This window comes from Pectobacterium punjabense (assembly GCF_012427845.1).
GTDB lineage: Bacteria > Pseudomonadota > Gammaproteobacteria > Enterobacterales > Enterobacteriaceae > Pectobacterium > Pectobacterium punjabense.
The window spans coordinates 1,729,669-1,786,426 of the sequence record NZ_CP038498.1; the positions used below are offsets into that span (position 1 = coordinate 1,729,669).

Here is a 56,758-nt window from a genome sequence, read left to right on the forward strand (position 1 = left end):
TTCGCTGTGATCATTTTTGCCAGATAGACGTGCCCGTTAATTTTCACAGGTAGTGGTTTCCAGTCGGCAGAGATCATGGGGAACTGCTGATTCAGCGTTTGATAAACCTCTGGGCGCAGACAGGCTATGTGGATATGCAGTTGGTTTTGCGTGCGACCATAGCGTGAGTTTATTGCCAGCGACAGATAATCATCTTTGATCGGTTTGCCCGCTTCACGTGAAAGATGGCCGCGTCGATCCCACGCCTGCATGAAAAAATTAGGTGTGTTTTGCTGTAGGAGTTCAGGACTCTCGATGCCACTGATTTTATCGGTTGGGAGCAACAGATCGTGATAGGGGCCGTTTCTGTCATCAAAAAGCACATAGCCGTCCGCCAGGTTGACCTCTAGACAAGGGGCTGGATTGCCGCTGCGCTGCTGGTTTGGTACGCACTGTTCGCTGACGATGTCCCACAGCGCATTGCTGTTTCCCCGGCCAACCTTCCACCCTATTGCTGTGGCTGCCGTGAGTAAAATGATGGCAGAAACCGTGAAGAGCAGGATCGTGTTGCGTTTCATGACGAATCTCCGGTTGGCGCAAAACATCAGGGTAAACGGAGCATGTGAAAGTGGCGACGGTCAGTATGGAACAGGAGCGATGTCATTAATATGACCTGTGGTGAAAGGAGAAAGGCTAATCGGTAACGGATTGTAAGAGGCAAGAAGAATGGATGATAACGTGCTGGGATGACAAAACGTCATCCCAGTAGAGAATTGTGTTACGGATGCGGGACGATATAAATCAGAATAAATCGACTCGCACATCCATGCCGACGGTTCGGCCTTCATTGACCTGTGCGTAGCCCGATGTACCGCTCATAAAGCCAAAGGTGCGGTAGCGGCGGTCGAAGACGTTATCCACATAGCCAGCGATATTCACCCGATCGGTGGCCTGCCAACTGAGGCGCAGATCGGTGGTGGTATAGGTCCCCTGACGCAACGCGTTATCACCGTCGAAGTAGTGTGGTCCCACTACGTTGAACGCCAGACGCGGCATTAATGCGCCAAACGAGGTATCGACTAGCCCGTTTAGGCTGGTGCCAGCACCGTAGCGCGGCACGAAGGGAACGCGTTTGTCCTGATAACTTTCACTGTCGCCACTAAATTCAGAGCGCACATAGGTGCCGTTGATGTCCCATGACCAGTTAGGAACGAACTGCCACTTCAGCATCATTTCTACGCCGCTGGCGTCAGCGCTGCCTGCGTTGCTGAGCGTTTGCATACCAACCGGGCCGGAATACAGTTGCATATCACGCGTATGCGTGTGGAACACCGCCCCCTGAAGCTGTACATCTCCACTCTGATAGCGCGAGCCGATTTCATAGTTAATCGATTTCTCTGCACTGTAAGGAATGGCTTGTGTTCCTGCGGCGGGCGAGTAGTTAAAGCCAGTTGGCTTGTAGCCCTGTGCGACGCGAGTATAGACGCGCCAGTCGTTATTGAGCAGATAGCTGGCGGAGAGTTGCCCCAGTACTTGATCGTCATCAACGCTATTGCTATCGCCCACGTTCATGCCGGAGAACTGCTGGTGGTAGCGGGTTTTGGCCTTATCGTGCGATACGCGCAGCCCGCCGCCCAGATCGATACGGTCGGTCAGGTGCCAGGTCAGATCGCTGTAGGCGGCTAAGGTCTCCGATGCCGTGTTGGCATTGCTCTGCATGAACGGCGATCCCGCCTGGATGTAGGTCAGATCGAGTTTCTCTCGCGTGTTTTGTCGGTAAAGGCCGAACACCATATCCACCGTACGGCCAGCACCGTGCGTGGCCGCCCGCAGTTCCTGCATGTCCTGATTCCATCGCTCCGGCATGTTGGCAATCAGCGTACTGTTTGGGAAGGTACGGTCGTAATTCTGTTGTTGCCATGCGCCGATCAGGCTAAAGATCCAGTTGTCGGTGGTGTATTTTCCGCTTAGCGACTGGCTATGGGTACAACGGCGTAGTTTAGGATCGGGCGCGCCAGCGACGATCTCCAGCGTACGATTTTTGGCATCGCCAAACGGCAGATAGGTATCCTGTGTGGCGCGCGTACAGTCTTCCGTCAGTGCCAGACTGGTTTCCCACGGTTGCCCATCGGGAGCCAGCCGTAGTCGAAGATTTCCGACGCTGGATTTTGTCCCTCCGAGGTTATCACTGCCCGTCGCAGGGTTGGTCATCGCGCCTGAATCGACCTGGCGCAGCAGTGTCACGCTACCATACAACAGACCATCCTGAATGGGGCCGCTGAGATTGATTTTGCCATGGTAGCCATCGCGGCTGGCGACGCCACCTTCGACGTAGCCACGCGGCGTGCTGTCCGGCTGCTGGGTGACGATGTTGATAATGCCGCCCTGTGCGCTTTTACCGTACAGCGTCCCCTGTGGGCCGCGTAGCATTTCAATGCTTTCCACATCGGAGAGCGCCTGCACGGTGTTGGTGGCGAGCTGTGGCACGCCATCCACATAGACTGTCACGGCAGGGCTGTAGAAATCCTGCGCGGAAGAGACGCCGCGCAGTGAAATGGAGGGAAACAACAGGCTACCGTTATTACCGAGGTTCAGGCCGGGCAGAACCCGAGTCAGCTTGTCGGTACTGGTGACGCCCGCATCTTTCAGCTCTGGCGCCGTTACGACGGTGGAGGAAACGTTATTAGCCGAAGCGGAATAGGGTGACTGTTTGCTGGCGGAGACAACCAGCGTATCGTCCTGAGCGGCAAAGGCACAGGAAGAGAGAAACACGCCGGTCAAGGCGAGTGGATAAAGGAGCATTATTTTCATTATTAAATCCCTGAAAAAGCTGAAATTAATGTCAAAAGCAACGGTTTTCATCACAACATGAAAAATGGGTGATACAGAGAATGATGAAAGTCAAATGATAATCGTTTGCACTTTTTGGGCTACCCGCATCGGGTCTATTTCAACCCGAATACAGCAGACATCCTGTACGATTTCCCTTACGTTAATCTTGCTCCCGGTGGCTTGCAGTTGCAGTAGGAATACCTTCTGAAAACACGTGGGAAAGTCGCATAGATAGCCTCTTGGCGGGCCACAGGCTGGCGACGGCAAAGCAGGCCAGCACGCCTAGCGTGGTCTGATAGTTTGTGTGGTGTGCGAGCTGAAGTGCGGCGATCGACACGATCATAGCGACGGCAGCATCGGTGGATTGAAACAGTGCATAGTCGGACGCGGGTTGATACGGTCTGACTAGCCCCATCAGAACGTTGTATAGCGTGACAAACCCGACAGCGGCAGCCAGATTGACCACGCCAAAGAGTGCAATCCAGGCATTCAACGGATACCGCGGGTAACCGACGGCTAGCACGATAGCGAGCAGGGCGTGCACGATCATCACGGGCAATAGGCAGTGCAGCGCGCCCATGCGTCGAATCAGAAGGTTAGCGAGCACAATCCCTACGCCGCTGACTGCGGTGCTGTACACGGTCATGACAATACCTAACTGGCTCAGGCTAAGTTGTTGATCGATGAGCATAACGGTCTGTAGCGCCATCATGCCGCGCATCGCCAGATAGAAAATGGCCGTGAAGGCTAATACTGGCCAGAGCGCCTTAAATGTCTGGCGATTTAGCGTCGGGGGCGCAGTGGGATCAGAATGACGCACGGTTTGGCGGGTATAGCGCAGCGGCAGAATGAGCATCAGCAGCGACAGCCCTGCCAGCGCGAAGAAACCGCCTTGCCACCCCGTATGCTCGGTAATACTCAGAAACGCATAAGAGCCGAATAGAATGCCCAGATAGCTCCCGCCGACCTGTGCAGTATTTGCCAGCGCGCGACTGGACGTGTTGGTGGTGCAGATTGTAATACCATCTGCATAGATATCGTGGCTGGCAGAGAGCAGCGCCAACAACATCAGCGCGATAACGATAGCTAAAACAGATTGCTCCGGTGAGATCAGGCCAATTACAGTCAGCGTTACCGCCATGGCGATCTGGAGCAGTACCAGACTGCCTAAATAGGGGTTACCGCGCAAAGGAAGGGCGTGGCGCTCTCCCCACGGTGCCCACAGGCACTTGGCAATCCATGGAACGAAGGTCAGTGACAGCCAGCTTAATTGCGCAAGATCTAATCCGGCATGGCGGAAATAGCCTACAACGCCTTGCATGATGAGCGCAGTGATCATGCCTTGATGCAGGTAGAAACACCAATAGGGCAGGTAGCGTGTGAATGGGCTGTGCGTCATGGTTGGTCGCGATCCAGCAGCGTTATCGCCAGCGCCTGTGCTTCAGGCAACGTGGCGACGACAAAATAGGTGTAAGGGGCTTGTTCGGATTGTGCCCAGTTATCTGCCCGTTCCACGTATTTTTGTCTTTTGGCCTCGTCGCTTTCGATACGGATCGCGCCTGCGCAGTATTGTTGTTGCAGGCTAACGTTATCGCGCGTCCACTGAAGATAAGCCTTCATAAAGACAGGAGAATGGTAGGGCAGGTCGGCACCGGTCATACAGAGTACAAAACGTTCTTGAGCGGCATACAGCTGAGTAACCTGTGCCATATAGGCAGCGGATTTATCGTCAGGCACCTGTTCTGGCATGTGTAAGAAAACGATTGGCCAGGTATGCGTATCAAGAAAAGGAGGCGGTGTTACGATGGAATCGGGCATGACGGTTTCTCCTGCGTGTAATGGAGAAAATGATAATCATTCGCTATTGTGGCGCTACCCGAATCCAGTCTATTTGTACCCGTATCGGGATGATTGTTACGTCAACTGCCCGCTAAATATTCAGGCGTTTGAACGCAGAGGGCGTGACGCCAAACTGTTTCTGGAATGCCGCACTAAAGTGGCTGGCGTTGGCATAGCCCAAATCGGTGGCGACGACCATGACCGGCGCACCCGTGACAAACAGACGACGACGTGCTTCATGCATACGTTCGGCCTGGAATAATCCATAGATACTGTTATTGAAGAGCTGACGGAATCCGCGTTTCAGCTTGAGTACGCTTAATCCAGTTTCTCTGGACAACATGGCGATGGTCGGAGCCTGTGACAGATCTGCCAGCAGCCGATCTTTTGCCCGCAGCAGTTTCTGGCGATCGGCCAGACTCAGCGTGTCCTGCTGGGGAACCGCATCGGAATGTCCGGCGACGGCGAGGCTGACTAGAATCATACTTTGTCCCAGCAGCCACAATGGTGTATGGCGATTTTCACCTGCCTGCTGTGGATGCGTCAGGCTGGACAGCGCGTGGCTTAATACCTGAGCGGTACCCCGCATTTCGGCATTACAGTCGCAATGCGTACAGAGCCGACCAGAATCCAACTGCTGTTGCAGTTTACCCGTGAGATCCGGTACCCAATTAGCCAGTAACGCTGGGCTTAGCGACACCGTGACACTTTCAAACTGTCCGGCATAGGACGATGTGCCCTGACAGTCTGGCGTGTAGCTAATGCAGCCCGACCCCTGCTTCAGTACATGTTCTCGTCCCCGATCGCCCTTCAGTGAAAATTGCGAATCCCCCTGCAATGAACAGGAAAAGTTGATGCGACCCCAGTCATCATGCAAATGCATTGTCGTGGGCTGTCGGAACGTCCCCCGCCACACCAGAATGTCTAATCCCTCCTGAAGTGTAGCGCGCAGTAGGCTACAGTCCGCGCCAGTATCCGGCCGCATGACGTGCAGTTCAGCGATTAAATTTGAAATGGTGACTTCAGGCTCGCGGGAGGATTTCAGTGGGGAAGCATTCAATGGGCAAACTCCTGAAGATGCTGGTTGCCGTCATCGGACGATCGCGGCAATGCGCTTGATGACAGTACATCCCGTACCGATCCGGGTAGAAATCGGCTCGAATCGGGTAGATACGCAATTGAGAATAGTTATTATTCCTGACTTTATTGTCGCCGTCGAGTTGATTTGCTGGCCTTGCGGGTAACCGACTGTGTAGGAAGGAGAAAAGAGAGAAGCTATGCCACATTCTGCTGTTGATGGTGATTCATCCGCTGCCACGTCGCCTTCTACGCCACAACGTCGAGCCTGGCAGATTATGCATCCCGTGCGAGGACAGATTCGTCTGGCGATGTTCCTGTCTGGGCTGTCGGTGTTGGCGGGAATCGCTTTTTTACTCTCTCTGGCGTGGAGTATCCAACTCCTGATCGTACAGCCTGCGTCATGGCCGCGAATTCCGATGGGGGGAGCCGTGCTGTGTCTGTGCGCCAGTTATCTGCTGCGTTTGCAAGCCTTTAATCAATCCCACTATGCCGCGTTTCGGCTGGAAAATCAGATTCGTAGCGCGCTGGCGGAACGGTTGGCGTGCATTCCGCTCGGTGAGGTACAGCGCCTGGGTACCGGTTTGCTGGTGAAGATCGTGCAGGATGATGTAAAAGCGCTTCATCTGTTTGTGGCGGATAGCACGCCGCTTTATGCCCGTGCTTTTGTGGCGCCGCTGTGTACGGGCGCGTTGCTGTTCTGGCTGGATTGGCGTTTGGCATTGGCGGCCTTGTTGGTGCTGGTCGTCGGCGCGGTGGTGCTGATGTTGGCGATGCGCCATGCCGGTGAGATGAGCCAGCGTTATAACCAGGCGCGCGAGCAGGTCAGTGCCGCCGTGATTGAATTTGTACAGGCGATGCCAGTGGTGCGTACTTTCGATACGGGAGCTTCAACATTTGGGCGCTACCAACTGGCGTTGGAAAACTATCTGGATGTGCTTACCCGCTGGTATCAGCAGGCAGGATTCTCGGCGCGTTTCTCCTTTGCGGTACTTAACCCGCTTCCTACGTTGCTGGCGTTGTGCTGGGTGGCATTCGGTTTCTACAGTCACGGTAGTCTCGATTTCGGTCTGTGGGTGGCCGTGCTGCTGCTTGGCAATGGTATGGCGGAGGCGGTCATGCCGATGATGGCCCTGAATCATATGGTAGCGAAAACCCGATTGAGTATTGCTCGGATTCAGGACGTACTGGCGTTACCGTCGCTGCCGGAAACGGACAGTGATGCTTTCCCTATCGATGCCAGCGTGCATTTTGAACAGGTCAATTTCCGCTACGACCGGCATGCGAGTGACGGGGTGCTGGAGGACGTCAGCTTTCAGGTGCCGGCTGGTTCGGTTACGGCGCTGGTGGGATCATCTGGCGCAGGGAAAACCACGGTGGCTCGCCTTATTCCTCGCTTTTGGGATGTGACGGCTGGACGTATTTTGATTGGCGGTGTCGATATCCGACAGATGAAAACTGAGACGCTCATGCAGCAGGTGTCGTTTGTTTTTCAGGAGTCTTTCCTGTTTGCGGACACCCTCGCGAATAACATTCGGCTTGGTTTGCCTGAAAAAACGATGGACGAGGTGATTGCCGCAGCGACGGCAGCGCAAGCGCACGATTTTATCATGGCGCTGCCGCACGGTTACGACACGCTGGCCGGTGAACGCGGTCAGTTCCTCTCTGGCGGCCAGCGTCAGCGCATCGCCATTGCACGTGCATTGCTGCATAACCGGCCGATTCTGGTGCTGGATGAACCGACGGCTTTTGCCGACCCGGAGAATGAAGCTGCGCTGCTGGCGGCGCTTGGCATCCTGATGCGGGGGAAAACGGTCATTATGATAGCGCACCGTCTGTCGACGATCCGCGATGCCGATCAGATACTGGTCTTCGATCGCGGACGGCTGAGCGAGTCTGGTCAGCATGACGCGTTGCTGGCCGCACAAGGTCGCTATAGCGAATTGTGGCGACATTATGAGCAGGCGCAGAATTGGGCGCTGGGTAGCGTACCACCGAGCGGCGGGCAAGCAGGAGAGCGCGAGTGATGAACGAAAATCATGTCGTAATAGCGACACGGCTATCTGCGTGGTGGCATACATATCGTCAACTGGAGCGGGTCACGGGCTCACAGTCGAGGGTATTTCGTTGGTGTTGCCTGAACCTGCTGGCGGCGGCTATCGCGCAAGGACTGGCACTGGCATGCCTGTTTCCACTGTTGTCGGCGTTTACCCTCGTAGAGGCGTCGCACGAGATAGCGAGCTGGCTGGTGGTTATGACGCTCCTGAGCCTGTTGACGCTGATGTTGCGCTGGTATGGGCAGGGATTTGAATATCGCGGGCAGCTTGCGGCGGTGACCCATGAACTGCGTATGCGTCTGGGAGAGAAACTGCGGAGTATGCCGTTGACCACGCTTCAGTCCTCGCGGGCGGGGGATATTAACGCGCTGCTGCTGGGGAGTGTGGATGAAAATCTGAACTATATGTTGGCGATAATAAACCAACTGCTGTTGGCCATCGTGACGCCTGTCGTGATAGCGCTCGTCATGCTGACGGTGGAGTGGCGGTTAGGCGTGAGTCTGCTGTTGCTCTTTCCGGCCATCGTACTGCTTTATCGCTGGCGGCGGCCTGCATTTTCGCACACGCTGCAGACGCTGGCGGAGGCTAATCAGCAAACCAGCGCCGATATTGTGGAGTATGTACAGGGACTCGCCGTTCTAAGAACCAGCTGTCAGCAGGCCGAGCGTACAGGGGCATTGCGTCAGCGTTTTCAGCATCTACAGCAGATACAGACGTCGGCTCACCGTGACGGTGCCAAACCCAGTGCAGTAGTTGCCAGCATCGTGGAATTAGGTCTTCAGGGTGTGCTGATTCTTGGTATTAGCGGCGCAGTTGTGGGGGCGTGGAATGTGTCAATCGTCGCTGCGATGATGGTAATTGTAGTACGCTTCTCTGAACCGCTGGCGACATTTGTCAGCTATACGGCCGTGCTGGAGTTGATTGATACGGCGCTGCATCGTATTGATGAGCTGCTAGCCATTGAGCCGCTTCCCGTGTGTGAACCTACCGATGTGCCGACGACGTATGCGGTTACGTTTGAGCAGGTTAGCTTTCGCTATGCTAACGAGGCTGCCCCCGTGCTTGATCGCGTGGATATCACGCTGCCAGAGAAGGAAATGACGGCATTGGTCGGGCCATCGGGCTCGGGGAAAACGACGATAACACGACTGCTCATGCGTCATGCCGATCCGCAACATGGGCGCGTTTGTATCGGTGGTGTGGATGTCCGTCATATTCCAACGCGTGAATTGAATAAGCTGATTTCCGTAGTATTTCAGGATGTCTATCTGTTTGATGATTCGGTGCTGGCAAATATTCGCATGGCGCGGCCGGATGCCAGCGATGCAGAGGTCGAACAGGCTGCCGCCGCCGCTCAATGTTTGGCGTTTATTCAACGATTGCCGCAGGGATGGCAAACGCGGTTGGGTGATATTGGCGGCAGATTATCCGGTGGCGAACGGCAACGTATTTCGATCGCGCGGGCATTATTGAAGGAAGCGCCGATTGTGATTCTGGACGAACCGACGGCAGCGCTGGATACCGAAAGTGAACTCGCCGTACAGCGTGCAATTGACCGGCTAGTGCAGGACAAGACGGTTATTGTTATCGCACATCGGTTATCGACAATGGTGGGGGCAAATCGAATTCTGGTCGTGGAGAATGGCGTTATTTCCCAGCAGGGAACACATAATGAATTACGTATTATGGAAGGGCGTTATCGCGCGCTGTGGAACGTGCAGCACGCTATTCCACCAGAGTAAGCGCATCGGGATGAAATGAGAAACATCCTGTCTCTCACCGGAGGCCCGCCGTTGGCTGGTCAAATTCGTTCCCAACGAATTTGTCCTTCGCTTGCCGCGTTACAATGCTCATGGCTGAGCATCGCCCTAAAGGGCTAACGCTTCGCGTTGTTCAAAACGTTAACGTTTTGTCCTGAAACTCGAATTATTTAGGGTATAGACGTGATGACGGTTATAACGGCTCTGGTTTGATGAGCTGTAATTCTACGCCCAGTCTTATGGCATGCTTGGCATTGAGAACACCGAGTTTTTTTACCACATTACCAATATGAAATTTCACAGTGCTAATTTTTATATCCAGAATCAACGCAATTTCTGGATAGGTTTTCCCCATGCTAGCCCAGTAAAGAATCTCGTTTTCACGCTGGGAAAATATCTCTTTATCGCTTTGCTTTTTGCTCTGTGGGCTTTGTGTCATCTCTTTGTAAAGCGTGGTGATTTTTTCATGAACAGTAATAAGCAGCATTTGTAACTTGTCTTTGTTTTCCTCAACAATATTTTCCATATCTGTTGGCGCATTTTCTTCAAACATAATCGATAACGCGGCCAAATTGTTATTGTTGTCATGCAAGACAAAAGTGTAGCCATTAACAATATCGTATTCTTTTGACAGATTAAATATTTTGGAAAATTTCAGTTTGGAATTAATAACAATATTATCTTCCCAAGAGAACGGCGAGACTTTATTGATCGCCGTTAAAATAACAGGATCGATATGCTGATAATTATTTTCTTTATACGTATTAACCCATTCTTGTGGGTAATTTGAAATGATCACAACCTGAGACGGATTTTTCTTGTTCATGATCATGTAGGCGTATTTCAGGTCGCCATACTGTTTTAACTTTCGGCTGAGATAGGTTTTTATCGTGTTATTGATAATTTCATTATCAGAGCAAAATACAGACATGTAACGACCTCAATAAAAGCGAGAATATGCCTATCATATCGACAGGAACATAAAAGTATAGCCCGAACCTATACCTAAGTCTAACTACTGTTAACCCATGATATCACTTATAATTTTTTCATGAATAGGGCAATTTATAAAAAATTTAAGACAGTAAGTTTTTAAAAAAATTGTTACAAATTGATTTGCCAACCCAGGGAATTACCCATAGTTTTGCTCCTATTCTGTTTACTGAATTTAGGGTGTGTGGTGTTAGGCCATGCGCCCTAAAAACAGTTCTCTCGTCATACTTCAAATCCCCTATGCGCCGGCTTTCCTGCTGCCAGGGTATCTCTGCATGCGGAGCGGGATAGTAAATAATCCGTTTTAGCTTATCAAGTCCCATTATCCTTTGATGCTCATTATCGTGGTTTTCTCTTTTTTCATCGTATTCTATCGCCAGTGGTGCCGCCTTGGATAAAGCATCTGCTGCGATGTGCAACAGGAACTGAGTTCGCGGAACTCACATCAGATTGTTGTGCAATTCTTATCGTTGCTGCCAGCAGGCATCGACGATCGCAGATCTCAGTCCACCATATACAGCACAGTAGATAGGCCTTACATATCTCGGAGAGATACTCCAGAGAAGCGTCAGTATGCGTATGGTGGCGTAGCTGCGTAAAGCGACTTTGCATGAACCAAAGGCGTCTTTCATGCCGGTATGTCCACCTTGTACCGTGTTTTGTTAGCGTCAGTCTCAACAGAAGCGTGAGGTTTTCTTCTCCGACAACATTTCTGTCACTATTTGGGATAAGGTGTTGGCAGATTCTGCCGATATTAATGGTTCAGGGAATGTTATCTGTACCTCCCGCTATAGGGTTGATATCCGTTTACTGATGTGATGATGGCCATCGTTGGATGAGTAAGTTGAGGTACTTAACAGGTTTTTTTACGTTTGACGCTGGATAAGATTGAAGAATACGACTATCACGTACAGTGGAGCGGTCAGATGTTAGTTCATGTTTACTCACATCTCGAATGTTGCCTGATTACGCTATACCTATAAATAATGACTCGCACTGAGGAAAGCATGGATAATTTTCAAAAAGAGATTGATGAGAGAACAAACCTCACTTCTGCTAATAAATTCGAACTCTTATTATTCCAACTGGGCAAATCACCTGACGGTGGCAAATCTGAGCTGTTCGGCATCAACGTGTTTAAACTGCGTGAAATTGTGCCGATGCCTACGTTGACCAAAGCGGCGGGTATGAAATCGCCGATGCTGGGTATGGTCAACATTCGTGGGCAAATCATTCCCGTTATCGATCTTCCTGCGGTGGTTGGTAGCGCACCGGAAACCGGACTGAACATTCTCCTTATCACCGAGTATGCACGTAGTACGCAGGCATTCGCGGTCGAATCGGTAGACGATATCGTTCGTCTGGAATGGAGCCAGGTGCTGGCTGCTGAAGCTGGCGTGAGTAGCTCGTATATTACCAGTATCGCGCGTCTCGATAACGACAAAGACAGTAACCGTTTGGCGCTGGTTCTGGATGTTGAACAGATTCTGTTTGATATTATTCCCGGCGATCGCGAAACCAAGCTCAAGAATGCGGAAGAGAAGATTTATCCCTATACGCCAGGTGCGATTGCCATTGTGGCGGAAGATTCCAAAGTCGCTCGTTCGCTGCTTGAGCAGGGGCTAACCCAGATGGGTATTCCGTTTAGTATGCACATCACGGGACAGGATGCCTGGAACAAGATACGGCAAATTGCGAAAGAAGCGCAGTCAGAAGGGCGACCGATTTCGGACCAAATTTCATTGGTTCTGACCGATTTGGAAATGCCGGAAATGGATGGCTTTACGCTGACCAGAAACATCAAGCGTGAGGAATATCTGAAAAATATCCCCGTAGTGATCCACTCATCACTGTCTGGTAGCGCGAATGAAGATCACGTACGCAATGTCGGTGCGGATGCTTACGTCGCGAAATTTGAGATCAATGAGTTGTCGACGGCGATTCAGACGGTGCTGAACAAAGCACGCCGTTAATTAGTCGAACGATGGCGCTACAACATTCGGCCTTTGTCTCCTCCTTTACGGGAGAAGGCAGAGGCCGATTTTTTTAGCCGCTAATTATCGGAATAACGTGTTCTTTGTTGCGCTGAACAAGTTCAGCCAGAAAGGCATCGCTATCAGAATGAGGTTGTTACCCCCGCATAGTAAGCGCGTCCTGGTTCGTTATAGGTCGACGCACCTTGTGCCTCACGGTAAATCTGCTTATCAAACAGGTTGCTGATACCCGCATTGACGCGCAGATTCTTGTTGAACTGGTAGTTCACGCCCACACCTGCAACGGAGTAGCTACCGATTTCGCGTGAAGAAAGTCCGTTGTTAACTTCGGTTCGATTGGTGGCGTACTGACGTGGTTTCTGCTTACCGTACAGGGTCCAGTTGACGTTGGCGGACAGTTTATCTGTTGCTTGCCAATCCAACATCGTGTTGACGGTATATCTCGGGATGATCGACAGTGGATTGCCGGTGTCTTTATTTTTCGACTCGATCATATAGGTTGCGTTGGTACTCCAATCTAGCGTGTCTTCAACTACTGGCACCAGCAGGTTGGCTTCCAGCCCTTCCACCAGTGCTTTGCCGCCATTTTCCCAGCGCAACACCGCAGCATTAGACTGTGTTGAACTCAGCAACGTTGTACCGGAAACAATCTTGTTTTTGTAGTCATTGCGGAAATAGGTCATACCCGCCTGCCAACCAGCATGTTTGAATTCCAGACCAATTTCTTTGTTGACGCTGATTTCGGGGGCGAGATTGTCATTACCCATCAAATAGCAGCCGTTTGGATTACTTATGTTGATTGGGCAACCGTTACCACGTGAATAAAGCAAATAGCCGGTAGAAGATTGATAAAGATTTGGTGCCTTAAACGCGCGCGCAATACCCGCTTTCACACTGAACATTTCGCCCAACTCCTGCTGAATGTTCAGACTTGGGCTGTAGTTACCGCCAAATTTGTCGTGATAATCGAAGCGCAGACCGGGAATCACCTTGGTACCGGGGACGACTTCGATATTGTCTTCAAAATAGAGCGCGCTGAGTTCGGCGCTATTTTTGCTGCTGCGCTGCCCTGGTTCGGCGGAGATACCGCCAATATTACTATCGATAACGTTGCCGAAGCGGTCGGTAGGGCGATAACCTGTCGAAGCAGGATCGTTCAATTGCTCACGGTTCCACTCTGCGCCGAGCGTGACGGTTTGTTCCGCCCAGAATTCAAAAGGAATGTTAAGTTCACCATTCAGGCGATAGTTTTTTAGACGGCTCGTTTTATAATCATCGCCTTCAATAGAACCTTCTGTGCGGCCTGTGAAACCTTCCTGTAAACGGGTGTTGTTGGTTTGATCATAGGAAAAACCTAGCTTGGACTGGCCCCAATCCCAGATGCCATTGTGGGTGATGGCATAATTCTGGCGGTACATTCTGTTGGTCTCTGCCCCGCGTTGCCCCAGCAATTCTGGTGTGTTACTACCCAGCACGCTGGGATCGAGGCTGAACTGGGTATCCCCAGTATAAATATTACCCTGACGACTATATCCCGCTTCAACATCAACAATTTGCTGCGGCGAGAGTTTCCAGGACAGCAGCGTATTGAGGTCTTTATTACGCACGCCTTCACGTCCTGCGGCGGCAGAACCATTCTGATTACGGTTGATATCCCAGTTGTCGGAATCTGTTTTATTGATATTGCCGTACAGACGCATGGTAAGTGCATCACCGGCCAGCGGGCCGCTCAGATTAATATTGGCACGGCGCGTGGCGCCTTCTTTGCTGTTTTCCGGCTGGTTGCCGTACAGCGAGAGTGAGCCAGTCCAGATATTGGACGGGCGCTTGGTGATGATATTCACTACGCCGCCTGCGGCACCGGAACCGTAGCGCGCTGCTGCCGGGCCACGTATAACTTCAATACGTTCCACGTCTTCGACGGGCACCCAGTTGGTGTCGCCTCGGGTATCGCGTTCGCCATCCCAGGCGTAGCGAACCGCGTTACGCGAAGTCACGGGGCGACCATCGATGAGAATCAGCGTATTTTCCGGCCCCATGCCACGCAGATCGATTTGGCGGTTGTTGCCTCTGGCACCTGTGGCGCTGTTGCCCGTCAGGTTCACGCCCGGCATTTTGCGGATGATGTCAGAGAGATCGTTAACGGGGGGCGTTTTTTTAATGTCTTCCGCCGTGATAATAGAAACGCCGGGCTGCTGTTTTAATTCCTGTTCGGCGGTGGCGTTGACGGTCATTACATCCTCATCGGCAGCCTGCGCTATACCCAGATGTGCTCCAAGTAGTCCGGCAACGATCAAAGCCAGTGGTTTTATGGTATGGAATTGCTGTTTGTGCATTTTTTATTTTCACCCCTACAACGCGCAGATATACGAATACAAACGAGAGTCATTTGCGTTTGGTAGTTTGATAAAAAATAGTACATATGTACAGTTTTTTGTAAGGACTGGCGCAAGAAGGGGGAAATGAGAGAGCCGCAGTGGGATTAAACGGTTTCCCTGTGAGAAACCGTATGGCTTAGCGAAAAGCGTTATACAGCCCTGAAACGGACTGGTAGACCAGATCGCGTGGCAATGTACGCTCATGTTTCTCCAGCAGTGCACGAATGAAAAAACCGTTCAGCAGCGTACCTAGCGGGAGTGCGGCGCTATCGGGAACGACCATTTTGATGATAGCGACAACCGTGTTGGACCATTCGAGCGCGATCGGACGCAGGGAAGGGCGTGAAATAGCGGCGGTAAAGAGTTCATACTCGCGTGCCAGTTCATCAATATCCTCGATGCCACGCATGACAAAATCGGTCAGGACATCGCATGGATCGTCATGGCGGCGTGTGTAAAACCAGCTAAACATGTCGTCGCGAAACAGCGCAATCGCGCTAATCATCACGGCATTTAGCATGTCATCCAGACTCGTAAAATGGTAGGTAGTCGACCCTAACGGTATGTGAGCGTTATGCGCGACGGCACGGTGTGTTAGGGCGCTAATGCCGTCACGTTTGATGAGGTTCGTGGCAGTTTCAACAATGTGAGCGGCGCGTGGGTGCACCGTTTCCAATCCTTTTCCGCTTGGCGTGACGCCTTTTTCTGCCAGCCAGGCGATCGCTCGTTCGGACGTTGTTTCGCCAGCAAGAACGATAGGCGTTTCTCGTGAGGAAAAAGCTGGCTGCATAGCCTGGGGAACGGAAAGGGGGGGGGCAATAACCGTATATTTAGCATCGTCCGGCTGGAATAAGGATGTGGCATCATCGAGCATTGTCTGCCGTTCCGCGTGATCTAGCGTTACGAAGCCCAATCCTTGTAACAGGAAAACGCCTTCTGTGGCGAGAAAGGCCAGACGGATACGCCGCATGGCTGGTGTGGAGTCACGTAGCCGATCCAGCCTGATGCGATAAAATTCCCGCACGGGTGCCAGCATCGAAGGGGAATGAACCAGCGCAGTGAGCAGGCCAACGGCGCGAGATGTCGTCTCTTCTTCTTCCTGAGCAATAGCCGCGATGTGACCCAACACATCGGCATAGGGCTGGCCGGTATAGCGTGCGGTTTGCTGTTGTGCCTCCTGCTCAAAACGGGCAAGTTCACGTAACAGCATGGTCATGATCAATCGATCTTTACTGGGAAAGCTATAGACCAGCCCGCCCTTGCTAATACCCGCTTCCGCGGCTACTGCGTCTAATGTGAAGCGATGCACGCCATCGCGCAGCAGTACCTTTTCCGCTGCATCCAGAATCAGATCGTTTTCAATGGTTTTTTTGCGCGCCATCACATTGCCTTGTATTTTCGACTGGTCAGTCATATATTGCGCTCAGCAATACGCATCTTATCCGATTCGCATTTGCTTTGCTGTCGGTTATTCATGATTAAGTGGTCTATTTTTGAGGTGTTATCGATGTCTGATTCGTCTTTATTGGCGTCGCGCAGTTTTGTTCTCATCGGTATTTTAGGCATCCTATGCGCGTTTGATGCCATGTCGATTGATATGTATCTCCCTGCTTTTCCTGCAATCCAGCAGGATATTGGTGCGGATGCCGCGGGAATGCAGACCTCGCTGTCTGTCTTTTTGATCGGACTGGCGCTTGGACAGCTGGTTTATGGTCCGCTGACCGATCGCTATGGGCGAAAAGGCCCATTACTGCTGGGCATTGTGCTATTTTCCCTCTCATCTTTACTTATCGCTCATGCGCCTACGCTATCGTGGTTTGTCTTCTTCCGCCTGATGCAAGGCCTGGGTGGTGCAGCCGGGTTGGTGATCCCGCGTGCCATCGTGGCCGATTTGTACTCGGAGCGTGATGCCGCAAAGGTGTTCTCGCTGCTTATGCAGGTGATGGCCATCGCGCCGATTATCGCGCCGCCGTTGGGCGGTGTTCTGCTTGGCACGCTGGGTTGGTCTGCCATTTTCTGGGTGCTGACGATTGTCGGTTTGCTGATGCTGTTTGCCACCTGGCGCTGCGTGCCGGAAAGCCTGCCGCGGCGTGAGCGTGTCGGTGGCGGCATGCTGTCGGCCTTGACAGGTTATGCCGTTTTGCTGCGGCAGCGGAAATTCATGGGCTATACGCTGTCTGGATCTTTCGTGATGGGCGGCCTGTTTACCTATATTGGCGCGTCTGCTTTCATCTTTATTGAATACTTCCATCTGTCGCCGACGACTTACAGCTACATTTTTGCATCCAATGCGCTGGGTATGGTGGTGCTGGGGCAAATCAATATCTTCCTGCTGAACCGCTGGCGTGAATATCAAATCTTGCCTATCGGGATCGCCCTACATGTTGCCGGAGGATTGGTGCTATGTGGTGTACTGCTGGCTGGCATAACGTCGTTGTGGATTATCACAGGATTGATATTTCTCACCATGAGTTTCCTGAGTCTGGTGTTCGGCAATGTGGTGGCCGTGGCGATGAATGCGGCACCGGGGCAGACTGGTTCAGCTTCCTCGCTGCTCGGCGTATTGCAGTATGTCTTTGGTGGGGTTGCGGGCGTGATTATGGGAGTGGTGCATGATGGTACGCTGCTTCCGCCAGTGATGTTGTTAACAGCCAGTGCGATAGGTGCGCTACTGAGCTGGTGGTATGCCTGGCGACAAACGGATATTGATGTTATGGAAAATACGTTGACGGATAACCACGCGCCGGAAAGGGAAGGGAGCTAAAGGCGAATCGGAATGCCGCCTGCCTTGTTCGGCAGGCGGCAGAAGGTTAATCCAGATCGGATGCCTGATGGCGTTCAGCAACCTGTTCAGCCTCTTCTCCCCAGGTCCGATTGACCTTCCGACCGCGAATCACCGCTGGACGGGCAGCAATCTCGTCAGCCCAACGAATCACATGCGTGTAGTCGTGTACGGATAGGAACTCTGCGGCGGAGTAAAGCGCGTTCTGTACCAGCCCGCCGTACCACGGCCAGACAGCGATATCAGCAATGGTGTAGCTACTGCCCGCCAGATAGCGATTTTCCGCCAATTGACGGTTGAGAACATCCAATTGGCGCTTGGTTTCCATTGTGAAGCGGTTAATCGGGTATTCAAATTTTTCCGGCGCGTAGGCGTAAAAATGCCCGAATCCACCGCCAACGTAAGGGGCGGAGCCCATCTGCCAGAACAGCCAGTTCAGGGTTTCCGTACGCGTGGCGAGGTCGTTTGGCAGCAGCGCCCCAAATTTCTCGGCCAGATACACCAGAATAGAACCCGACTCGAACACGCGAATCGGCTTTTCGCCGCTTTGGTCGAGTAACGCGGGGATCTTGGAATTCGGGTTGACGTCGACAAACCCGCTGGAGAACTGATCTCCATCGCCTATCTTAATCAGCCAGGCATCATACTCTGCACCTGTATGACCCAGCGCTAGCAGTTCTTCCAGCATGATTGTCACTTTCACGCCATTCGGTGTCGCCAACGAATAAAGCTGAAGCGGATGTTTGCCAACAGGCAGCGCTTTTTCGTGTGTTGGACCGGCTATCGGACGATTAATATTGGCGAAAGCACCGCCGGAAGACGCGGGCTGCCAAACTTTTGGCGGTACATAAGTTGGGGAGGTAGCCATTCAAAAACTCCTTATGCATGAAAAGAGAGCGAGTTAAGTCAACACCATAACAAACTCATGCATTTTGCTGATACCGTTCTGTTCTATATCTTCCTCATATTGATATAAAGCGAGACCCGCACACTGTTAAAAGAGGCGGGTCGTCGTCAGTGCTTAGTAGCCGACGGTAAAACGTTGGCGAGAATGCGCTGGGTTTTCAATTTCATCAACGAGCGCGACAGCATAATCTTCAAACGAAATGCTGCTGCCCTTATCGTTACTCAGCAGCGCATCTTTACCGAGACGGAATTTACCAGTACGTTGGCCCGGAACAAATTCGGCAGACGGTGAGAGGAACGACCAATCAAGGTCTTTCTCTTGTTTTAACAAGTCGAGGAATGCTGCACCGCGAGAGGCTTCAGGACGGTAAGCATCAGGGAAATCAGGCTGATCGATCAGACGCTGACCCGGTGCAATTTCAAGACTCCCCGCTCCGCCGACAACCAGATAGCGCTTCACGCCTGCGGCTTTAACGGCGGCAATCAAGATAGCGGGATCGGACGAGCCAAATTTAACGGCGCTGACTACCGCATCATGCCCTTTGAAGAGCGCCACTAATGCATCGTTGTCCAGCGCGTCTCCCTGCTTAGCCGTGACGTTCGGTAGTGAGGCAATCTTTTCAGGATGACGTGCAATCGCAGTGACCGTATGCCCACGGTCAGATAATTCTTTAAGAATACGTGAACCAGCATCGCCTGAGGCGCCAATGAGAGCGATATGTGACATGTGAACTCCTTATTTTCTTATTTCGAGACTAAGTGACAAAAATAGACTATAGACCCTCTGGATGGTACATTGCCGACTTTTCCCCGACAAGAAGTCACCAGCATGCAACCAGGTCACACAACAATGACTACTGACACCATCATCAGTGATGCGGTTAACCACAAAGCATCGCCAGCGGAAAGTCACGACGATGTTACGTTTGACCATCCTTGTCCGATCCGCGATGTGTTGGATCGCATCGGCGATCGCTGGAGTCTGTTAATACTGGAGGCGTTGGCGGAAAAGACACTGCGCTTTAACGAATTAACTCGTCATATTGACGATATTTCACGGCAGATGTTGTCACGCACGCTAAAGCGCTTAGAGGCTGATGGTTTCATTCATCGGACGATCTATGCGGAAGTTCCCCCACGCGTGGAATACACGCTGACACCATTAGGGCACTCTTTTTTACAACCTATGCAACTGTTGATTCAGTGGGCCGATCAGAATCACGCCGAAATTTGTCGTTCTCGCCGTCAGGCCAGACAACGCGATGCCTGAATGGCCATTTGACCTATATTTATAAGGGGGGTCTGTGTGGGTGATTAAAACGACGGATGGGTTTGACGGCTGGTTCAGCACATTAAGCGACATCGATCGCGCTTGCCGATCGGGAATTCACTCATTACCTGGAAAAATCAGAGAAGAAGGACTACTGCCATGAGGAGAACGTTGGAACAGCTTCTTGCAGATGAGAAATCCAGTCGTGATCTGAAACTTTCTACACTCAAGCGCTATGTTGAAGCGACCGGCAGCAAGCTACGTCTTGATGTTGAACTGCCGGATGGCTCTCATTATGAGTTCATGCTGTAACGCCTTCTTCGTATTTTTATTACGAAGAGGGGGCTTGAATGTCTACTTGTTTACATTGTCTTTCGCCTCATCAAGCAACGTAAGATAGCGTTGGCTTGAAATATTCCTGCCAGTGACGACACAGACGGTTTTACGTCCTCCAATCTCCTCCGCGTAGCGAACGACTCCCGCGACGGCTGGCACGCCTGATGGTTCGACAACATGGCGGTGAAGGTCGAGCATTGACAGCATTGCGGCTTTGATTTCAGCTTCTGACACCGTGAGCACGCGATCGACACGGTCACGCACCAGCGGCCAGGTCATCGCGCTGGGCTCTATATAGCCACTGACGCCTTCGGCGATGGACGGTGCCAGATCGACGGGAAGCGTTTTACCTGCCTCTTTCCAACGGGCGAATGTCGGGCTGGCTTCACTTTGTATTCCCCACACTTCGATAGCGGGGTTAATGGCTTTGGCTGCCGTCGCAATCCCTGAGATGAGCCCTCCACCGCCGATGTTTACCAGGATTATCTCCGTATCCATCCAGTCTTCCAAGATCTCAAGACCAACCGTGCCGCCACCGGCAATCATGTGTGGATTATCGTAGGCAGAAACGAAAGTGGCACCCGATTGTTGTGCAGCAACAATCGCCGCCTGTCGTGCTTCTTCGATGTCATCAAAAAACGTAACACGAGCCCCACAGTTTTGCATGGCTGCAACCTTCATTGGGTCCGCCGAGCGTGGCAAAAATATGCTCACGGGGATGCCTGCCACTTGTCCGGCATAGGCGAGCCCTAAGCCGTGGTTTCCTGCTGTCGGGGCGATGACGCCAGCGTGGCGCTGTTCCGCATCCAGATTGGCAAGAACGTTTGCCGCCCCCCGTAATTTGAAGCTACCGGTCTGTTGAAGATTTTCCATTTTGAGTCGGATTTCTGCACCAACAAGAGCGGATAATTCCTGTGAGTGGTCGAGCGGCGTTCTGCGTATCGTTGTTTTAATCTGCTGAGACGCGGCGTAAATATCTTTCAACGTCACAGAGTCGGTTGCCCTTTGGTGTTTGCTTGTCATAGTATTCCCCTATCAACTGTATATGGAAATGACTATATAGGTATTTGGCTATATGAACAAGCATGCAACGACAACAGCCGACCTACTACGGGCGCTAGGCAATGAGCAGCGACTCATCATTTTGGAATGGTTGGCCGATCCTCGGGCACACTTCCCGGAACAACAGGATGGTGATCTGGTTAAGGACGGAGTATGCGTAGGGTTTATCACTGAAAAGCTAGGCTTGAGCCAACCGACCGTCACCGGCCATCTTCAATATCTATCGAAAGCCGGAATCGTCACCTCGAAACGTATCAAAAACTGGGTGTTCTACAAGCTCGTCCCTGAGCGTTTAGGCGAGGCCGTTGCCGTATTATCTGAGCTTGCACAGGTTGCCTCGCATCACCATAAGCCGTCATAGGCCGTTAAGTCTTTACGTCATCACTTTCCCTGAGACTTGGCTGTGTGTTCCCGTGCAGCCCACTTTGGCAGGTAAGCGAATGCGATGGCGGCAAGTATCATGCTGCCAGCGATAAAAAAGGTGAACTTTAGGCCACTCGCGAGTGAAGATGGGGTGGCATGGGTAAAATTTTCCGTCCCAGTACTCAAGGCGAAAATCTGTCCCATGATAGAAGCACCGACGATGAGCCCAATGTTACGCGATAGGTTAAGCAGGCCGGAGACCGTGCCGCGCTGGTTCCCGGGAATATCGGCAAGGGTGGCCGTGTTATTTGCCGCCTGAAAGAGCTGATAGCCTGGCGTCAGGACAACCATAGAAAGAATGTATCCCGTGACGCCAAGCAAATTGGGTAAGATCGCCAGCATAAAGGTGCCAGCAATCACAAGAGAAAGTCCGACGTATAGGGCGCGTCTAAATCCCCAGATATCGACCAGTCGTCCCGACGGAATCCCGCAGAAAATCGCAATAGCAGGGCCGACTGCCATAACAACGCCGACTAAGGTTTCATGTAGACTCAGACCCAAACCAAGGTAGTACGGGCCGATGATTAACGTTGTCATCATGGCAGAAGCGTCATGTAGCGAATCGGTGATATACCTGAGAGCTGCGCCTTTGTTTTAACCTGCGTGGAGGGGAGCAGGGTGAAAGCAAGAAAAAGAACGATGATTACCAGCGGGATCTGCACCCAGAATAGACTACGCCACCCTGCTGTTGTAAGAAGCCATCCCCCGACAGAAGGGCCAAGCGCGGTACCCAACGCGGATACCGCTCCCAATATTCCCATGGCTTGCCCGACATGCTTCTCACCGGCCGTCTGCCTCAGTAGCGCCATGCCGAGTGTCATTAGGAAAGCTGCACCGATACCCTGAAGTGTTCTTGCAACGATAAGTTGCCACAGTTGGGGGGCAAGGGCGCACAGTAGTGAAGCGACAGCAAAGAGCGCAAGGCCTGCGATAAAAATGGGCTTTAGTCCATAACGATCGCCATGGCTGCAAGATAAGCGATGACGACGGCCTGGACCTGTGCGAATGGCGCAGAAAATATCGCCGTCAGTGTTGGAAGGGCAATATTGGCAATGCTTGTTCCCAGTGAGGCTGACAGTATCGACAGCGCGAGTGTGATGGTGATCCCTGTTTTGCTCTTCTCCGGTTCGCCTGAATGGTTAATTACCATGTTTTATCCTTGTCATAATGTGGGTTCCAGAGCATGCTACAAAGTAAAGTCAACTTGAGGTCAAGCATGAAATTTCTGGATATTGGCGAAGTCGTGGAGAAAAGCGGAATCAAGCCTTCGGCGCTGCGTTATTACGAGGAAATCGGACTGATTACTTCGGTATCTCGGCATGGGCTCAGGCGGCAGTTTTCTGAAGATGTGCTGCTGCAACTCAGGCTAATTACGATGGGGAAGGCGGCTGGATTCTCACTTCAGGAAATTGCTGGCATGTTTAACAAAAATGGCATGCCGGATCTGCCACGTACCGTATTTCATCAGAAGGCCGACGACATCGACCAGCAAATTCATGAGCTGAAGATATTGCGCGACACGCTGCGGCACGTTGCTGACTGCTCTGCGCCATCGCATATGGAATGTCCCACCTTCAGGAAGTTGGTTGACGCTACACATCGTAGGCGGCAGACGCGTGAAAAGACGGGCAACACCGCTATTCGAAAAGTGGTACAAAGTATGAAGAAAAAGAAGGCTTGATATTCTGTCAGCGCCGGAGACAACGCCGTGTTTATATTTGGGGCCACGGCAAGTGAACTGGCCTCATTAGATCGGCACTACGGGCGACCAATCCCACGCTAATCAACTTTCATCCATATTGTCTACTGGCCTGTTTGTGGCTGTAACTGATAAACCCATGCCGTAATTTTCTGGCCTCCCGCTGTGGTAACGACAGCCTCAACGCGATCGTAGCCTTCCTCAAATTCATCTAGCATCGGCCAATGTGCTTCAAGGCTATCGGACAAAAACAAGTAACCGCTGACGCGCGACTCGCTATCATCCAGTACGATCCCAGGAAAACCCACGGCCGCACCCCAGCCACTTTCATAAAATGTGCCAGTCACATAACCCGACAACCATTCCCCACCGATGTTTTCCAGAAGATATGCATTAGCGTGACCCGGACGTAACGTACCGTAGACAAATAAGCGCTCCCTCTTTCTCTCGTCAATCAAAGCAATGAACTCCTAAAGTGTGAAGAATGCTGTTCAAGTTAGAATCTAATAAAGCGGTTTGCAATAGGTTCCCTACCGCTGCTGAGTAGTGAATCGTGCTGGGTGCATAGCGAGTCCCTCAAAGGGACGGAGGCTCAGTCATTCACGCGGTTCAGGATCTTTTCCAGATTTTCCTCACAGTCATACTTATGCAAATAAGCTTTAACGTCTCGCGTCCAAGATTCACCTTTACCGAGCACGGCCCGGCTGTGAGTGGATGCATACAGATAGCGGGTATCATAGAGATTGATTAACGTCTGGTTGACACCTTCAACACTGCACCCCGGGTTCTTGCGTTGCTGTTGCTCCAGTGCGCGGAGAATACGTTCCTGATGCTCAGGTGCAGGGGGAAACGTCCGTTCATTGAGTTCGCTGAGTACCAGAAATAACGGCGGGATGCCTTCCTCTATCGCGGCTTGTAGACGGTAGTGGCCGTCAAGGATTACAAATGATGCCAGCCCAGCGACATACCAGACCAGCACTGGCGGCAACATGCCTTCACGACATTTTTTACGCCACCACTTCAGACGCCCTGTCTCGGTTTTTACCGCATAACGCCCTAACAGCAGATTTCCCCCCCACCACCAGTCCACCAGACTCACTTTTTGCGGATTGGTCAAATCAGGGAAATCTTCGCCATAAAGCACCCAATTACATCCTATATTTCCAGTACTGGCTGGTGAATGAAAATGCCAGTTTTCGACGGTGGCTGCCTGCTGAATGGTATAGGGTGCGCTACGACCGAGGGATGCCATGGGCCTTAATAGCCAGCGGCGCTCAGGAAGTAGCGGCTCAGACGTCCGCATTAACTGCCGAGCGAAATAGCGACACCACTCGCTTACCCATGCTTGCTCACCCCGTTTTTTTACTGACTCCACCTCATTTGAGGTCACAGGAGATAATAAATCCTGTTGGTCAGGGTGATCGGCATTAAACACCAGCCAAACGCCAGAGTGATCTTTCAGCATTGAAGCCCAGAAAAGCGCCTCGCCCCGAAGCTGTAGCGACATACGCCCGTGGTGACCACTGAGCATTTCTATACTACTTTGTTTTGACGGTGCTTGACCTTGAACGATCAGCTCCAGCCCCTGCCAGACATTATTTCGATCAAGTAAATCTTTCCACCAATAGTGTGCCACTTGGCTCTCCGTGGTTTATTTGCAAATAGGTTAAGGCAAACAAGATTCAACCATTCGGAATAATCGATGTCCAGCTTCAGCATTTTGGCTCAAAGGTTTCCTGTTTGAATTCGGGAGAAAAATGGGTTTGATTCGTTATCCGTTACCTCAATGCTCTGCTGTTACGTCAGGGCACATCCTCAGCGTGCTGCCTGAATGGTTCACTGACAAAGTTTCCAGCTGTGTCCAGGCCGAACGCAGATAATCCTCCGACCATGTGATTTTGGTGGTAAACCAACTTTTGGCAACCATTTTGAAAGCGCGGATAGTTTTACGTTGCGGATTTTTGAGTCGTTAAGAGATATTTGGGGTCACTTCGCCATCGAACCAACGTGACCCCAAATCTGACCACCACATTCATCCGATGCGGGATGAAAATGGAATGTACATCGGGAACAATTTTCAGATGGAACGTATTGAATACAATGCTAAAAGCAAAAATCCCACTTAAGTTTCCTTAAGCGGGATTTTCTAATTTGGCTCCTCTGACTGGACTCGAACTTCATCTGTATCTCCTGTTATTAATGGTTTAGCGTAAATGATGTGATTTTTTACCAGTATTTTTACCATCATTATTTAATCTATTCACATAAAATGTCAATTAAAAACAATTGATTGTTGTCATAACGTGTTGTCTATTACTGATTGTGCAAGGTTTGATGTTAAACATCATGTTGTCAGTGTTTTTATGGTATTTTTCATTAAAAACAATTAATTATGAAATTATAAATCAATTTTTTACTTTGAATAGATAAGGATCGTTTATTGCTTCTGGAAGAACAGAACCTGCTACGACAAAGCGAAATATTTTCTGGCACTTGAAGTGCGACACTCGCTCCTATTTACGCCATAAAAAGCTTGTCGAATGCCTCAGGGCGTGAAGCGGACATCATTCCTTAGTCCATTAGAAGAGGGGGGGTGAGAGAGGATTATCGCTAAGTAAATTATGACGAAACCCTTCGTGGAGATTAAGGGTATAACGCCACATTCCGGTTTGAGTTAACGCTACTCATAGATGTTAGGATAAAGCAAGGGACGATTATCATGAAGCAATTTGAGAATCGAGGTGAGCTGAAAATTCTTATTGACATCATTATAAAATTCTTTGTATTTTTATCGACTAACCTACCCGCCAAATGGTGTTTCGTGAGTACAATGCACAGTTTAAAGAGTTTAGCCGAACTGGAACTGCAGATCGATAAACGTATTAAAGAATTTGAAAAAAAAAGAATAGAAAACCAAAAAAATAATAAGCTCTTCTCTATCTCTCAAATATTTCTAAGTGCCATCACAACTCTACTTATAGCCATCAATGCTGAGAAATCTATATTTTTTTTAACTGTAATAACCCTCATTACGAGCTCACTGGCTGGCATTGCTGGGCAATTATTAAGTAAGTTCATGTACCAAGAAAGAATGGCTATGAACATTGCAACAATTTGCTCTCTTTATGAATTACGCCATACCATTACTATGGCTAAAAGGATGGAAGAAGATGACGAAGTCTATAAAATAAAGATAGAAAATGTTGTTCTATATCAGGAGCAATATCAAAACATATTGAATTCAGCTAATGGACAGTGGCAGCATCATATCAAAAACTCTAAAAGCACGGAAAAATGAAATTTTTCTCCAAAGTTCTCACGTTGAATAAGATTCACATCATAGATAATATTATTGGCAATTCCAATAATGGAAGTTTAAAGGCTGATTATTTTAATGCTGGCTTTCCAGTTGGAAATCCGCCTCTTCTAAGAGGTTCAATCGTTATAGAGTTAAATGAGAGTTTCTTAACTGACAATGCTGATTTTTTTAATATGGGCAGCCCAGTTGACACCGGGAGTATTAAGTGTGGGTTTCTCAGACCAAATTATGATAACGATCTTTTCCTTAAGATGGTCACCTGCGATTACCAGAGATTTCATTTTTTAATATCAGATCTTTTTAATACCCCCGCTCCTTCACTAAAGAATTTAAACGATCATGTATCTTGCCAAACTTTAAGGCCGGTCTTGGAAAAACATTTCCCAACATCCGTAATAGAGTTTATGTACAGCACAGATAACCCACATGCTCGGCTTTTCGAATTTTGTTTGAATTCAGGCTATTTAATTAAAGAGAAACACATAAGAAAATTATTTATACCGAACACTTACTCTTCTAACCCTAAGGTAAGAAGGTTAAGTATTTTACTTAAGGATAAATTTTTCAAGTACAACCCTAAATATGGAATAGAGGGAAGGGAATATTGATGTCATTATTCTATGTGGTTGGTGCATATGAAGATTATAAGTTTGATGTTTTTCCATCGCATATATCTCCCATAATTGCAGAGTTCCATATGGGCCAATACAGGCGATGGGCATATCGAATTGAAACACCTTATAAAATAACACCTACTCATGCTGTTGGTGTGTTTTATGATTCTATCCAGAAAATGTTCCCTTATTTAACTTACAGCCTTGTGACTCCTGTGGAGTTAAGACAAGACTCGCAAGTGATAGCGATATCAAAAGATAGGTTGATAGTTGAACATAGGAATTATGTTTTATGCATAAGGATTTTTATAGAGGCTATTAAAAACATGAGGAATCCTTGGTTTATATATCGATCGTTCCTTTCGATAAAGAACTCTTTAAATTAAATTTATTATCTGAGATGTACTGCATTCGTTTAAAATATTAATAGCATCTAATGCCTGCTGTTGGCACTTAGTGGAAGAACAATTTAGGTCCCGAATGAATTCGGGACTATTTTGTGATCAGGAAATATTCGCTGGTGATGGAAGATCAGGTAAAACGATTGAGTAAACAAGCGATTTGACCAAGCAACATGCGAGATATGAGGGAAATCATATTCAATTCATCAAGACCCCATCTTGAGATTCCTGATATTTTTTCTTTCTCTATGCTATTGAATGCGTTAACTTTATCTCTACAAAAAATTTCTGTAGAGAAAACAATGACAAAAAAGATGCCTAAAGCGGAGATTGTAGAAGCACTAACCGAATGGTTTGATGTAAGCCGTTACGATGTGCTTAAAGATTTATCGCTAGAACAAATCTATGCCGAGCTGGAAAGACGGATCTTTGCCTATAAAGCAAGACAACAGTGGGAAACTGCAGGTGAAGATAACCAAATGCTGGCGATATACCATGATGCCCTGATCCGTTCTGGTAAGGTTATACATGAGGCTAAATGGGTCTCTGATAGCCATATGCTGTCTCATAGCTATGCTGTAAGGCCAATAACAAGGACTTCGTTGTTCAACTATGGGCGGGCGATGTACCGTCTGGAAAACAACATTGCTAAAGATGATGTTTCAGTGAGTTCGGAATACATATCTGAATACCTGAAGCAGGGCGGATTGAACCCTACCAACAAGATGCTGATCGAAATTGATTTAGATGAAGCCAGCAGTGATGATCTGGCTGAACACCTAAAAGTGCTTATCACTCAATGGCAGAAGCATCTGAAAGTGCCTAAACCCCCGGAAAAAGATTTCCGTTTTGGTCACAAAACATTCCAGAAGATACTCGATTACAAAATCATACCGCTGATGGATCTCATCGGTTGGGAACAACTCAACAATCAGAAGATCCCGTATCCTGTATTGGCTGGCCTCCTACACCCAGATATGCGGTATGCTGATCCTACCCACGTAATGTGGACACAGCCCTAAGCGAGGTTCTGGTTTTCAAATTGTTCCGGGCTGAGACCGCCACAGGCACTGTGACGGCGCCAGCGATTGTAATCGCACTCAATATAATTAAATACCGTTGAGCGCATCATTTCCCTGCTACTAAAGCGTTCCCCGTGTATGCATTCCACTTTCAGTGAATGGAAAAAGCTTTCCACACAGGCGTTATCGTAGCAACAACCCTTTGCGCTCATGCTGCCATGTAGCCTATGTCGTTTCAGCAATGCCTGATAATCCGCTGAACAATACTGCCCGCCTCTATCTGTATGAACAATGACATTCTCTGGGCGTTTACGTCTCCAGAGCGCCATCTGTAACGCATCACAAGCCAGTTGTGCCGTCATTCGGGATGACATCGACCAGCCAATTACCGCCCGTGACCACAGGTCAATCACAACAGCCAGATAGAGCCAGCCTTCATCCGTGCGAAGATACGTGATATCACCTGCCCACTTCTGGTTCGGGCTGCTGGCGATAAAGTTCTGCTTCAGCAGGTTTTCCGATACCGGCAGGCCATGTTCACGGTAGCTGACCGGACTGAATTTACGGCTGGCTTTCGCCCGTAACCCCTGACGACGCAGACTGGCTGCGATGGTTTTAATGTTGTACTCAGGCAACTCATCAGCAAGGCGTGGCGCACCATAGCGCTGTTTTGCCTCAGCGAAGGCTTTACGGACCGCTTCATCACAAGTGAGCCGAAACCGCTGACGCGAGTTAACCTGATGGCGGCGACAACACCAGACATACCAACCGCTGCGGGCAACCCGAAGCACCCGACACATCGCTTTAATGCTGAACTCAGCCTGATGCTTTTCAATAAAGACATACTTCATTTCAGGCGCTTCGCGAAGTATGTCGCGGCCTTTTGGAGAATGGCCAGTTCCTCGTCTCTCTCTGCCAGTTGGCGCTTGAGGCGGGCAATCTCTGCAGCCTGTTCACTCTCTCGCTCAGAGGTAGTTGTCTGGCTCTGTTGCTTGCTACGCCAGTTATAGAGCTGGGATTCGTGCAGACTGAGTTCACGAGCAGCGGCGGCAACACCGATGCGTTCTGCAAGCCTCAGGGCTTCGTTACGAAATTCAGGCGTATGTTGCTTACGTGGCTTCTTACTGGTTGATACGGATTTTGTCATGTGAGCTACCTCTGGTAGAGAGTTTACTCACTTCGTCGCGTGTCCACTAATGCTGGGTAGGATCATGCCAGAGGTAGCGAGCAAATCAAGGACACTGATTACCCTCTGGCCTATGATTTCTTAAACAATGATAATTATTTCAAGTCGTTAAATGACTTTTTCATAAAAAACATGCATGTGAAGAGTTCAGATATCCTTGCTGTCATCGGCATGAATGACAAACCTGAACCTAAAAAGAAAACAAGGGACAGTCGCTAATTCTGAACATCCCCGACATTCACCCCTCATAAAAATCCCCGAAATTCACTGGTCCTGAACTTCCCCTCTGTTCAGGGCCAGTGAACCAACCTCGTTTTTTACAAGCGATATCCATACAATTATTTCCATCAAATGCACAGGAGATAAATATGGTTCAAATCGTAGCAAACAAAAAACAACGCCTTATTCGTTTACCAGAAGTGATTAGAAGAACAGGATTTGGAAAAACATGGATTTATACGCTTATTAAAGCCGGACGCTTTCCATCACAGGTTAAAACGGGTTTAAGGTCTATTGCCTTTATAGAAAGTGAGATTGATGCATGGATTGAGAAAATCATTTCTGATTCACGTCCTGTATCTGAATAACAAATATTTTAATAACAACAAGAGGAAATAAAATGAATAGTAATGAAATGAAAAACATCAAAGAGTCATCTACCAATATTTTTACTGCTATGGCGAAGAATCTTTATATCACAGGAATACGTATATATAAAGAACAAGAAGATTATGAGGTTTTAGAAGCCATAATGTTAGATAGTAATAGAACGGAATCATATCTTTCGCATGTTAAAGAATATCTGTCAAAACGCTTTGATGCACATATGGAAGAAATGGGTAAAAGAGAAAGATTGATTTATGTTGATATGGATAAAGTTATGCATGAAATGAGATATGTTCATACTCAAGCATTACTTTTTAGTATGAGCTAACAATAGCGTATTCGGCCCCGTAAGGGGCTAATAAAAAACACGATGAATTAAATAAGCATTTAACTATGAGGGTATAAATATGTTTAAAGAAAAAATAAGTATAAATAAATCAACCGAACTGTTCTATGAACTTGCATGTAGATCGTTTGCCGCAAGCTGGAATATGTTCATGGAAGTTAATGGTGATGCCAATGATTATTTGGATGATCCAGATTTTATGAGTCCATTTATTATCCATGTGATTGACCATATTAAGAACAACTTTGAAAGATTCACTAAACAAGAGGGTGATAACGGTGATATTAATCAGGTTAACGTTGAACTGGTTGCTGCCATGTTAGTTGAGTATTCAGACACCTTTAGGAAATAAGACATAATCTTGCCCCAAAGGGGCTAACCAAAAATATAAGAGGAAAGTATAAATGGTAAACAATATAAAGAAAAACGAAATATCTACGATATTACGTAAAAAAGACAACGAGCAAAGTTCTATGACAAATAAAATATCTGTAGTAGTAAGTATGCTGTGCGAAAGAACCCCGAAAGTAATGAATACTATTCAAGAAAGTCTTGATGTATTTATTGCTCTGAGCGGGTATACAGTAGAAGAAATGATAGGGGATAAAAACTTAGTAGATGCATTAAATCGACATGTTAATAACGATTTAGTCGATGAGTTAGATCTGGAATATGGCTCTGTTATCATCAATATCGTTTATAACAGCTAATTATTTTCACTAATCATTAACATAATAAAAGGATTAAAGATGAAAGAGATTATATTAAATAAAAATGAAAAAGAACTAAACGAACTTATTGCCAACATCTTACAAGGATACTGTGATGAAATATATAGCATTTATGAAAAACATCATGAAACAGCAATCGATATTTTAAAAGATGGGTTCCTTTCAAGCGTCATGTATGATGTTTTGATAACGCGTGAGATGAAGAAATACTCTATCAAAAATGATATATCAGTTATTAATAGAAGAGATTTAAAAACCGCTATCTTGTATTGGCATCAAGAACACATCATAGAACTTGTTTCAAGAAATATAAATCAGGATGAAAATGAAGATCCTGTTTACTGGAAGCTGAAAGTGACAGTGGTTTGATGTAAAATATTATTATTCCCTCGAAAGAGGGAAATAACATGAATGATAGAACTAAGGGTTATAATATGATTGATGAATTCCACGTTATGTATATGTATAGAAAAATCCAAGCTGAAGCAGCTACTACTGATTTAAAAACCTTGAATCAACTATTGAAGAAGTTCCGTCAAGTTGTTGCGGAGCGCCGGGAGGAATACTATCAGGAGATTGGTGAGAAAAAGGCTCAGAAATTGAGGGGCAAGAGATTACAACAGTTGCTTGAGAAAATGGGGCGTGATCGTGTATCACCTGAAGACCTTTATCACTGATACCAGACACTGCCACAGGTGCTATTGATGACATCCATATTTCGGCCTCCATCGAAGTGTTCAGCAATAAAAAAGGTACAGTCATACCAGTGCTCAATACATAGAGGGTAGGAATGTGATCGCAGTGCTTTTTGAAGCAGATGTTGTTGCCACACAGCAAGAGCGTTATCTCCAGCTTGCTGCTGAATTGAAACCGCTATTAGCCGATATTGATGGTTTCATTTCTATCGAGCGTTTCCAGAGTCTGACAGCAGCGGGAAAGATACTGTCATTGTCTTGGTGGCGGAATGAAGAGGCCGTATTACTATGGAAACAAAACGTTTTGCATAAAGCGGCTCAGGCAGAAGGACGTCAATCTATCTTCTCTTTTTATCGTATCCGTATTGCCCATGTGCTCAGAGACTATTCATCAGAAACCAGAGGTCAGGCCGATGTATGACATCCATGTTGTTTTAAATAATGCGCCGGGCGAACTGGCGGCACTGGGGACGGTATTAGGTCAAAACGGTATTGGGCTTGAGGGTGGTGGCGTATTTACTGTTGCAGACAAAGCACATGCGCATTTTCTTGTTGAGAAGGGGGATGCAGCCAAAGCCGTGCTGGAAAACGCAGGATTTCAGGTTGAAAGCGTATGCAGGCCATTGATCCGAAAACTTAAGCAAGAACGCCCCGGCGAGTTAGGAGAAATTGCAGCAACACTGGCTGAGAAGGGGATTAATATTCTGTGCCAATATAGCGACCATGCAAACCAGCTGATCCTTGTGACCGATAATGATAGGGTTGCCAGTAAAGCAACGGAGAAATGGGCTGTCGTGCCTGAGTAACATGTTAAAACACGCTAATTCAACAAATAGCGGTGATGCTTTGGAACATTCAATGGCGGCCTTAGCTGCTGCCATGTCCGATCCGTCCCGCATAAAAATGCTCTGCGCCTTGATGGATGGACGTGCATGGACAGCGACAGAGTTAAGTGTGGTCGCTGATATCGCGGCATCAACTGCCAGTGCGCATTTATCTCGGCTGGTCAGTGAGGGGCTGATTACCTGCCTTTCGCAGGGACGTCATCGTTATTATCGTCTGGCTGGAACAGACATTGCCGGGCTGATTGAAAATCTGATGGGCGTATCATGGCGCTCAACATCATCAGCTAAAATCAGCACACCTTCCTCATTACGGGCTGCCCGGTCGTGTTATGACCATTTAGCCGGTGAGATCGCAGTTCATATCTATGATTTCATGGTTGCTGAAGGTTGGGTTACGTCAGATGGCTCGTCAATGACGCCATCAGGACAAGAACAGTTCCGAGAATTAGGCATTATGTCCAAGCCAAAAACACGACGTAAAACGTGCTGTGGCTGTCTTGACTGGAGTGAACGGCGATTTCATCTTGGTGGTGAGGCTGGTGCGGCCTTTTTTGCGCATTGTGAGCAAAAAGGGTGGTTAACCAGAATACCGGGGTTCAGAGAAGTAACTATTACCACCAGTGGTAAGCTGGCATTTAAAAAATTATTCGGGCTGTATACGTAGTAAAATTTAAAAAGACATTTTTCGGTATTTTTTATCTGATGTTATAAAATCTGATGAAATACTGGAAAGCTGTTCAAGACTCTGCTCAACAGAACGTTTAAACTCAAGTGCTGCTTCTGTACGCTGTTTTATTACTAGAGCAACAATCTCAGCATCTGTTTTTTCTGAAATAGCTCTCTGGTAGATCATACGCTCATGCATGATATCAAGATTACCGGATGATTTAGCGGCTGTTCTTGCCGTTGAGCTGCTTATAGGGTTGAGTTCAATGACAAAATTATCTATCAGTGATTGTCTCTTTTTATCTAGCCTGCGTAGCTCATTGTGAGCAGATCTATATTTATCTACTTCGGTGCCAAAAGGGCTATTTTCACGCACTTTACGATAGCCTTCCAGATATTCATCCATTGATGGTTGTTGTTTTAGTTTTTCTACAGTTTCAAAATAGGTTAATATATCACTGTTGTCCAATTTTATATTTCTCATAAATACCTCGTTAATAATATGTGTTATATTTATATGTTAAGGTATATAAAGAAGTTGTCAAATCTAACAGGAAATTAAATAAGGAGAATAATTTTCGGTTTTTATATTATTTGGTATAACAAATTCCTAAGACTGATTGCTTTATATATTAACCTTAATCCAATCTATTATAATGCCAAAATGAAATCATTATTTTAAACAAGCTGAAGAGTTTTATACTGTTCTAAAATAAACTCACCACTATCAGTATAAAACTCAACTTTGCCGAGTTTCCTATCAGATTTTTATTGAATAGAAAATCAACCTAACATCGCAATATTTATCTAATAGGTCTCTTCGATAAAAATATTTTTATGTTGTAGTATAATCTATTAGATGGTTATAGGTTGAGCCAATAATTTTTCAGATAGGTCACTTTATTTAATTTTTTGGGTGGTAAAACCTTTTAAATCTACGGATTTGTTCTTCCTTCTTATATTGTTTCTCGATGAGATCTAACCTCTCTTTCTCTGCCTGTTGGCGATTTTGTTCATTTTGAATGATGCTACTTACCAGCGAAGCTGGAATAACCTGAATATTGTTTGACCAATATCGATAAGGATTACTCGCCTGAATGTTGTCAACTGTGGTTGATATTTTATCTACATCAAGCTTTTTTTCAAAAGAAATGACACGGTTATTACCCTCTTTTGAAATTAATTTGGCTGTATTCTCTAAGTTTTCCTGACTTCTTAAATTAAATGCACCTACAACGATATTGTGATCTTGATGATATAAAGCCTGTTTTTTATTTTCACGATAACACTCAAGGTAAGAATAGAGTTTGAACTCTTGAATACCAAATGTTTCCTCAAGCATAGTCATTTGTTCAGCCAAGATATTCAGAATATCGTTTTTGGATAGTTTTTCATGAAGTTTGATTTCAAGTGAACCGGGGAGTTTTTTCATTTTTTTTTCCTTATTGTTATTTTTATCATGATACTGCTTTCAAATGGTTTGTGGCATCAGCCAAGTCTTTTCTTGCCACTTCATTTTCCTTCGTTCGTTTGTATACCTTTCGGGGCTTATCGATCTTGATACTGTTTTTAGCATTAGGAACAGCATTATTCTTTTTCTTCTTACTAAAAATAAAAGCATCAGTATAGATCTCTTTCGTTTCTCTTTCTAAAGCTAGGTTTCGTCTTTCTTGCTTTGAGTAATCAGTATAGTTTTCTGGATATTGCTCAAGCTCCGCATGAAGACTTCTGGCATTGCTTAAATGCTCTTTACGCTTTTCATCAAGTTGATGGCTTAGACCTTTGGCGAAAATGTTCGAGTTAATATACAGATGCCCATGATGTTCAACGAGAATACCTTTCTGTTTGAGCTTTTTGAATATGTTGGACATATTGCCGGATGCGATATTCAATGCCTTGCAGAGTGATGCTTGCGACAGATTGATAAGGTTTCCGAACTCCATATATTCTAAGATATAAGTCAAGACACGGAATTCATTCTTAGATATATCCAAATCAGAAAAAACACGAAAGTTGGAAGTGAAGGCAAAAACATAAGGCTGTGCAAATGAGATCGATTTATCTTCTTTTGTCGCAATAACTGTGGTCGATTTTATATCCTTGTTTTGCAGTAAGTGTCTTGCGATATCAATCTTTTGTTCCGTGGTTAATGTTTCAAATAGGCTAAGTAGTTCTGTGTCATTAGTATTCATATTATTCTCTCTTATAGTTTTTATTATGTTATTTTTAATACTATGCAGAAAAATAAAAGTCAATAGTTAAACTATAAATAAAATAGGGGTTTTATTATTATGCTATTGTTATATGTTAAAAAACCTATGTTCAAACATAGATCTCGCTATGTTCGAACATAGGACGGATCTATGTGCGCACATAGGAGTTTGCTATGTTCGAACATAGCAAAAAAAGTTGTGAAGCCTTGATTTTATTGGGCTGGGGCAGTGCTTATAATTAAATAATTAGTAAGAAGTTAAGAGAGTCCAGTTTTCCTTTTGCCTTATGTGCAGGGTGTTTTACGTGGGAATATGTGGTTTTCTTGATACTTATTTTCAGCGAAGTGATTGTTTCATACAATCACGAAGCGCTGCTGGCATTTTAAGAATAGTGTAATTGTTTTCCTTTTATTTTACTGGCGGCTATCGCCGCAATTCTCTATGGATAAATCCATCATTAACAGGGGCGAGCCCTGTTCCAGCAATGTGATTGTTTTGGACAATCACTAAGTGCTGCTTCTTTGAATATAGTTTTCCTATGCGTTTAAGAGCAAATGCTATAGCCTTGATGAATTTCTAATTAATATACTGACAAAGGGCGAAGCCATGAGCGAAAGCTCATAAAAAGGATCTGTTTTTCAATATGAATTTTTAATTTAAGTATATGCTAAAACTAGTTTATAAAATATCTTGAACACTAAACCGTCCATGAAGTAGTAAGATTAATCATACTATTTCTGCTTTATCGGCTATCGCCGAAATTCTTTATGGATAAATCCATCATTAACAGGGATGAACCCTGTTTCAGCGATGTGATTGTTTTTGACAATCACTCAGTGCTGCTATTGAGAATATAGTTTTTCTATACGTTTAAGAGCAAATGCTATATGTTATCGCGGTAATTCTGTGTTCAAGAATAAGGTCAATTTTGTTTTTTATGATTAAACGATCTGAAAAAGATCTTTCCTTTTTTTGCTATCAATACTAAAAACGTACTTCATCAAGATAAAAATACATATTTCAGAGTTAGGGCGTAGCCGTGCTCATGAAAACAGATTCATCGTTTTCGGCAGCACATGAGCGTTAGCTCATAGAGGGCGGTGATTTTCAAAAAGGATTTTAATGAAAAAGGAAGGAAAGCTTCACAATAAAAATATAAATTTCATTCATAAGAAGCTAATGATTTTTAATGTCGAAAACCCTCATGGCGATCATAAAAATCGCCCGGTTTCTTTTAATCCTCTTAAGTATTATCTCTTACTTCTTGCAAAATTAAATTAAGGAAAAATCGGCCTGTAGCCCTTGCGGTATAAGGCTTAGGACGAAAATATGCGACTGACTGCACGGTCAGTGTTTCTGACTCTATAGTCAGTATTCCTGACTGCACAGTGAGCTTTCCTGACTTTGCAGTCAGTTTCTATGTCATTTTATAGCTTAAAAACGACAGTGCTTTAAATTATCGTCACTGGAATATTGGCGATTTTTTTAATATTTTTGCAATAAAGCGTGCAAAAAACTTGATATCTATTTTGTGCATGGTATTTAATTGACTATAAATAAAATAATAAGAGGGAATAACATGATGAATGAAATGGAAGTTGACTTGGATTTAGGTTTAAATCCTTTTTGCTTTGAGACAGAACTAAAGATTGAAACAAGAAAGAAAAATCTGACTGTTTCAAGGGGAACAGAACTTATCGAAAGGAGAGATACTGGTAAAAGCTACTTCGCCAATATCGTGCATACTCAAGAAGTCGATAAAGAAGAGTTTATTAAACTTTATACATCCCAGATAAAATCATACTTCGATCTCACGAAAACAGCCTATAAGGTGTTTTTCATCTTTTTACGAATATATCAGGATGCGATTGGAAAAGATCACTTTTATCTGAGTTGTAAAAAAGCAATGTCGCTTGCAGAAAAAATAGATCACTTTGCTTTGTCTGAGTCTATCTTTTACCGAGGAATAAAAGAACTTATAGAGAAACGTATTATTGCTAAAACTAATGAAAAAAACTGGTATTTCATAAATCCAGCTATTGTCTTCAATGGTGATCGTGCTCGCTTTGTTTCAGAGATTGTAAAAAAGAAAGAAGTGATGGAAGAACAACCTGAAAGCATGGTAAGTAATGGTAGCAGCAACAGAAAATCCGAAGATAAAAATAGGGAGGTTGAGACAGTTTTACAAGAAGTTAATAACCAAGAAGACATTGATTTGTTAATCGAAAAATTGCAGGCTAAAAAATCCAAAGTGGCGATAATTAATAAAAATATGAATAGGTTCGCCACTACTGAATAAGCAACTTTTTTACCACCAGAAGAACTATTAGATTGTGGCAATATTTAAAATCAGTCACATTATTATGTAGCAATAGGGCGTATTTCCTATTGGGTAGTGCTGGATATGTTTATTAAAATTTTTGGTTTGATAGTATTTTTTATCAAGGTAAGTTTCAGCAAGTGAATGAAGCTGATCATTTTCTATTACCTTCGTGATACCAACAGCCCAGACACTGCGAAGATCTAGTTCGGATTTTCGCATCTGACCGATTTTTTTCAGATCGCTAGCCATATTCTTAACACAAGTTGTCGGATTAGGATTCTGCTTAAATTCAATTGCCATGTATCTTTATTGTACCCATCCTTTTTTACGTAGTAGAAAATCTGGACGGAAATAATATTTTTCTTTATTTTGACGATAATCAAACTCAAGTATCTGTTCTCGCCAGTATAAATGTTCAGTATTAGCCAACATATTCGCAAATTCAACTTGCAACCAAATTTCCCATCCGGTTATTTTGTGTTCATGAATGATATGTAGTTTTTGTTGAATATTTTTTTGAGAGAAAAAATCACTTAACAATCCATTTAGATGCTGAAAATCTCTGTTAATCATAAGTTCTTGTCCGTATATATTTTATTAGTTGTATTTTTGACGTTCACATCTTACATCAATGTAATTTAAAATAAAAGGTAAAACAAAGAATGAAAATTTTATTTTTATAAAAAATGGTATATCGACTCGAATGCGGAGAGAAGGCAAGTTTTGTATTAACAAAGTAGTTATTCGACTGAGATCATATTTATGGTGAGGGGGTATTCACAAAGATGATGTTCAGTGATTGAGTAAAAGAGATACACGAAGTCATTTCATATTAAAATGCTGGCTAATGTGTTATTTATATGAGTTAAATTTGATTTACCAATAATAAATATGGTATTAAAAATAAAACAATAAAAGGAAAATCAAACGATGAATAATATTAAAATCATTGCACTATTTTATGCTAATGAAAAAATCCCATTTCTAACTTGTATAGTTAAAGATGTTGAAGAGAACGAACAAGGAGTAAAACTTACTTTTGAAAGCGGTAATAGCATCTGTGTCAAAGATTACGATTCTTTCTTCCTGTCTGAATCAGCAAATGATTGCGATAAGGAACGAATGGTAAATGTGTATGGGAGATTGATTTCTGAACTGAGCCAAGTAAGTGAAGAAACAATAAGATCGCTGATGTCAGAAACCAAAGCCTATAACAGTCAACATCCCAAGACGCCCGTTAGTGTTCTGGATGATTACTATTACTGTGGCAGGGTGAAAGCCAATGCACCAGATGAAGCTGCCCTGATGAATGTGCTTGGCCTAAAGGATTTACGTCAAGCCTTATCTCAAGATAGTCTCCTATCCGAGCTTGTCGCATCTGGTGATATTGTCATTCACGCTGATATGGGCTTTCCAGTAGCAGAGAGTATGAATCTGGGTGTTAGCATTGACATATGGCCCATAAATCCCATACATCAGCGAGATTTGACTAAAGGCTATGTGGTGGTATTCAGAAACGATGAGTTCGAGTATGAAGTTGAAGGTGATCTCTATGAGGCGCTGTCGGAAGCTGTTGACAGGATGAAGATCGCTGTTGTTATGTTCAGGAATGAATAGTATTTTAGAGTTTTCACCATCAAAAATAACTTCTGTTCCAGCCATGTTTTGTACTCAAGCATTAAAGAGTAAGCTATATTAAGGAATAATATCTTTTGCTATGTTAGCCGTTTGATCTTACCCGTCATGTTATTGTCCAACCCTGATTTTTATGGTTGTGCTTTACTGAAGACGAAGAAGCTATTGATGATAAGTTAAGTTTTATATGCGTTCCTATTTTGAATTATATTTTTGATTTAAAAGCCTTAACCTATGTCATAAAGTTAAGGCTGTAGCTGTCAGATTTTATTTAGTCCAAAGAGATAAGGTTTTAAGCATCCAAATTATCTGTTCGCCAAAAGGATATGATCCAAAAAGAAGACCATCATGTGTCATCCATATGGGATTAAAGAGCAATAGTGCAGTGGTGAATGCACTCGTTAGTATTAAGCTTAAAAACCATGTGCTGCGAAGAATGCCTTTATCGGCACTCCATTTTGCAAGGTATTCATTCAAGCGCCATTTAATCCATCGTCGACGCCAAATGTAACCAAGTGTTGGTATAATCACAGCCATAATGATAATGAGTAGCCCACAATAACGAGCTATCGATTGTAAAGAAAGCCATAACTCTTGCTGAGTTCCCCATCGACTTAATGGAGTCATGTATATTTTTTTAGTATCTTGTTGCCAGTGATGATTAAAAGCAGTGTAGAGTGGCATAAGCAGGTAAATCATAAAAGAACTAATCATTGCCCACTTAACAACGGACCAGCGTTGAATCGCTGTTATTATGCGTTTCAGGCTGGTTAATGCTTCGTCAAGATAGGTTGTGGTGAATCCTCGGTTAAGAGCCTCGCGCAGCATATCACCGGATTTTCCTCGCCTGTTAGCTTCAAGCATATCCTGATGCGCTTCTGATTCCATAAAGGTATGGATCGTTTTTCGACTGGCTGACGCGATAAAAGGATTGAGCAATTTGTTTTTTGTTGCGCTGTAGACAAGATTATCCAAATCACTTTTAAGCATTAGCTCGATCACATGACCCGCATCAAGTATATGTGGCTTAATACCATAAACAATCCAGTGAATTTGATGATTATCCACCTGTGGCAGTGGGCTGTTAAAACGAGCAAATGGAACTGAAGCGTCATAGCGGAAATGTACCTGACGTGCTTCATCATCAATCCCATCTGACTGCAACTCGACTTCACCGAATTGAGCAAGATTGGGTATTCCTGCTTTATAGAGTCCATCTTTGATAAAGGTTTGTACGTCATGGCTGAAATACACTAACTGGTATTCTGGCACTGCAACACTGTGCAACTGAGTGATCTGTGTTATTTCTCCCGTACCTTTACAGGGAGAGCATTGCTGGCGACCTGAACCATGACAATAACTACATTTCACTCGACCACCAGAGCAAGAAGTACAGGGTCTATAGTAACTTTCACTACGAGTTTGCTTTGCGTAATGATCATAATGACTGCGGTGTGCCAGTATATGACCACTACCGCCACAGCTAGAACAAGTCGTTTTACCAGAACCATGACAATGTGAACAATTTATCTGTCCTCGTCCACTACAGTTAGAACAGTTTTCCGTCAGACAAAGGTGTTTGGGATGAGAATAGATCTTGGTTTCTCGCCGAATCTGTCCATAAGAACGAGAAAGGATTAATGAACGAGCTTCTCTCAGCGTCTCTGCTCGTGAAAGCACTGCGCGGGTTTCCGCTTTGAGCGCATCAGAGTATTGAACAGCATTGAAAAAAACAAGTGTATTACTGGTCGCAGTTACTCGTCCTGCTTGGCTATTTTTTTCTGCTTCAATGCTAAAATCAAGTCGTAAACTTATCTGGTAATCAAAATTGATCTGTTCCTGAAGTGTTAAAACAAGTTTATCAGGTTGTAGCCTTGTAGAGCGCTCAACGAAGTTTTGTATAGCTGTAGTGCAAGATGATAGCCAAGCTTCTTCCATGTTTACTCCCTCAGTGAAGCAAGTCGTAGCTTAATAAAGATTACAGTGTCCATTTTTATGAGCAACGAAAAATACTCAGATTAAAGTGGATTTAATCAGAATGTAACAATATATCAACATATTATCTATAACATTAGAGGTGGGAGAGAAGGATACCAATAAAAATGAATGGATAAATGGCAGATGAAAGTTATTAAAAAGAAGTCAGGCTATTGTGACTCCTTTCAGATGGTTGCTAGTTCTAATACTGCTAATTATTAGTCTAATAACCCACGAGAAACCTTACTCGCCGTCTGACTGAAATTATATCGGTCAACAACATTTCCTTTGAACCAAATGTCTAAGGATTTCATGTGAGCGGTATTGCTGTTTTTCAGTAGGGCCAGACCGGGAATGTAATTTGAAATCTGAGTTTCGCCTGACATGCTGGAGTAAGACCACATTTCCTGACCATCATTGGTGGCTCGTGTTTGTGGTTCCCCGAATGCAGCTAAGATTTCCTGCTGGGTAGTTTTCCCTTTAACGATTTTGGTTTTTACGGTTTGTTGGGATTCGTCTTTAAGGGATTTGTTGCCATAGGTGGTGCAAGCGGTAAGAGGCAGGATCACCAGAGCAGCGATAAACATTTTTTTCATGTTAACTCCATATAAACAGTAAACGTAAAAACAGGCGTAAAGATGCCGGGGCCAGAGGTATGTCGAATCTGACTATATAAATTTGTGTTAATGACTGACGAGGAAAGCCGCTTATCAGATGTTGTGAGTCTTTCTATCTAATCCGCTAACGGTATCCCTCATGCTCATGTTGTTTTCCCTGATGTTGCATTAATAGAAGCAGCGCAGATGCCATAAAACAGCTTTAGGCGTTTGTCTTACGGCCAGTAGCTCCATCTCCTTGAACCCACTCGTAAACAGCTCTGTGGCTCTTTTTCTCACTTTATCCAGTAACGATTCTTCTAGCAAGAAAATGATCGGTATAACAGATCGATAAGTTGATATTGATAGCTTATGGCGATTAATAATGCTTTATCGATCGGCATTTTAATTGATTTAATCGATCGAATATAAATATATGATAGTTTAAAGCTATCATTATTTTGTTTTTGATCGTTACAAACGATATGACGACCCTCAAAAATAATTGAATCCTATCAATTGGTTAATCAGGTGGCTTTGCTGTGGTCGTCCTGTAAGAGCAAGCTGTAACGTCTTCAGGCAACTCGAAAGGCATCAAAACATAACAGCATTTATGATTATCAGGATGGATAGGAAGATGAAGACGATTTTACTCGTTGCTGGCACAGCGCTTTTTCTGGCGGGATGTGGTGAGAAGGGCGATTTTGAGAAGGCGATTAACGCGAAAATTTCAAAATCAAAGGTGTGCTATTCACTGCAAAACAATGACTTTGCATTCAACAAAGGTTTTCCGGTAAAGGTTAATCATGGCTACCGTTCTGCTGGATACAATGCCAGTGATGAAATCCTGAATGGGCTTGTTGAACAGGGGCTTCTCACTGTTTCACAACAGCCTAATGGCTTCGGCAGTGTTGATGTTTTAGAAGTTACAGATAAAGGCCAAGAGATTGATTTCTGGAACCGTGAGGAAGGTGCCTGTGTTGGTCATCGTGCTGTCGCTGAGATTACTAATTGGACTGAACCGAGTGAGGGTAATGGCGCTAAAATCACGCAAGTGACCTATACGTGGAAACTCGATGGCGTTCCGGGTTGGGTTGATAAAAATGCTTTCTCTGGCGTTAAGGGGATGGCTGAACCCGTAGAAGCCAAAATTGTTCTGGTGAAGACCAATAACGGCTGGGCCGCTCGGTAATTACAGGAAAAATGCTATGAACCCTATCTATTGGGCGTTTTTCATCGGTCTGCTGATAAACATACCATCACTGGCTCCGGTGCTGTTTCTACATAAGATATCGAAGAAAGTGAAGGTATCGATGGCCCTTAGACTTTTTCTGCTGAACGCCTTCTTGGTACTTTCTGTTGTGACGCTATCGCAGAACACCACGCAAAAATACGGACTGTTCCCGATATGGCTGGTTATTACTGCTATTGGGCTATTTGTGATTATACTTGTGCCAACGATAAAATTTGTACGTAAGCATTTAACCGTAGGTAAAAGCAGGGCTGTTATCCTCTCATCATTCCTGATTGTCTATGTTGTCAGGTTTCATGGCGTGTTTTCAGATGGAAATGGTAGTGGCTATACAGTTAATGGATACAATACGGTGTGGACGTTGTTCTTTCTGTTTGCCTGCCTGTTGACTTATCTCGGTTGTGCTGGGAGTAAAACATATTCCGGTTATTCTGCGCCGTCATCTGCATCGCAACCAGATTATTTTAAGCCGAACAAAGAATATGAAACACAATCCCAAATTGATTACGATATTGCTGTGAAGGGACGGAGTATTCTTTCCGACCCCAATCTGAGTGTTGTTGAGCAGCAGCGTTATCGCGATGCTCTAGAGCATAAAGATGGGATTTAAAATGTTACTATCGGCTGAGTTGAATTTATAAATTCTATTGCATAGCAAGGCAACATTCATATTGGATATATTTAAAAAATATGAATGTTGCACATCGAATTATATTTTCTTAACACATGATGCAATAATGTGGTTTATAGGTGATGCTTTTGAAAAATAATCAAGGATGTAATTTCTTTCTCCGGTTTTTTGGCTTCTTGACCCTATTGCTGATGACCATGATAACCAATCTGACTGGCCTGTGCTAAGGTATCCATTTCTTATTTCCTTTAAACCAAATCCATTTTCTGGTATCTCTAATATTTTTGATCGTGAAATCTTAAAATCACCGGATAGTTCAAATAATTTCAGTAAAACAGAACCATATTCACCTTCACCTAATAAATAATCCTCAACAATAGCACCAATCCAGAATAACTGATACTCTAGGAAATTACTGTTTGAGTTTAGATAGTTGAGTAATACATTTACTAATTCTTTTTTGTCTCTGATGCCAGAGCAAACGGTATAGATATGTTTTATTAGGTTGGGGAACCTTGTCAATAGCATTGGTATCTGACTAAGTAAGCTATCGTTATGTGTTCTCAGAAAGCCAAGTATTAAATCCGCATCTGCTTCTTCCAAGTTCTCATCTTTCAGAAGTTCAATTAATGCATTAACCTGATTTATATCAAGATTCTTGATTACTTCAATATTCATTTCAACTAACTCAACACCAGAGGCAGTGGGGATTTCTTCATATTCAGTCACAATCTCTTTTAGTGAGGCCTTTATCTGGCTTAAGGTATCTTTAATATCACCTATTGAATTATCAAAGGAAGTCTTGGATGGATTAACATTAAGTGAAACCTGTCCAAGCAATTGTTGGATTTTAATGAAATCGTTGTTTAATACATCTATATTATTATCAAATAGTGTAAAATCATCCATAAATCTCACTATTTTTTCCGATTTAAGTTGTCCATGTAGATCAATGAGTTTTAAGAATTCATTGCCTATCATTTTTGTCGGGTAAATACCATGTGGCATAAAATCAATGCTTCTACCAGCATTGATTTCTCTGAAAAACTGCCCCAGAGCACCTACATCGGTTGCTGTGACGGCATTTTTTGATTCAAACCAACTAACTACATCATGGTGGTATAAGCTATTAAAATAAGATGCTACATCAAAATGAATGTTGTGTGCATATTCTTGAGAGCAAGAACGCAAATGCTGTTTATATTCATTGTACGATATATGAACTGGTATGCGGCTTCCATCTTTAAATCTATAACCGAAACTTTTTCTTCTCTCACTTACTTCTGGTCTAAATATAGCTCGGTTTCGATAAATGACATCATAAATAAAATATTCAGCAATGGGATCTAACTTTACAGTTCTACGAAGATGACCTTTCGGTTTTGTTGCAAACACTTTATGTTGAGATAGGAAGCTATCTGTCGTGAATGATGAGTTTATTACTTTTCTATATATATAATCAGACATATCAGTCGCATGATTTTTGAATAAAATCAAATTCGTTTTTAATGGGTAAAGTGTCGCGGGGAAATCTGTTTCAAAAAAATCTACTGTTGATGTCATTGCTAAATCCTTATCGGACTGTCCGTGTCTTGCTTAATAGGTTAAAATAAATTCAAATGAACTTCTAATAAATCAATGAATTATATCTTACATATACTATGTTTTTTTAATATGGGGAATGTTTATTTTGTGTATCATGCTAATAATTAACACTGTTGGTTTTAGGGGCCAAGGCGCTCAAATTATTTCCAGCAGGACGGAAAACTTGGTGGTACTAACTTAGGCGTTTTTGGAGACTTATCCCCCGAAAGCGTAGGTATGTAGTCCAGCGCGTTATCTGGTTGTTCGGGCTTAGGCTGACGGCTTGGGAAACGCCTGATCTCCTCCTTGGTTGGACTATATGTGTCACTGTTAAATCTGGCACGTCTCTTATGCTCAGCGCGTGGAACATAGATCCCCAGTACCTCATCAAACACGTAGTTTTCGGCAATACGTTTATCGTGCTCAACATCAGGAGCGACGGGCTTCTTCTTGGCCCAGACAAATCTTTCTTTTATATACTCAACTACCAACAAGGTGAAACGCTTGAACAAACCCGTCTGACGAGGTTTAACCTGCTTTCTCTTACTTTTACCGGGAGCGCGTTTAATCGCTCTGGCAGTTGAAGAGGATGAGGTTTTCAATTTAGTGCGTGTATGAGGCGTAGGAGCAAGCAGAACAGGTTTTTGGCCTGCTGATGATGCCGACTGCGCACCCGTATCGGTTAAGATGATTTCTACTGGTTCAGAGAGCTGTGATACGGTGAAACTGTTAAGGTTTACCACGATTTGCAGATCCAAATCTTTAAAGACACCATATGTGGCCTGAGCTTCTTGTTTCATCTCATCACGAACAGCCTGTTCCTCTGCACGCTGCTTCTGAACGCTCTTGCTGTTCCACTTGGCGCGATGAACACGTTGCATTGCTGGGCGGCTGGTTGCTGTTGCCTTGGCAAGCCATAGTGCTTTTTCTTCTACATCTAAAGTGATAGCAGCATTTTCAAGTGCTTCATTGTGTTGAACATTAATAGAACGGTGATCGATACGTTCTGACACACCGGATGTCTTAAGATAGCGATTGGCAATCACTGACCATGATTCTCGCCAGAGGATCACGTTTTTCTTGTCATTCCAGCTTCTTTCTTTTTTGCCAAAGCCATCTGCGGTGATCGGTTTTAATGTCAACATCACATGGGCATGGGGGTTTTGACTATCCAGATCATGGAAAGCGATATCAGCAATCATGCCTTTATCGACAAAGTTCTTCTGGCAGTATTCAAGCACCAGTTTAATTTTATCTTCATTGCTAAGTTCACATGGAATAGCCACATCAAAATAACGGGCTGTTTGACCATCCTTTTGACGCTCAACTCTTTCAACTTCATTCCATAGTGCTGTTGAGCTTTCAATAATATGAGAAGGAGCAAAAGTAGGCGCTAATATCTGATGATGGAATAAATCTGTTCTGTGGCTGAAATCGTAGGTATTGCCAGTGCGATCATCTGTTATTTTGCAACGCGCATGATAAGCAGCCTTCCTACAGGAAGACATACCCTCAGAACGTTTCACAATTTTAAACTCCAGATGAAAAATCGCCATATAATAAAAGACCTTAATATAATAAAAACTATCAAATAAACATTAACGCTAACTATGCTGGTTTTAGTTTTTCGCAAGAAAAACTCAGGGGTTGACGTTGAACTTGGTTTTGCTTTTAGCCTGCGGCAGGCAACCGTCGGTAGACCCCACACGCTCACGAAGTGAGTGTATAAGTGGGCATTGTTTTCTTAAAAAAAGAAACAATGTAAAAGCTCCTCTCATTAATTAATACGAAATATATTACTGTCTGTAAAACAAAACGCCGAATTAAGCGGCGCAATCTAGATGAAAGGGCGAAGTATTCCGCGATATTGTTTAGATGGGTTTTAAATGGCGTCCGAAGGACAAGAGAAGTGTTAATTTATCCCGCCGTAAGGCGGGAAAGCTCTAAAACAAGAAAATAGGCGAGTTATAGGTGGTTTTCCCTGTTGCACAATTCACAGGTTAATGGAAATTTTCAGGATAAAATGCAACAGGTAAAAACAAAAACACTAATGATAAAAATTAAGTAACGTGGTGAGTGTCAGATAAAATAGTTAGTGATTACTATCATGTGGTGTTGCTGATTTTTATTTTACTTTGCCATTTTGAGTTTTTTTTGTATTTTTTTTGACAAAGAATAATAAGTTGAGTAAGTAATATATAACAATTATTAATTAACAAGAGAGGATTTAGAATGGGAGGTTTGATAACAACAGCAGCACGCCTTAAAGATGGTACGGTTGTAAGCTTTAGGCACTATACCAACAATGAATTTAACCTTGTCTTGAGACAAGATGATTTTATTAAGGAAATGAAAAGGATTTCTCCAAGCATAAAAATATCACCTAAAAGGAAATACATGAAACTCAGCAGGGATGATGTTATTGATAAGTTTGAAAGAAGGTTCTCAAAGACAACGTTTGATTATGTGTATGGGAATAGTTTTTTAGTTCCTGTTGGGTATGGAATAAACTTCTTTGATTATAGGAAAAATGTGGCATTTTCGGTGAATGCTTTTTCAAGCAATTTGCATTTTTTGACTTACAACTTAATGTCTAATCCGATAGTCATAAAAATGCTTAAAGAGGGGGTTATGTTTACAGAGAGTGATCTTGTTCGCTTATCTCATAATGTACCTTTCGTTTATTTGAGGGAGCTATTAAAACTCAAAGAGCTTAAAGATATCAATGCATTATATGATGAAAATGGAAATGTCCTTGATCTTAAAGACCGTGACACATTTGATATCATTCGTTCTTTTTTTGATGGAAATTTAGTCAAGGGTGAATATTTCAAGTTAAGAGTTAAATATCCGGGTTGGAATTTTTACTCTCATTCCGATAGGGAGGATGGATTCGATATATTGAAGGCTTACTTAGAAAAGGAAAACCTCCTGACTAAAAATGATAAGATTTCGTGGGGGCTATTCGAGTCAAATGGGCGATAATTGAACATGGCAACGGTTGATGTTGCCATGCATATTCTATGCGTTAAGACCTATTTTTAGGTTTATTCTGACGCTTAGGTTTTAGCGTTATTGTTGGCTTAGGTAAGTTTGTTTTTATTTCTATAAGAAACCTATTAAACTCATTAAGATCACTTTTTAACATCGTATTAATGTCATCTGTATTAGTTTCTCCATGTAAACAAGCCATAGCATGGTCTATAAGATAATCATCGAAAATTATACTATCTTCATGGAAATACTGCTTTTCACGATCTCCTATATGAACGACAGGAATCTGATGGCTGTTATCTCTTAAAATCACGATATAATGTTCAGTGACTCTCGCCATCTTCGCGCATTGTACTGAGAGATCTTTAGTATCAGAGCTTTTTAACGTGTTATTTTTGGCCTGACCTATGATACCTTTTTGAAGGCTTTCATCGGATGTAGAAATCCATTCTATCTTAATCCCAAAATCACATCCGAATCTGTGTTCAGGAGAATTTTTTCCCTTGTGTGCAGTTTTTGATGTCTCAAAGCGTAAATAATATCCATTACCAAAAGATATCTCTGCTAATGATAACCCAGCGCAAAATGCAGCGAAAAAATCATCCTCTTGTTTATAACTTTTCCTTGTAAAAATATCAGTGATTTTTATCAGTTTAGCATGTAATTTCGTTTTTAATTCATTGTATTCATCGATAGAAATATTTAGCCTTTCGTTACTCATTTATAGTCCTTAATAATTATGAGTGTCAATTTTCTACTTGTTGTTAAGTGCTTGTGATAGTTTATGTATTTTGAAGCGTCAGGAAATAATAGCAGACTTAAAATGGAAATAAAATTATTTTAGGTTGATAGGTCTCACGTATAACTTTTCGCCTCGCGCGATGAGAAGTGAAGCATCAATGTGAAAAACTATTTAGGTTAGTTGGATGAAATAACATTAATTTTGATGGGTTTGTTTTTATAAAATAAAATGAGTTTCCTGTATTGATAATTATTAAAAATATGGTAAAGGATAACCTATAACAAATACAAGGAGGTGTAATGTATAAAAACAATGATGAAGCCATTGATTGGGAAGCCAAAAAACTGCTTGATGAAGGTGTTTATACCGATACAGAACAAGCCTATTTAGAAGCAGAAAAAATAGTAGTTAACATAAGGGAACAAGCAAAGCAGCGCCAGATTAAACAACAGTTCAAGATGAAAATAAAATCAATCAAGAAAAAACTGAATAATGATGACTATGCGAATATCCCTTACAATAAAAATAGAAAATATTGGGATAATTAAATATGACAACAAAAACGATAAAACAACAACTTGCAGCAGCACAGGAACGTCTATACTTCTTGGAGGCTAAAAAGAAACAGCAAACGAAAAAAGAAAATACACGTCAGAAAATTATTTTCGGTGCAGAGGTTGCCAAAGTCTTAGGATGTGATATTGGTTATGTAGATAAGGAATTGGTCTTTGGGATTCTGCTTGATATCCCAAATCTTCATGAAAGTGATATTGAAAGGTATAAAGCACAAGGCCAAACTTATATCGAAAATGTTTTAAATAAATCCAAACAGTAGTTTTCCTTTTCACGTCCGAACGGTGAGCCGACCTAAAACTTGTTTTTAGGTCGGTGAGCTGTTGAGCAAGCCCCAGAGGGCGCGGTAGCTGATTTATTATCAACACTATCTCAGGAAGAGATTTGCAGCATATTCACCATTGATAAAAACATCACATTCATGATCTGGTGCTGAAAATGCATGGGTTTCTCTTTTGCATCGTGCCATGACTTTTTTACCGTTGTAGGTTGCTGTATAGACATTGGTGTAACTATTGCTAAAGACCCCGGCTAAACTTTTATCTTGATTCAAGAACGATTCATTTATAATCAGAGTTTCATTTATCCATAGCTTTAAAACACCGTTTGGCATGTTTGCACTAATTAGAAGTTGTTCGCCATCCTGAGTTCGGTAAGGTTGTTTTGCGGAAAAATTGGTACACCCCACTAGAAAAAGTGCTCCCAGAAGTAATACTCTGCCTGTCATTTCTTGTCCTTAAGTTAAATTTTTATATTTAATTTTAGAAAACACCCCTTTAAATAAAACTTAAAGGGGTGGGTTTTCTCAGATCTCAAAATCTTCCAAAGTCTTACCATTTTCTAGCGCAGCAGCGATAGCTTTTGGTGTACGGCCCTGACCTGTCCATAACTTTTCATTGCCGTTTTCATCGACATATTTATATTTGGCTGGACGAGGAGCGCGTTTAGATTTTGCTGACTTGGTGGCAGAAACAGAACCGAGCAGTTCAGCCGGATCGATACCATCTTCTAACAGTTTGGCTCGAAGAGCTTCAATTTTTGCCAGACGTTCAGCCTGTTCTTGTTGAACTTTGGTTTCTTCTTCACGGCGCTCTTCAACAATAACGGTGAGCTTTTCCAGCATTTCTTCCAGTGTCGCCAGATCGGTTTCTCGTGCCTGAGCACGCAGGGTACGAATGTTATTTAATACTTTGAGAGCTTCACTCATGGTTTTTCCCGATAAATTGGTTTAGGTGATGTGTCAAAATTTGACAGCAGACAATGATAATCATATATCAGTATTATCAATGAGTAAATAATAAAAATATTAATAGCATCATGATAACGGAGTGTTAATCTGATTTTAAATTGGATATTCATGCATTAGAAATTATATAATAAGTGTAGTTTATTGAATAGGTGCTTTATAAAAAGGAGTGGGTATGTATTACTCAATAAGAAAAAGCAGAATGAACAGTCTACATATCATTTCGTTTAAAAAATCGTTTTTTAAACGAATAGAAAATGAAGATGGTTGGGTTATTAGGGTTTTTATTCATGTCTTATTACATAAGATAAGAGGGTTTAAACCAAAGGCTGTATTGGATTTGGATTCTGAAAGTAAAATTAACGATGTAATAAATAAGAATGGTGACTATATTTCTAATGATCATGTTTTACATGTTATCAGTGAGTCTTTTATCGATGGGCTTACGCATTCAACCATCAAAGATTTTGAGGTGATTTTTACTGCTATCAGTACATTTTTTATGAAAATGCTGGCAAATAATGTGAAATAAAACAGACGCACAGTATTTTTTTGTTTTCTTAGTAATCAATAAGATATCAATGAAAATGGTTATGAGTCATGAAAAGGAAAAAATCAAAGAAAAATCCACTTGAGGATACGGCGGTATTAAGTCGAGTTGCCAAGAAAGCATCACAGAAAGCGATTGAGGAGGTGTTCAGGGCTGGAATGGCTATCCATTATATTTCAGACGGAAAGCTGATAAAAGAATACCCTGATGGAAGAAAGGAATGTGTTAAAGACCTGAATATGGAATCTATTTCTCTCGCGTCAGCCGTTCGTCAGTTAACCGGACTTATTGAATAAGTTATCTATGAGTAAGAGTCAATGATATCTTGACCACTTTTTTATTTTTGCTAATTAAATAGTACGTGAAAATAAAAAGGACGGTGAAAAATGATTAAACATAAAAAAGGGTTTTCCTTATTGGAAATAACGCTGGTGTTAGGTGTTGGCGTAGTAATGGCTTTCATGAAGTTTCAGGACATGAAAAGTAATCAAGAAAACATTATGGCGAATACCGTAGGTTCGCAGATGAAACAGATGGGGGAGGCGGTTAACCGTTATATCAGTATCCGATATGACAAACTTTCAACGCTTTCATCCAGTAGCAGCCAAAGCAGCGATCCGGGACCACGAATTTGTTCAGCTACTGGCTGTGAAATTACGCATCAGACGTTGGTAAATGAAGGGCTATTGCCTGTCAGTTATACCGGAATCAATGCGCAGAAATCATCTTATAAAATCATGTTAAAGCGCGCAGGAACCACACCTAACTACGTTATTAATGGACTGGTTATCACCACGTTGCCGTGGTTAGAAGGGAACCGTGTTCGCTATGACTTATTAGGTCGTGCTATGCAAGCCTCTGGTATCGATAGTGGTATGACGCAATCTGCAACTGTTGCATCAGGTACGGGTGGGCAATGGACTGAGAACCAAAATAGTTATAGTGGTATTAATGCTGCGGGATTGTTGGCCTATCGTGTTGGCTACGATAGCGCTATGTATTCCGTTTACCTGCGTCGTGATGGCACATTACCGATGACAGGGGATCTGAATATGGGCGGTCAGAGTATCGATAATGTTAAAGACATTACCGCATCTGGAGCGATCAAAAGCCAGCGATTATCCTCATCCGGTATTGTGGAAGGAACGCATCTCAACGCGACTGAAATTGTGCAGAGTAAAAATGGAACGTTCAGTAATAATCTTAAGGTTCAAAATCAATTAACTGTTGATGGTTATTCGACGTTTAACAATATCGTGAAAGTTAATCAATGGCTGGAAAGCGAACAAGGTGTCAGATCTCGTGGCGCACTCATTGTTGGTAAAGAAAACGAGAGAAGATTGTGGTTAGGCTGTGGCACATTTTCCAGTTGTTCGTCTGATAACGCGATACCATTAAGAATCGAAGATGAGTCAGGAAAGAATAATTTCATCTCAATTACCGGAACAACATCATCACCTTCATCAATGAAATTAGATGTTGTAGGAAGCCAAAGAATAAGAGGCGATTTAACACTATTGCCTTCGAGCGATGGTTTAGCCAAAGGCGATATCGTGGCATCAGGGAATATCGTTTCATCAGGTACTGTTTCAGGGCAATATTTACAGGTTAAATCGACTTCTGTGGCTGGCGCGAGTTGTTCACCTGATGGATTAATTAGTAAAGACGATAAAGGCGCTACACTGTCTTGTCAATCTGGCATATGGGGGACAAATAGCGGTGGTCTAATCACGGTTGATGGGGGAACATGTCCTGCCGGGGTTGAGCCTGTTTTATATTATGCCTCGATCGCCGTATTTTGGAACGGACAAGTACGAACCAATCCGTATGGTGATGAGAAACTTTGGGTCCCTCAATACAATATCAATGAAATGGGGTCACATTGTACGACCCACGGCGGGGGCGAAAAAGGTGAAAAGGAAAGTTGCCGTCCGATACCAAAATATATCAATATAACAAAAGTGAAATGTGGGTGATTTTTGGGGCTGGAATATATGTTTGGTTATTGTCTGATTTGTTGAATTAGAGCTATGAGGTATTAGCGATGCTTATTGATATACGGCAAGACGAAGTACTATGTGGAAAAGGAAAATGACTGGAAATTGCCAGTTTTGGTTTGTTGACAGTAAGTGGAAGATAAGTAAATTGCTAGCGAAAGTATTATAGCTTTCCATGGTTTTAAGATACAAAAAATGAGTCATTATTCAGCGTGCAACCTATTTATTATAGGGTTGCACGCTGATACGTGTATCAGATCTTAAAATCTTCCAGCTTTTTACCGCTTTCAATAGCAGCAGCAATCGCTTTAGGTGTACGGCCCTGACCTGTCCATAATTTTTCATTGCCGCTTTCATCGACATATTTATATTTGGCAGGGCGAGGCTCACGTTTGGATTTTGCTGACTTGGTTGCAGAAGCAGAACCAAGAAATTCAGATGGATCAATACCATCTTCCAGAAGTTGAGCACGAAGGGCTTCAATTTTGGCCTGACGTTCAGTATTTTTTTGCTGTGCGGTGGTGATATGTAATAGCTAATCAATATAGGCTGGTGATATATAATAGATAATCAATCTCGTATTGCTCAGTGTCCATTAGATTTGGATCATACTGTTTATTTTTATTTGAGATAGTTAATAAAAATAACACCGCAGATACTTGTCAACATAAAATAAATTGATTATCTCCTGAGTATACGTAAAAATTTCAGGAGGAATTATGTCATTCAGTAAAACAAGATGGCTATGCTTATTTTTAGCCAGTGGGTTTACATCACAAACACTATCAGCCGATAGCCTTTTTAAAGCTCCGGTCGGCAGTATCTATTCATTGGAATATAACCCAGTTTATAGTGGCGCTAACGTTCTCAAACTCACGCTAAGCCATGTGCCAGATAAGTCCTGTGCGACATTGGCTACACAATTGGCAGGACAATATTTCGAAGTGCTGGTCAATAACCAATATGTGCCATTAACGCCGCCTGCTTCTGGAACCACATGGAACAGGAATACTGTCGTGAAGGATAAAACAACGGTGTTATGTCAATCAGGCAAAGATAACACCATTGTAGTCAATCATTTTGTTTATCCGAAAACCTACGCACTTTATCAATCTGATGGGGATATCGTTCATTCCTCTGGTGGTTCTGCTGAAAAAGAAAACCTCGTTAATGTCAGTTATGAGATTTATCGACAAACCATGCAGACCAGAGAAAACCATCAGCTATCGATTAAATAATAAGGTATAAAAATGAAAAAGAAAAAAGGATATTCAGTATTAGAAATTGTTTTAGTGCTTGGGATAGCTTCAGGTATTGCCTACACTGCATTGAGCTTTTACCGCAATGAAAAACACGATGCGGCAGTAAGGGAAACGGTTCAACAGATCCATACCATATTCAACACAGCAGATGCGTATCTGATGAGTGCCAAACCGGATGGGAGTGTTCAGGAAACCTATCCCATCTCTATGCAGATCTTAAAAAACACATTGGCTTTTCCGTTGAATCTTGGGGAACTGCGTGAAGGTTCAGAGGCAGAAGTAGCGGCAAGCACTGCAATATCAACCTCTGCATCCAAATCCGCCAGTACGTCAGCCTCACTGTCTACCAGTAAATCAGCGTCAACATCGGCATCGGTGAGCGTCAGTAAGTCGATATCGTCGTCTATATCGAATTCGATATCAGCCTCTCAATCTGCCTTAACTCAGGAGATATCGCTCTTGCTGTCAAAATGGACGCTTTTTTCAAAGCTTACAGAGAGTATGTTATTGCGAGGAACCTGAATAATAAAAGGGATGCGGAAAGAATTGACAGGGATAATGGATATAATTTTATAAGGTATAACTACAATGTAAAAAATTGGATCGATGGGAAATATCATAATTAATTTAAACTAAGATCACTTTTTCATTTTTTAGTGTCGAATTCTCTGTAAGTGTTTTTTATTATCCTATTTTTGTCTTTTTTATAAAAACTGATGCTATCTTGTTGAGGTAGATAAAAGGGCTGTTAAGCCCTTTTAACGTATGTGGGAAGACCGATAGAAAAGGCGTTGATATTAGCTGGCTACTTCTTTCTGGTAGGTCAGATACAATGTATTTAGCCTTTCCCACAAAATAAAAGACAAAATCTCTTTTGCCTTGGGTTCATCCAGTTCAATAACGGCGTAAATCAATGCCCGACACTGATCGATGATTTCTTCCAGTTCCAGTGGTGTGTTATCGAACATGATAAGCCTCCGTTGCTGGATATGGCAAAAAAGCAGTAGCCAGATGCAGATTTTCAGGAAGGGAATAGGTAAACTGACAGACAGCCATAGCGTTAGTCCTTATAACGTTGAGGTTAGCCCTTGTCTGGTATTGCTGTACCTTTCAGGGGCGAAACTGGTGTTCAGGTGGTCTTTGTCAAGGCTCGTACCTGATCGGTTGCAATGTAGTCTTAGATCTATCACTAGTCAATTCAATTAGTTAATGCGATACAAGAAACGTTACAGCGGGAAAATATCCGATGTTTCAAATCTGCATAGCTTCGGAGCCGCCTGATGAAGTGGCGGAGAATGCGACTTGCTGAGGCTGATTATAGTAAGTAGTCAATAATACATTTTTTAAGGATGATTCTATGTCTAA

At 44.1% G+C, this 56,758-nt stretch carries 62 protein-coding genes and 4 pseudogenes (2 of these 66 running past the window's edge); 35 read left to right on the forward strand and 31 right to left on the reverse strand.

Going from position 1 to position 56,758, the window contains the following annotated elements:
* From E2566_RS07660 to E2566_RS07680, 5 genes are all read right to left on the reverse strand, one after another.
* Positions 1-557 carry the 5' portion of a CDP-diacylglycerol diphosphatase gene (locus E2566_RS07660; protein WP_107170279.1) on the reverse strand. It extends 202 nt beyond the left edge of the window, so the window shows 557 of its 759 coding nt (coding positions 1-557); it begins with the start codon at positions 555-557; its stop codon lies beyond the left edge, outside the window.
* Between the two features lie 223 nt (positions 558-780).
* A complete protein-coding gene (locus E2566_RS07665) occupies positions 781-2,790 on the reverse strand; it encodes a TonB-dependent siderophore receptor (protein WP_107170278.1) in 2,010 nt (669 codons plus the stop codon).
* A 181-nt stretch (positions 2,791-2,971) separates the two neighbouring features.
* Positions 2,972-4,210 carry an MFS transporter gene (locus tag E2566_RS07670; protein WP_107170277.1) on the reverse strand — a complete coding sequence of 413 codons (1,239 nt, stop codon included), beginning with the start codon at positions 4,208-4,210 and terminating at the stop codon, positions 2,972-2,974.
* Positions 4,207-4,629: a hypothetical protein gene (locus E2566_RS07675; protein WP_107170276.1), complete on the reverse strand. Its 423-nt coding sequence runs from the start codon at positions 4,627-4,629 to the stop codon at positions 4,207-4,209. Before E2566_RS07675 ends, E2566_RS07670 begins: the two co-directional genes overlap by 4 nt.
* 112 nt (positions 4,630-4,741) lie before the next feature.
* Positions 4,742-5,710 (reverse strand): helix-turn-helix transcriptional regulator, encoded by a 969-nt coding sequence (locus tag E2566_RS07680; protein WP_107170275.1) that lies wholly within the window; start codon positions 5,708-5,710, stop codon positions 4,742-4,744.
* 217 nt (positions 5,711-5,927) lie between these two features.
* Here E2566_RS07680 and E2566_RS07685 point away from each other — a divergent pair, with 217 nt between their 5' ends.
* Both E2566_RS07685 and E2566_RS07690 read left to right on the forward strand, forming a co-directional pair.
* A complete protein-coding gene (locus tag E2566_RS07685; protein ID WP_107170274.1) occupies positions 5,928-7,754 on the forward strand; it encodes an ABC transporter ATP-binding protein in 1,827 nt (608 codons plus the stop codon).
* Entirely contained in the window at positions 7,754-9,526 is a 1,773-nt protein-coding gene (locus E2566_RS07690) for an ABC transporter ATP-binding protein (RefSeq protein WP_107170273.1), read from the forward strand. The genes E2566_RS07685 and E2566_RS07690 overlap by 1 nt, the downstream gene beginning before the upstream one ends.
* A 211-nt stretch (positions 9,527-9,737) precedes the next feature.
* Here E2566_RS07690 and E2566_RS07695 read toward each other — a convergent pair whose 3' ends face one another.
* On the reverse strand, positions 9,738-10,475 hold the full coding sequence (locus tag E2566_RS07695) for a LuxR family transcriptional regulator (protein WP_107170272.1): 738 nt from the start codon (positions 10,473-10,475) through the stop codon (positions 9,738-9,740).
* 1,069 nt (positions 10,476-11,544) lie between these two features.
* Between E2566_RS07695 and E2566_RS07700 the strand changes: the two genes are divergently transcribed.
* A complete protein-coding gene (locus E2566_RS07700; protein ID WP_107170271.1) occupies positions 11,545-12,510 on the forward strand; it encodes a chemotaxis protein in 966 nt (321 codons plus the stop codon).
* A gap of 143 nt (positions 12,511-12,653) precedes the next feature.
* On the opposite strand, the gene E2566_RS07705 is transcribed toward E2566_RS07700, so the two are convergent.
* Together E2566_RS07705 and E2566_RS07710 are read right to left on the reverse strand one after the other, a co-directional pair.
* Positions 12,654-14,867, reverse strand: a complete 2,214-nt coding sequence (locus E2566_RS07705) for a TonB-dependent siderophore receptor (RefSeq protein WP_107170270.1) — start codon at positions 14,865-14,867, stop codon at positions 12,654-12,656.
* A 178-nt stretch (positions 14,868-15,045) separates the two neighbouring features.
* Entirely contained in the window at positions 15,046-16,323 is a 1,278-nt protein-coding gene (locus E2566_RS07710) for a TetR/AcrR family transcriptional regulator (protein ID WP_107170269.1), read from the reverse strand.
* 93 nt (positions 16,324-16,416) lie between these two features.
* Between E2566_RS07710 and E2566_RS07715 the strand changes: the two genes are divergently transcribed.
* The gene (locus tag E2566_RS07715; protein ID WP_107170268.1) at positions 16,417-17,673 is read left to right on the forward strand and encodes a multidrug effflux MFS transporter; all 1,257 of its coding nucleotides are present in this window, start codon (positions 16,417-16,419) and stop codon (positions 17,671-17,673) included.
* A gap of 46 nt (positions 17,674-17,719) precedes the next feature.
* On the opposite strand, the gene yghU is transcribed toward E2566_RS07715, so the two are convergent.
* Together yghU and E2566_RS07725 are read right to left on the reverse strand one after the other, a co-directional pair.
* A complete protein-coding gene (gene yghU, locus E2566_RS07720) occupies positions 17,720-18,559 on the reverse strand; it encodes a glutathione-dependent disulfide-bond oxidoreductase (protein WP_107170267.1) in 840 nt (279 codons plus the stop codon).
* 153 nt (positions 18,560-18,712) lie between these two features.
* On the reverse strand, positions 18,713-19,324 hold the full coding sequence (locus E2566_RS07725; protein ID WP_107170266.1) for an NAD(P)-dependent oxidoreductase: 612 nt from the start codon (positions 19,322-19,324) through the stop codon (positions 18,713-18,715).
* A 102-nt stretch (positions 19,325-19,426) separates the two neighbouring features.
* On the opposite strand from E2566_RS07725, the gene E2566_RS07730 reads away from it, so the two are divergent.
* Entirely contained in the window at positions 19,427-19,867 is a 441-nt protein-coding gene (locus E2566_RS07730; RefSeq protein WP_107170265.1) for a winged helix-turn-helix transcriptional regulator, read from the forward strand.
* A gap of 192 nt (positions 19,868-20,059) precedes the next feature.
* Positions 20,060-20,179: pseudogene (locus E2566_RS07735) on the forward strand (transcriptional regulator); the annotation flags it as partial.
* A 42-nt stretch (positions 20,180-20,221) separates the two neighbouring features.
* On the opposite strand, the gene E2566_RS07740 reads toward E2566_RS07735, so the two are convergent.
* Positions 20,222-21,226 (reverse strand): threonine ammonia-lyase, encoded by a 1,005-nt coding sequence (locus tag E2566_RS07740; protein WP_107170264.1) that lies wholly within the window; start codon positions 21,224-21,226, stop codon positions 20,222-20,224.
* A 52-nt stretch (positions 21,227-21,278) separates the two neighbouring features.
* On the opposite strand from E2566_RS07740, the gene E2566_RS07745 reads away from it, so the two are divergent.
* Complete coding sequence (locus E2566_RS07745; RefSeq protein WP_107170263.1) at positions 21,279-21,626, forward strand: ArsR/SmtB family transcription factor; 348 nt, start codon at positions 21,279-21,281, stop codon at positions 21,624-21,626.
* A gap of 20 nt (positions 21,627-21,646) precedes the next feature.
* On the opposite strand, the gene E2566_RS21805 is transcribed toward E2566_RS07745, so the two are convergent.
* From E2566_RS21805 to E2566_RS21815, 3 genes are read right to left on the reverse strand one after another with little or no spacing between them, the layout of a single operon-like run.
* Positions 21,647-22,228 (reverse strand): MFS transporter, encoded by a 582-nt coding sequence (locus tag E2566_RS21805; protein WP_240958793.1) that lies wholly within the window; start codon positions 22,226-22,228, stop codon positions 21,647-21,649.
* A complete protein-coding gene (locus E2566_RS21810; RefSeq protein WP_338091621.1) occupies positions 22,225-22,707 on the reverse strand; it encodes an MFS transporter in 483 nt (160 codons plus the stop codon). Before E2566_RS21810 ends, E2566_RS21805 begins: the two co-directional genes overlap by 4 nt.
* A complete protein-coding gene (locus E2566_RS21815) occupies positions 22,632-22,838 on the reverse strand; it encodes a hypothetical protein (protein ID WP_240618652.1) in 207 nt (68 codons plus the stop codon). The genes E2566_RS21810 and E2566_RS21815 overlap by 76 nt, the downstream gene beginning before the upstream one ends.
* 66 nt (positions 22,839-22,904) lie before the next feature.
* On the opposite strand from E2566_RS21815, the gene E2566_RS07755 reads away from it, so the two are divergent.
* A complete protein-coding gene (locus tag E2566_RS07755; protein WP_107170262.1) occupies positions 22,905-23,369 on the forward strand; it encodes a helix-turn-helix domain-containing protein in 465 nt (154 codons plus the stop codon).
* A gap of 122 nt (positions 23,370-23,491) precedes the next feature.
* Here E2566_RS07755 and E2566_RS07760 read toward each other — a convergent pair whose 3' ends face one another.
* Positions 23,492-23,842: a gamma-glutamylcyclotransferase family protein gene (locus tag E2566_RS07760; RefSeq protein WP_107170308.1), complete on the reverse strand. Its 351-nt coding sequence runs from the start codon at positions 23,840-23,842 to the stop codon at positions 23,492-23,494.
* Positions 23,843-23,979: 137 nt separating this feature from the next.
* Positions 23,980-25,023, reverse strand: a complete 1,044-nt coding sequence (locus E2566_RS07765; RefSeq protein ID WP_107170261.1) for a hypothetical protein — start codon at positions 25,021-25,023, stop codon at positions 23,980-23,982.
* Positions 25,024-26,106: 1,083 nt separating this feature from the next.
* Here E2566_RS07765 and E2566_RS07770 point away from each other — a divergent pair.
* From E2566_RS07770 to E2566_RS07785, 4 genes and pseudogenes are all read left to right on the forward strand, one after another.
* The gene (locus tag E2566_RS07770; protein WP_107170260.1) at positions 26,107-26,685 is read left to right on the forward strand and encodes an SLATT domain-containing protein; all 579 of its coding nucleotides are present in this window, start codon (positions 26,107-26,109) and stop codon (positions 26,683-26,685) included.
* Positions 26,682-27,314: a hypothetical protein gene (locus E2566_RS07775; protein ID WP_107170259.1), complete on the forward strand. Its 633-nt coding sequence runs from the start codon at positions 26,682-26,684 to the stop codon at positions 27,312-27,314. Before E2566_RS07770 ends, E2566_RS07775 begins: the two co-directional genes overlap by 4 nt.
* On the forward strand, positions 27,314-27,706 hold the full coding sequence (locus E2566_RS07780; protein ID WP_107170258.1) for a hypothetical protein: 393 nt from the start codon (positions 27,314-27,316) through the stop codon (positions 27,704-27,706). Before E2566_RS07775 ends, E2566_RS07780 begins: the two co-directional genes overlap by 1 nt.
* Positions 27,707-28,023: 317 nt before the next feature.
* Positions 28,024-28,710 (forward strand): annotated as a pseudogene (locus E2566_RS07785) (DUF6387 family protein); the annotation flags it as partial.
* A gap of 29 nt (positions 28,711-28,739) precedes the next feature.
* Here the strand turns inward: E2566_RS07785 and E2566_RS07790 are convergent.
* Positions 28,740-29,890 (reverse strand): IS3 family transposase gene (locus E2566_RS07790; RefSeq protein ID WP_107170981.1). Its coding sequence is split into 2 segments (ribosomal slippage): positions 28,740-29,632 and positions 29,632-29,890, totalling 1,152 coding nucleotides; the frame shifts between segments, so codons are not numbered across the junction.
* A gap of 63 nt (positions 29,891-29,953) precedes the next feature.
* On the opposite strand from E2566_RS07790, the pseudogene E2566_RS21820 reads away from it, so the two are divergent.
* From E2566_RS21820 to E2566_RS07835, 10 genes and pseudogenes are all read left to right on the forward strand, one after another.
* Positions 29,954-30,148 (forward strand): annotated as a pseudogene (locus tag E2566_RS21820) (DUF6387 family protein); the annotation flags it as partial.
* 149 nt (positions 30,149-30,297) lie between these two features.
* Positions 30,298-30,516, forward strand: coding sequence for a helix-turn-helix transcriptional regulator (locus tag E2566_RS07795; protein WP_043878032.1), 219 nt, complete (start codon positions 30,298-30,300; stop codon positions 30,514-30,516).
* A 32-nt stretch (positions 30,517-30,548) separates the two neighbouring features.
* Complete coding sequence (locus E2566_RS07800; RefSeq protein ID WP_107169374.1) at positions 30,549-30,863, forward strand: hypothetical protein; 315 nt, start codon at positions 30,549-30,551, stop codon at positions 30,861-30,863.
* 79 nt (positions 30,864-30,942) lie between these two features.
* A complete protein-coding gene (locus tag E2566_RS07805; RefSeq protein WP_107169375.1) occupies positions 30,943-31,233 on the forward strand; it encodes a hypothetical protein in 291 nt (96 codons plus the stop codon).
* A gap of 121 nt (positions 31,234-31,354) precedes the next feature.
* The gene (locus tag E2566_RS07810) at positions 31,355-31,591 is read left to right on the forward strand and encodes a hypothetical protein (RefSeq protein ID WP_107169422.1); all 237 of its coding nucleotides are present in this window, start codon (positions 31,355-31,357) and stop codon (positions 31,589-31,591) included.
* Positions 31,592-31,630: 39 nt separating this feature from the next.
* Entirely contained in the window at positions 31,631-31,981 is a 351-nt protein-coding gene (locus E2566_RS07815; protein ID WP_107169376.1) for a hypothetical protein, read from the forward strand.
* Positions 31,982-32,046: 65 nt separating this feature from the next.
* A complete protein-coding gene (locus E2566_RS07820; RefSeq protein ID WP_205942479.1) occupies positions 32,047-32,289 on the forward strand; it encodes an H-NS family histone-like protein in 243 nt (80 codons plus the stop codon).
* A gap of 115 nt (positions 32,290-32,404) precedes the next feature.
* Complete coding sequence (locus tag E2566_RS07825) at positions 32,405-32,728, forward strand: antibiotic biosynthesis monooxygenase family protein (protein ID WP_107169378.1); 324 nt, start codon at positions 32,405-32,407, stop codon at positions 32,726-32,728.
* Positions 32,721-33,113, forward strand: coding sequence for an amino acid-binding protein (locus tag E2566_RS07830; RefSeq protein ID WP_107169379.1), 393 nt, complete (start codon positions 32,721-32,723; stop codon positions 33,111-33,113). The genes E2566_RS07825 and E2566_RS07830 overlap by 8 nt, the downstream gene beginning before the upstream one ends.
* Position 33,114: 1 nt before the next feature.
* Complete coding sequence (locus E2566_RS07835; protein ID WP_107169380.1) at positions 33,115-33,816, forward strand: ArsR/SmtB family transcription factor; 702 nt, start codon at positions 33,115-33,117, stop codon at positions 33,814-33,816.
* A 6-nt stretch (positions 33,817-33,822) separates the two neighbouring features.
* Here the strand turns inward: E2566_RS07835 and E2566_RS07840 are convergent, their stop codons facing one another.
* From E2566_RS07840 to E2566_RS07850, 3 genes are all read right to left on the reverse strand, one after another.
* Positions 33,823-34,302, reverse strand: coding sequence for a DUF4756 family protein (locus E2566_RS07840; RefSeq protein WP_107169381.1), 480 nt, complete (start codon positions 34,300-34,302; stop codon positions 33,823-33,825).
* 420 nt (positions 34,303-34,722) lie between these two features.
* Positions 34,723-35,250 carry a hypothetical protein gene (locus E2566_RS07845; RefSeq protein ID WP_104209905.1) on the reverse strand — a complete coding sequence of 176 codons (528 nt, stop codon included), beginning with the start codon at positions 35,248-35,250 and terminating at the stop codon, positions 34,723-34,725.
* A 25-nt stretch (positions 35,251-35,275) separates the two neighbouring features.
* A complete protein-coding gene (locus tag E2566_RS07850; protein WP_107169382.1) occupies positions 35,276-36,010 on the reverse strand; it encodes a helix-turn-helix domain-containing protein in 735 nt (244 codons plus the stop codon).
* A gap of 1,603 nt (positions 36,011-37,613) precedes the next feature.
* Here E2566_RS07850 and E2566_RS07855 point away from each other — a divergent pair.
* The gene (locus E2566_RS07855) at positions 37,614-38,330 is read left to right on the forward strand and encodes a hypothetical protein (RefSeq protein WP_107169423.1); all 717 of its coding nucleotides are present in this window, start codon (positions 37,614-37,616) and stop codon (positions 38,328-38,330) included.
* 54 nt (positions 38,331-38,384) lie between these two features.
* Here the strand turns inward: E2566_RS07855 and E2566_RS21825 are convergent, their stop codons facing one another.
* Together E2566_RS21825 and E2566_RS21830 are read right to left on the reverse strand one after the other, a co-directional pair.
* Entirely contained in the window at positions 38,385-38,654 is a 270-nt protein-coding gene (locus tag E2566_RS21825; RefSeq protein WP_240618627.1) for a hypothetical protein, read from the reverse strand.
* Between the two features lie 6 nt (positions 38,655-38,660).
* Entirely contained in the window at positions 38,661-38,927 is a 267-nt protein-coding gene (locus tag E2566_RS21830; protein ID WP_240618628.1) for a hypothetical protein, read from the reverse strand.
* 357 nt (positions 38,928-39,284) lie between these two features.
* Between E2566_RS21830 and E2566_RS07865 the strand changes: the two genes are divergently transcribed.
* Positions 39,285-39,971 (forward strand): hypothetical protein, encoded by a 687-nt coding sequence (locus tag E2566_RS07865; protein ID WP_104209903.1) that lies wholly within the window; start codon positions 39,285-39,287, stop codon positions 39,969-39,971.
* 285 nt (positions 39,972-40,256) lie between these two features.
* Here the strand turns inward: E2566_RS07865 and E2566_RS07870 are convergent, their stop codons facing one another.
* Both E2566_RS07870 and E2566_RS07875 read right to left on the reverse strand, forming a co-directional pair.
* Positions 40,257-41,927 (reverse strand): DnaJ-like cysteine-rich domain-containing protein, encoded by a 1,671-nt coding sequence (locus tag E2566_RS07870; protein ID WP_165800649.1) that lies wholly within the window; start codon positions 41,925-41,927, stop codon positions 40,257-40,259.
* 257 nt (positions 41,928-42,184) lie between these two features.
* Positions 42,185-42,562 carry a hypothetical protein gene (locus E2566_RS07875; RefSeq protein WP_107169383.1) on the reverse strand — a complete coding sequence of 126 codons (378 nt, stop codon included), beginning with the start codon at positions 42,560-42,562 and terminating at the stop codon, positions 42,185-42,187.
* A 637-nt stretch (positions 42,563-43,199) separates the two neighbouring features.
* On the opposite strand from E2566_RS07875, the gene E2566_RS07880 reads away from it, so the two are divergent.
* Complete coding sequence (locus E2566_RS07880; protein ID WP_107169384.1) at positions 43,200-43,754, forward strand: lipoprotein; 555 nt, start codon at positions 43,200-43,202, stop codon at positions 43,752-43,754.
* Between the two features lie 16 nt (positions 43,755-43,770).
* The gene (locus E2566_RS07885) at positions 43,771-44,424 is read left to right on the forward strand and encodes a hypothetical protein (protein WP_107169385.1); all 654 of its coding nucleotides are present in this window, start codon (positions 43,771-43,773) and stop codon (positions 44,422-44,424) included.
* 99 nt (positions 44,425-44,523) lie between these two features.
* Here the strand turns inward: E2566_RS07885 and drt5 are convergent, their stop codons facing one another.
* The gene (drt5, locus tag E2566_RS07890) at positions 44,524-46,008 is read right to left on the reverse strand and encodes an antiviral reverse transcriptase Drt5 (protein WP_107169386.1); all 1,485 of its coding nucleotides are present in this window, start codon (positions 46,006-46,008) and stop codon (positions 44,524-44,526) included.
* 182 nt (positions 46,009-46,190) lie between these two features.
* Entirely contained in the window at positions 46,191-47,585 is a 1,395-nt protein-coding gene (gene mobQ, locus E2566_RS07895) for a MobQ family relaxase (RefSeq protein WP_107169387.1), read from the reverse strand.
* Between the two features lie 676 nt (positions 47,586-48,261).
* Here mobQ and E2566_RS07900 point away from each other — a divergent pair.
* A complete protein-coding gene (locus tag E2566_RS07900) occupies positions 48,262-49,014 on the forward strand; it encodes a hypothetical protein (protein WP_107169388.1) in 753 nt (250 codons plus the stop codon).
* A gap of 43 nt (positions 49,015-49,057) precedes the next feature.
* On the opposite strand, the gene E2566_RS07905 is transcribed toward E2566_RS07900, so the two are convergent.
* Positions 49,058-49,744, reverse strand: coding sequence for a hypothetical protein (locus E2566_RS07905; protein WP_107169389.1), 687 nt, complete (start codon positions 49,742-49,744; stop codon positions 49,058-49,060).
* A 320-nt stretch (positions 49,745-50,064) separates the two neighbouring features.
* Here E2566_RS07905 and E2566_RS07910 point away from each other — a divergent pair, with 320 nt between their 5' ends.
* Both E2566_RS07910 and E2566_RS07915 read left to right on the forward strand, forming a co-directional pair.
* A complete protein-coding gene (locus E2566_RS07910; protein ID WP_107169390.1) occupies positions 50,065-50,313 on the forward strand; it encodes a hypothetical protein in 249 nt (82 codons plus the stop codon).
* Between the two features lie 2 nt (positions 50,314-50,315).
* A complete protein-coding gene (locus E2566_RS07915; RefSeq protein ID WP_107169391.1) occupies positions 50,316-50,600 on the forward strand; it encodes a conjugal transfer protein TraD in 285 nt (94 codons plus the stop codon).
* A gap of 105 nt (positions 50,601-50,705) precedes the next feature.
* Here E2566_RS07915 and E2566_RS07920 read toward each other — a convergent pair whose 3' ends face one another.
* Both E2566_RS07920 and E2566_RS07925 read right to left on the reverse strand, forming a co-directional pair.
* A complete protein-coding gene (locus tag E2566_RS07920) occupies positions 50,706-51,065 on the reverse strand; it encodes a hypothetical protein (RefSeq protein WP_107169392.1) in 360 nt (119 codons plus the stop codon).
* A gap of 78 nt (positions 51,066-51,143) precedes the next feature.
* Positions 51,144-51,545 carry an H-NS family histone-like protein gene (locus tag E2566_RS07925; RefSeq protein WP_107169393.1) on the reverse strand — a complete coding sequence of 134 codons (402 nt, stop codon included), beginning with the start codon at positions 51,543-51,545 and terminating at the stop codon, positions 51,144-51,146.
* A gap of 214 nt (positions 51,546-51,759) precedes the next feature.
* Between E2566_RS07925 and E2566_RS07930 the strand changes: the two genes are divergently transcribed.
* The 3 genes from E2566_RS07930 (at position 51,760) to pilV (ending at position 54,110) form a co-directional block, all read left to right on the forward strand.
* A complete protein-coding gene (locus tag E2566_RS07930; RefSeq protein ID WP_233968984.1) occupies positions 51,760-52,116 on the forward strand; it encodes a hypothetical protein in 357 nt (118 codons plus the stop codon).
* 68 nt (positions 52,117-52,184) lie between these two features.
* On the forward strand, positions 52,185-52,430 hold the full coding sequence (locus tag E2566_RS07935) for a hypothetical protein (RefSeq protein WP_107169394.1): 246 nt from the start codon (positions 52,185-52,187) through the stop codon (positions 52,428-52,430).
* A 90-nt stretch (positions 52,431-52,520) separates the two neighbouring features.
* Complete coding sequence (gene pilV / locus E2566_RS07940; RefSeq protein WP_107169395.1) at positions 52,521-54,110, forward strand: shufflon system plasmid conjugative transfer pilus tip adhesin PilV; 1,590 nt, start codon at positions 52,521-52,523, stop codon at positions 54,108-54,110.
* 274 nt (positions 54,111-54,384) lie between these two features.
* Here pilV and E2566_RS07945 read toward each other — a convergent pair.
* Positions 54,385-54,651, reverse strand: a pseudogene (locus tag E2566_RS07945) (H-NS family nucleoid-associated regulatory protein); the annotation flags it as partial.
* 199 nt (positions 54,652-54,850) lie between these two features.
* Here E2566_RS07945 and E2566_RS07950 point away from each other — a divergent pair.
* Entirely contained in the window at positions 54,851-55,369 is a 519-nt protein-coding gene (locus tag E2566_RS07950) for a hypothetical protein (protein WP_107169396.1), read from the forward strand.
* Positions 55,370-55,381: 12 nt separating this feature from the next.
* Positions 55,382-55,915: a type II secretion system protein gene (locus E2566_RS07955; protein ID WP_107169397.1), complete on the forward strand. Its 534-nt coding sequence runs from the start codon at positions 55,382-55,384 to the stop codon at positions 55,913-55,915.
* Between the two features lie 275 nt (positions 55,916-56,190).
* Here E2566_RS07955 and E2566_RS07960 read toward each other — a convergent pair whose 3' ends face one another.
* Entirely contained in the window at positions 56,191-56,361 is a 171-nt protein-coding gene (locus E2566_RS07960; RefSeq protein ID WP_165800650.1) for a hypothetical protein, read from the reverse strand.
* Between the two features lie 389 nt (positions 56,362-56,750).
* Between E2566_RS07960 and E2566_RS07965 the strand changes: the two genes are divergently transcribed.
* Positions 56,751-56,758: the start of a hypothetical protein gene (locus E2566_RS07965; RefSeq protein WP_107169398.1), read on the forward strand. 451 nt of this gene lie beyond the right edge of the window; the window shows 8 of its 459 coding nt (coding positions 1-8); the start codon lies at positions 56,751-56,753; its stop codon lies beyond the right edge, outside the window.

Coding starts and splice junctions, on each gene's coding strand:
- E2566_RS07665 (WP_107170278.1), bottom strand. CDS start 2,790: ATGAAAATAATGCTCCTTTATCCACTCGCCTTGACCGGCGTGTTTCTC.
- E2566_RS07670 (WP_107170277.1), bottom strand. CDS start 4,210: ATGACGCACAGCCCATTCACACGCTACCTGCCCTATTGGTGTTTCTAC.
- E2566_RS07675 (WP_107170276.1), bottom strand. CDS start 4,629: ATGCCCGATTCCATCGTAACACCGCCTCCTTTTCTTGATACGCATACC.
- E2566_RS07685 (WP_107170274.1), top strand. CDS start 5,928: ATGCCACATTCTGCTGTTGATGGTGATTCATCCGCTGCCACGTCGCCT.
- E2566_RS07690 (WP_107170273.1), top strand. CDS start 7,754: ATGAACGAAAATCATGTCGTAATAGCGACACGGCTATCTGCGTGGTGG.
- E2566_RS07695 (WP_107170272.1), bottom strand. CDS start 10,475: ATGTCTGTATTTTGCTCTGATAATGAAATTATCAATAACACGATAAAA.
- E2566_RS07700 (WP_107170271.1), top strand. CDS start 11,545: ATGGATAATTTTCAAAAAGAGATTGATGAGAGAACAAACCTCACTTCT.
- E2566_RS07705 (WP_107170270.1), bottom strand. CDS start 14,867: ATGCACAAACAGCAATTCCATACCATAAAACCACTGGCTTTGATCGTT.
- E2566_RS07710 (WP_107170269.1), bottom strand. CDS start 16,323: ATGACTGACCAGTCGAAAATACAAGGCAATGTGATGGCGCGCAAAAAA.
- E2566_RS07715 (WP_107170268.1), top strand. CDS start 16,417: ATGTCTGATTCGTCTTTATTGGCGTCGCGCAGTTTTGTTCTCATCGGT.
- yghU (WP_107170267.1), bottom strand. CDS start 18,559: ATGGCTACCTCCCCAACTTATGTACCGCCAAAAGTTTGGCAGCCCGCG.
- E2566_RS07725 (WP_107170266.1), bottom strand. CDS start 19,324: ATGTCACATATCGCTCTCATTGGCGCCTCAGGCGATGCTGGTTCACGT.
- E2566_RS07730 (WP_107170265.1), top strand. CDS start 19,427: ATGCAACCAGGTCACACAACAATGACTACTGACACCATCATCAGTGAT.
- E2566_RS07740 (WP_107170264.1), bottom strand. CDS start 21,226: ATGACAAGCAAACACCAAAGGGCAACCGACTCTGTGACGTTGAAAGAT.
- E2566_RS07745 (WP_107170263.1), top strand. CDS start 21,279: ATGAACAAGCATGCAACGACAACAGCCGACCTACTACGGGCGCTAGGC.
- E2566_RS21805 (WP_240958793.1), bottom strand. CDS start 22,228: ATGATGACAACGTTAATCATCGGCCCGTACTACCTTGGTTTGGGTCTG.
- E2566_RS21815 (WP_240618652.1), bottom strand. CDS start 22,838: ATGGTAATTAACCATTCAGGCGAACCGGAGAAGAGCAAAACAGGGATC.
- E2566_RS07755 (WP_107170262.1), top strand. CDS start 22,905: ATGAAATTTCTGGATATTGGCGAAGTCGTGGAGAAAAGCGGAATCAAG.
- E2566_RS07770 (WP_107170260.1), top strand. CDS start 26,107: ATGAAGCAATTTGAGAATCGAGGTGAGCTGAAAATTCTTATTGACATC.
- E2566_RS07775 (WP_107170259.1), top strand. CDS start 26,682: ATGAAATTTTTCTCCAAAGTTCTCACGTTGAATAAGATTCACATCATA.
- E2566_RS07780 (WP_107170258.1), top strand. CDS start 27,314: ATGTCATTATTCTATGTGGTTGGTGCATATGAAGATTATAAGTTTGAT.
- E2566_RS07795 (WP_043878032.1), top strand. CDS start 30,298: ATGGTTCAAATCGTAGCAAACAAAAAACAACGCCTTATTCGTTTACCA.
- E2566_RS07800 (WP_107169374.1), top strand. CDS start 30,549: ATGAATAGTAATGAAATGAAAAACATCAAAGAGTCATCTACCAATATT.
- E2566_RS07805 (WP_107169375.1), top strand. CDS start 30,943: ATGTTTAAAGAAAAAATAAGTATAAATAAATCAACCGAACTGTTCTAT.
- E2566_RS07810 (WP_107169422.1), top strand. CDS start 31,355: ATGACAAATAAAATATCTGTAGTAGTAAGTATGCTGTGCGAAAGAACC.
- E2566_RS07815 (WP_107169376.1), top strand. CDS start 31,631: ATGAAAGAGATTATATTAAATAAAAATGAAAAAGAACTAAACGAACTT.
- E2566_RS07820 (WP_205942479.1), top strand. CDS start 32,047: ATGATTGATGAATTCCACGTTATGTATATGTATAGAAAAATCCAAGCT.
- E2566_RS07830 (WP_107169379.1), top strand. CDS start 32,721: ATGTATGACATCCATGTTGTTTTAAATAATGCGCCGGGCGAACTGGCG.
- E2566_RS07835 (WP_107169380.1), top strand. CDS start 33,115: ATGTTAAAACACGCTAATTCAACAAATAGCGGTGATGCTTTGGAACAT.
- E2566_RS07840 (WP_107169381.1), bottom strand. CDS start 34,302: ATGAGAAATATAAAATTGGACAACAGTGATATATTAACCTATTTTGAA.
- E2566_RS07845 (WP_104209905.1), bottom strand. CDS start 35,250: ATGAAAAAACTCCCCGGTTCACTTGAAATCAAACTTCATGAAAAACTA.
- E2566_RS07850 (WP_107169382.1), bottom strand. CDS start 36,010: ATGAATACTAATGACACAGAACTACTTAGCCTATTTGAAACATTAACC.
- E2566_RS07855 (WP_107169423.1), top strand. CDS start 37,614: ATGAATGAAATGGAAGTTGACTTGGATTTAGGTTTAAATCCTTTTTGC.
- E2566_RS21825 (WP_240618627.1), bottom strand. CDS start 38,654: ATGGCAATTGAATTTAAGCAGAATCCTAATCCGACAACTTGTGTTAAG.
- E2566_RS21830 (WP_240618628.1), bottom strand. CDS start 38,927: ATGATTAACAGAGATTTTCAGCATCTAAATGGATTGTTAAGTGATTTT.
- E2566_RS07865 (WP_104209903.1), top strand. CDS start 39,285: ATGAATAATATTAAAATCATTGCACTATTTTATGCTAATGAAAAAATC.
- E2566_RS07870 (WP_165800649.1), bottom strand. CDS start 41,927: ATGGAAGAAGCTTGGCTATCATCTTGCACTACAGCTATACAAAACTTC.
- E2566_RS07875 (WP_107169383.1), bottom strand. CDS start 42,562: ATGAAAAAAATGTTTATCGCTGCTCTGGTGATCCTGCCTCTTACCGCT.
- E2566_RS07880 (WP_107169384.1), top strand. CDS start 43,200: ATGAAGACGATTTTACTCGTTGCTGGCACAGCGCTTTTTCTGGCGGGA.
- E2566_RS07885 (WP_107169385.1), top strand. CDS start 43,771: ATGAACCCTATCTATTGGGCGTTTTTCATCGGTCTGCTGATAAACATA.
- drt5 (WP_107169386.1), bottom strand. CDS start 46,008: ATGACATCAACAGTAGATTTTTTTGAAACAGATTTCCCCGCGACACTT.
- mobQ (WP_107169387.1), bottom strand. CDS start 47,585: ATGGCGATTTTTCATCTGGAGTTTAAAATTGTGAAACGTTCTGAGGGT.
- E2566_RS07900 (WP_107169388.1), top strand. CDS start 48,262: ATGGGAGGTTTGATAACAACAGCAGCACGCCTTAAAGATGGTACGGTT.
- E2566_RS07905 (WP_107169389.1), bottom strand. CDS start 49,744: ATGAGTAACGAAAGGCTAAATATTTCTATCGATGAATACAATGAATTA.
- E2566_RS07910 (WP_107169390.1), top strand. CDS start 50,065: ATGTATAAAAACAATGATGAAGCCATTGATTGGGAAGCCAAAAAACTG.
- E2566_RS07915 (WP_107169391.1), top strand. CDS start 50,316: ATGACAACAAAAACGATAAAACAACAACTTGCAGCAGCACAGGAACGT.
- E2566_RS07920 (WP_107169392.1), bottom strand. CDS start 51,065: ATGACAGGCAGAGTATTACTTCTGGGAGCACTTTTTCTAGTGGGGTGT.
- E2566_RS07925 (WP_107169393.1), bottom strand. CDS start 51,545: ATGAGTGAAGCTCTCAAAGTATTAAATAACATTCGTACCCTGCGTGCT.
- E2566_RS07930 (WP_233968984.1), top strand. CDS start 51,760: ATGTATTACTCAATAAGAAAAAGCAGAATGAACAGTCTACATATCATT.
- E2566_RS07935 (WP_107169394.1), top strand. CDS start 52,185: ATGAAAAGGAAAAAATCAAAGAAAAATCCACTTGAGGATACGGCGGTA.
- pilV (WP_107169395.1), top strand. CDS start 52,521: ATGATTAAACATAAAAAAGGGTTTTCCTTATTGGAAATAACGCTGGTG.
- E2566_RS07950 (WP_107169396.1), top strand. CDS start 54,851: ATGTCATTCAGTAAAACAAGATGGCTATGCTTATTTTTAGCCAGTGGG.
- E2566_RS07955 (WP_107169397.1), top strand. CDS start 55,382: ATGAAAAAGAAAAAAGGATATTCAGTATTAGAAATTGTTTTAGTGCTT.
- E2566_RS07960 (WP_165800650.1), bottom strand. CDS start 56,361: ATGTTCGATAACACACCACTGGAACTGGAAGAAATCATCGATCAGTGT.